50 protein-coding genes (1 of these 50 running past the window's edge) are annotated in these 57671 nt (G+C 72.4%); 25 read left to right on the top strand and 25 right to left on the bottom strand.

All coding sequences use genetic code 11. The annotated features are described in order from the left end of the window. On the bottom strand, nt 1–75 hold the beginning of the coding sequence (locus Pen02_RS30360; protein WP_203869569.1) for a hypothetical protein. 966 nt of this gene lie to the left of the window's left edge; 75 of the gene's 1041 nt are visible here — the first part of the coding sequence; its start codon is at nt 73–75; its stop codon lies off the left edge, out of view. A 170-nt stretch (nt 76–245) separates the two neighbouring features. Between Pen02_RS30360 and Pen02_RS30355 the strand changes: the two genes are divergently transcribed. Together Pen02_RS30355 and Pen02_RS30350 are read left to right on the top strand one after the other, a co-directional pair. Then, nucleotides 246–563 carry a trypco2 family protein gene (locus tag Pen02_RS30355; protein WP_203869568.1) on the top strand — a complete coding sequence of 106 codons (318 nt, stop codon included), beginning with the start codon at nt 246–248 and terminating at the stop codon, nt 561–563. A 16-nt stretch (nt 564–579) separates the two neighbouring features. Beyond that, nucleotides 580–4677, top strand: coding sequence for a S1 family peptidase (locus Pen02_RS30350; protein ID WP_203869567.1), 4098 nt, complete (start codon nt 580–582; stop codon nt 4675–4677). A gap of 159 nt (nt 4678–4836) precedes the next feature. Here the strand turns inward: Pen02_RS30350 and Pen02_RS30345 are convergent, their stop codons facing one another. After that, nucleotides 4837–5859, bottom strand: a complete 1023-nt coding sequence (locus Pen02_RS30345; protein ID WP_239141547.1) for a tripartite tricarboxylate transporter substrate binding protein — start codon at nt 5857–5859, stop codon at nt 4837–4839. A gap of 191 nt (nt 5860–6050) precedes the next feature. On the opposite strand from Pen02_RS30345, the gene Pen02_RS30340 reads away from it, so the two are divergent. Both Pen02_RS30340 and Pen02_RS30335 read left to right on the top strand, forming a co-directional pair. Further along, nucleotides 6051–7640: a sensor histidine kinase gene (locus Pen02_RS30340; RefSeq protein WP_203869566.1), complete on the top strand. Its 1590-nt coding sequence runs from the start codon at nt 6051–6053 to the stop codon at nt 7638–7640. Then, the gene (locus Pen02_RS30335) at nt 7637–8311 is read left to right on the top strand and encodes a response regulator (RefSeq protein ID WP_203869565.1); all 675 of its coding nucleotides are present in this window, start codon (nt 7637–7639) and stop codon (nt 8309–8311) included. The genes Pen02_RS30340 and Pen02_RS30335 overlap by 4 nt, the downstream gene beginning before the upstream one ends. Before the next feature lie 16 nt (nt 8312–8327). Here the strand turns inward: Pen02_RS30335 and Pen02_RS30330 are convergent, their stop codons facing one another. Genes Pen02_RS30330 through Pen02_RS30320 form a run of 3 tightly spaced genes read right to left on the bottom strand, consistent with a single transcriptional unit; the run spans nt 8328 to nt 11616 of the window. Beyond that, nucleotides 8328–9875: a tripartite tricarboxylate transporter permease gene (locus Pen02_RS30330; RefSeq protein WP_203869564.1), complete on the bottom strand. Its 1548-nt coding sequence runs from the start codon at nt 9873–9875 to the stop codon at nt 8328–8330. Beyond that, nucleotides 9872–10531, bottom strand: coding sequence for a tripartite tricarboxylate transporter TctB family protein (locus Pen02_RS30325; protein ID WP_203869563.1), 660 nt, complete (start codon nt 10529–10531; stop codon nt 9872–9874). The genes Pen02_RS30330 and Pen02_RS30325 overlap by 4 nt, the downstream gene beginning before the upstream one ends. Continuing rightward, nucleotides 10531–11616, bottom strand: a complete 1086-nt coding sequence (locus Pen02_RS30320) for a Bug family tripartite tricarboxylate transporter substrate binding protein (RefSeq protein ID WP_203869562.1) — start codon at nt 11614–11616, stop codon at nt 10531–10533. The genes Pen02_RS30325 and Pen02_RS30320 overlap by 1 nt, the downstream gene beginning before the upstream one ends. 285 nt (nt 11617–11901) lie before the next feature. Between Pen02_RS30320 and Pen02_RS30315 the strand changes: the two genes are divergently transcribed. Then, nucleotides 11902–13620: a glycoside hydrolase domain-containing protein gene (locus Pen02_RS30315; protein WP_203869561.1), complete on the top strand. Its 1719-nt coding sequence runs from the start codon at nt 11902–11904 to the stop codon at nt 13618–13620. Nucleotides 13621–13711: 91 nt separating this feature from the next. Here the strand turns inward: Pen02_RS30315 and Pen02_RS30310 are convergent, their stop codons facing one another. Beyond that, on the bottom strand, nt 13712–14788 hold the full coding sequence (locus Pen02_RS30310) for an NAD-dependent epimerase/dehydratase family protein (RefSeq protein WP_239141545.1): 1077 nt from the start codon (nt 14786–14788) through the stop codon (nt 13712–13714). 501 nt (nt 14789–15289) lie between these two features. On the opposite strand from Pen02_RS30310, the gene Pen02_RS30305 reads away from it, so the two are divergent. Continuing rightward, nucleotides 15290–16999: a cellulose-binding domain-containing protein gene (locus tag Pen02_RS30305; protein ID WP_372445701.1), complete on the top strand. Its 1710-nt coding sequence runs from the start codon at nt 15290–15292 to the stop codon at nt 16997–16999. Between the two features lie 75 nt (nt 17000–17074). Here Pen02_RS30305 and Pen02_RS30300 read toward each other — a convergent pair whose 3' ends face one another. Beyond that, on the bottom strand, nt 17075–18244 hold the full coding sequence (locus tag Pen02_RS30300) for a nitroreductase family protein (RefSeq protein WP_203869559.1): 1170 nt from the start codon (nt 18242–18244) through the stop codon (nt 17075–17077). Nucleotides 18245–18700: 456 nt separating this feature from the next. Between Pen02_RS30300 and Pen02_RS30295 the strand changes: the two genes are divergently transcribed. Beyond that, nucleotides 18701–19303, top strand: a complete 603-nt coding sequence (locus Pen02_RS30295) for a dihydrofolate reductase family protein (RefSeq protein ID WP_203869558.1) — start codon at nt 18701–18703, stop codon at nt 19301–19303. A gap of 170 nt (nt 19304–19473) precedes the next feature. On the opposite strand, the gene Pen02_RS30290 is transcribed toward Pen02_RS30295, so the two are convergent. The 3 genes from Pen02_RS30290 to Pen02_RS30280 all read right to left on the bottom strand — a co-directional run bounded on the left by Pen02_RS30290 (nt 19474) and on the right by Pen02_RS30280 (nt 23608). Continuing rightward, nucleotides 19474–20547, bottom strand: a complete 1074-nt coding sequence (locus Pen02_RS30290) for an ArsR/SmtB family transcription factor (protein ID WP_203869557.1) — start codon at nt 20545–20547, stop codon at nt 19474–19476. 27 nt (nt 20548–20574) lie between these two features. Beyond that, nucleotides 20575–21789, bottom strand: a complete 1215-nt coding sequence (locus tag Pen02_RS30285) for a M20 family metallopeptidase (RefSeq protein WP_203869556.1) — start codon at nt 21787–21789, stop codon at nt 20575–20577. A gap of 259 nt (nt 21790–22048) precedes the next feature. Next, the gene (locus tag Pen02_RS30280) at nt 22049–23608 is read right to left on the bottom strand and encodes a M28 family metallopeptidase (RefSeq protein WP_307837742.1); all 1560 of its coding nucleotides are present in this window, start codon (nt 23606–23608) and stop codon (nt 22049–22051) included. Between the two features lie 441 nt (nt 23609–24049). Between Pen02_RS30280 and Pen02_RS30275 the strand changes: the two genes are divergently transcribed. The 10 genes from Pen02_RS30275 to Pen02_RS30230 all read left to right on the top strand — a co-directional run bounded on the left by Pen02_RS30275 (nt 24050) and on the right by Pen02_RS30230 (nt 33309). Continuing rightward, nucleotides 24050–25129, top strand: coding sequence for a trypsin-like serine peptidase (locus Pen02_RS30275; protein WP_203869555.1), 1080 nt, complete (start codon nt 24050–24052; stop codon nt 25127–25129). Next, the gene (locus Pen02_RS30270; protein ID WP_203869554.1) at nt 25129–25545 is read left to right on the top strand and encodes a hypothetical protein; all 417 of its coding nucleotides are present in this window, start codon (nt 25129–25131) and stop codon (nt 25543–25545) included. The genes Pen02_RS30275 and Pen02_RS30270 overlap by 1 nt, the downstream gene beginning before the upstream one ends. Before the next feature lie 110 nt (nt 25546–25655). Next, nucleotides 25656–26654, top strand: a complete 999-nt coding sequence (locus tag Pen02_RS30265; RefSeq protein ID WP_239141543.1) for an ABC transporter ATP-binding protein — start codon at nt 25656–25658, stop codon at nt 26652–26654. Further along, a complete protein-coding gene (locus Pen02_RS30260) occupies nt 26651–27490 on the top strand; it encodes an ABC transporter permease (protein ID WP_203869553.1) in 840 nt (279 codons plus the stop codon). Before Pen02_RS30265 ends, Pen02_RS30260 begins: the two co-directional genes overlap by 4 nt. 174 nt (nt 27491–27664) lie before the next feature. Beyond that, nucleotides 27665–29170 (top strand): sensor histidine kinase, encoded by a 1506-nt coding sequence (locus Pen02_RS30255; protein ID WP_203869552.1) that lies wholly within the window; start codon nt 27665–27667, stop codon nt 29168–29170. Beyond that, nucleotides 29167–29850, top strand: a complete 684-nt coding sequence (locus Pen02_RS30250) for a response regulator (protein WP_504739748.1) — start codon at nt 29167–29169, stop codon at nt 29848–29850. The genes Pen02_RS30255 and Pen02_RS30250 overlap by 4 nt, the downstream gene beginning before the upstream one ends. 62 nt (nt 29851–29912) lie before the next feature. After that, a complete protein-coding gene (locus Pen02_RS30245; protein WP_203869621.1) occupies nt 29913–30314 on the top strand; it encodes a GntR family transcriptional regulator in 402 nt (133 codons plus the stop codon). Beyond that, nucleotides 30314–31267 (top strand): ABC transporter ATP-binding protein, encoded by a 954-nt coding sequence (locus Pen02_RS30240; protein ID WP_203869551.1) that lies wholly within the window; start codon nt 30314–30316, stop codon nt 31265–31267. The genes Pen02_RS30245 and Pen02_RS30240 overlap by 1 nt, the downstream gene beginning before the upstream one ends. Then, the gene (locus tag Pen02_RS30235) at nt 31264–31977 is read left to right on the top strand and encodes an ABC-2 membrane transporter-related protein (protein ID WP_203869550.1); all 714 of its coding nucleotides are present in this window, start codon (nt 31264–31266) and stop codon (nt 31975–31977) included. The genes Pen02_RS30240 and Pen02_RS30235 overlap by 4 nt, the downstream gene beginning before the upstream one ends. Nucleotides 31978–32037: 60 nt before the next feature. Beyond that, entirely contained in the window at nt 32038–33309 is a 1272-nt protein-coding gene (locus Pen02_RS30230; protein WP_203869549.1) for an alpha/beta hydrolase family protein, read from the top strand. Nucleotides 33310–33495: 186 nt separating this feature from the next. Here the strand turns inward: Pen02_RS30230 and Pen02_RS30225 are convergent, their stop codons facing one another. The 5 genes from Pen02_RS30225 to Pen02_RS30205 all read right to left on the bottom strand — a co-directional run bounded on the left by Pen02_RS30225 (nt 33496) and on the right by Pen02_RS30205 (nt 36082). Next, the gene (locus Pen02_RS30225) at nt 33496–34098 is read right to left on the bottom strand and encodes a hypothetical protein (protein ID WP_203869548.1); all 603 of its coding nucleotides are present in this window, start codon (nt 34096–34098) and stop codon (nt 33496–33498) included. A gap of 106 nt (nt 34099–34204) precedes the next feature. Next, nucleotides 34205–34756: a DUF6286 domain-containing protein gene (locus Pen02_RS30220; protein ID WP_203869547.1), complete on the bottom strand. Its 552-nt coding sequence runs from the start codon at nt 34754–34756 to the stop codon at nt 34205–34207. Nucleotides 34757–34758: 2 nt separating this feature from the next. Beyond that, on the bottom strand, nt 34759–35265 hold the full coding sequence (locus Pen02_RS30215) for a hypothetical protein (RefSeq protein WP_203869546.1): 507 nt from the start codon (nt 35263–35265) through the stop codon (nt 34759–34761). Beyond that, a complete protein-coding gene (locus Pen02_RS30210; RefSeq protein WP_203869545.1) occupies nt 35262–35756 on the bottom strand; it encodes an Asp23/Gls24 family envelope stress response protein in 495 nt (164 codons plus the stop codon). The genes Pen02_RS30215 and Pen02_RS30210 overlap by 4 nt, the downstream gene beginning before the upstream one ends. Before the next feature lie 137 nt (nt 35757–35893). Further along, nucleotides 35894–36082 carry a hypothetical protein gene (locus tag Pen02_RS30205; protein WP_203869544.1) on the bottom strand — a complete coding sequence of 63 codons (189 nt, stop codon included), beginning with the start codon at nt 36080–36082 and terminating at the stop codon, nt 35894–35896. Between the two features lie 147 nt (nt 36083–36229). On the opposite strand from Pen02_RS30205, the gene Pen02_RS30200 reads away from it, so the two are divergent. Next, nucleotides 36230–36826: an MBL fold metallo-hydrolase gene (locus Pen02_RS30200; protein WP_203869543.1), complete on the top strand. Its 597-nt coding sequence runs from the start codon at nt 36230–36232 to the stop codon at nt 36824–36826. An 89-nt stretch (nt 36827–36915) separates the two neighbouring features. On the opposite strand, the gene Pen02_RS30195 is transcribed toward Pen02_RS30200, so the two are convergent. Further along, the gene (locus tag Pen02_RS30195) at nt 36916–38286 is read right to left on the bottom strand and encodes an MFS transporter (protein WP_203869620.1); all 1371 of its coding nucleotides are present in this window, start codon (nt 38284–38286) and stop codon (nt 36916–36918) included. 482 nt (nt 38287–38768) lie between these two features. Further along, on the bottom strand, nt 38769–39005 hold the full coding sequence (locus tag Pen02_RS30190) for a hypothetical protein (protein WP_203869542.1): 237 nt from the start codon (nt 39003–39005) through the stop codon (nt 38769–38771). A 156-nt stretch (nt 39006–39161) separates the two neighbouring features. Between Pen02_RS30190 and Pen02_RS30185 the strand changes: the two genes are divergently transcribed. Then, a complete protein-coding gene (locus Pen02_RS30185) occupies nt 39162–40274 on the top strand; it encodes a geranylgeranyl reductase family protein (protein WP_239141541.1) in 1113 nt (370 codons plus the stop codon). A gap of 232 nt (nt 40275–40506) precedes the next feature. After that, on the top strand, nt 40507–42291 hold the full coding sequence (locus Pen02_RS30180) for a hypothetical protein (RefSeq protein WP_203869540.1): 1785 nt from the start codon (nt 40507–40509) through the stop codon (nt 42289–42291). A gap of 176 nt (nt 42292–42467) precedes the next feature. Here Pen02_RS30180 and Pen02_RS30175 read toward each other — a convergent pair whose 3' ends face one another. Next, nucleotides 42468–43574 carry an epoxide hydrolase family protein gene (locus Pen02_RS30175; protein ID WP_203869539.1) on the bottom strand — a complete coding sequence of 369 codons (1107 nt, stop codon included), beginning with the start codon at nt 43572–43574 and terminating at the stop codon, nt 42468–42470. A 194-nt stretch (nt 43575–43768) separates the two neighbouring features. On the opposite strand from Pen02_RS30175, the gene Pen02_RS30170 reads away from it, so the two are divergent. Then, the gene (locus tag Pen02_RS30170; protein ID WP_203869538.1) at nt 43769–45235 is read left to right on the top strand and encodes an MFS transporter; all 1467 of its coding nucleotides are present in this window, start codon (nt 43769–43771) and stop codon (nt 45233–45235) included. A 54-nt stretch (nt 45236–45289) separates the two neighbouring features. Beyond that, nucleotides 45290–45850: an SMI1/KNR4 family protein gene (locus tag Pen02_RS30165; protein WP_203869537.1), complete on the top strand. Its 561-nt coding sequence runs from the start codon at nt 45290–45292 to the stop codon at nt 45848–45850. Nucleotides 45851–45973: 123 nt separating this feature from the next. Here Pen02_RS30165 and Pen02_RS30160 read toward each other — a convergent pair whose 3' ends face one another. Together Pen02_RS30160 and Pen02_RS30155 are read right to left on the bottom strand one after the other, a co-directional pair. After that, nucleotides 45974–46483 carry a nuclear transport factor 2 family protein gene (locus Pen02_RS30160; RefSeq protein WP_203869536.1) on the bottom strand — a complete coding sequence of 170 codons (510 nt, stop codon included), beginning with the start codon at nt 46481–46483 and terminating at the stop codon, nt 45974–45976. A 59-nt stretch (nt 46484–46542) separates the two neighbouring features. Beyond that, on the bottom strand, nt 46543–47571 hold the full coding sequence (locus tag Pen02_RS30155; RefSeq protein ID WP_203869535.1) for a LysR family transcriptional regulator: 1029 nt from the start codon (nt 47569–47571) through the stop codon (nt 46543–46545). Nucleotides 47572–47934: 363 nt separating this feature from the next. Here Pen02_RS30155 and rph point away from each other — a divergent pair, with 363 nt between their 5' ends. Further along, on the top strand, nt 47935–50553 hold the full coding sequence (rph, locus tag Pen02_RS30150) for a rifamycin-inactivating phosphotransferase (RefSeq protein ID WP_203869534.1): 2619 nt from the start codon (nt 47935–47937) through the stop codon (nt 50551–50553). Between the two features lie 109 nt (nt 50554–50662). On the opposite strand, the gene Pen02_RS30145 is transcribed toward rph, so the two are convergent. Continuing rightward, nucleotides 50663–51622, bottom strand: a complete 960-nt coding sequence (locus tag Pen02_RS30145; RefSeq protein WP_203869533.1) for an NADP-dependent oxidoreductase — start codon at nt 51620–51622, stop codon at nt 50663–50665. Nucleotides 51623–51636: 14 nt separating this feature from the next. Then, nucleotides 51637–52275 (bottom strand): HD domain-containing protein, encoded by a 639-nt coding sequence (locus Pen02_RS30140; RefSeq protein ID WP_203869532.1) that lies wholly within the window; start codon nt 52273–52275, stop codon nt 51637–51639. Nucleotides 52276–52572: 297 nt separating this feature from the next. Here Pen02_RS30140 and Pen02_RS30135 point away from each other — a divergent pair, with 297 nt between their 5' ends. Next, nucleotides 52573–53550, top strand: a complete 978-nt coding sequence (locus Pen02_RS30135) for a GlxA family transcriptional regulator (protein WP_203869531.1) — start codon at nt 52573–52575, stop codon at nt 53548–53550. A gap of 146 nt (nt 53551–53696) precedes the next feature. Here the strand turns inward: Pen02_RS30135 and Pen02_RS30130 are convergent, their stop codons facing one another. Beyond that, complete coding sequence (locus Pen02_RS30130) at nt 53697–54461, bottom strand: hypothetical protein (RefSeq protein WP_203869530.1); 765 nt, start codon at nt 54459–54461, stop codon at nt 53697–53699. A gap of 38 nt (nt 54462–54499) precedes the next feature. On the opposite strand from Pen02_RS30130, the gene Pen02_RS30125 reads away from it, so the two are divergent. Next, entirely contained in the window at nt 54500–55126 is a 627-nt protein-coding gene (locus Pen02_RS30125) for a TetR/AcrR family transcriptional regulator (protein WP_203869529.1), read from the top strand. A gap of 383 nt (nt 55127–55509) precedes the next feature. On the opposite strand, the gene Pen02_RS30120 is transcribed toward Pen02_RS30125, so the two are convergent. Further along, nucleotides 55510–56442 carry an ATP-grasp domain-containing protein gene (locus Pen02_RS30120; RefSeq protein WP_239141539.1) on the bottom strand — a complete coding sequence of 311 codons (933 nt, stop codon included), beginning with the start codon at nt 56440–56442 and terminating at the stop codon, nt 55510–55512. Between the two features lie 119 nt (nt 56443–56561). Continuing rightward, on the bottom strand, nt 56562–57203 hold the full coding sequence (locus tag Pen02_RS30115) for a GNAT family N-acetyltransferase (RefSeq protein ID WP_203869528.1): 642 nt from the start codon (nt 57201–57203) through the stop codon (nt 56562–56564). Nucleotides 57204–57671 lie beyond the last annotated feature (468 nt).

Below are 57671 nucleotides of genomic sequence, written 5' to 3'. Positions count from 1 at the left end.
CGGGACCGTGCCGAGGACGGCGGCGGTGAGCAGAGCGGCGGCGGCCCGTGCCGACCGGTGGGCGGAGGCGGCCACGGCGGGCTCCTGTCCGGGGAGGTGCCGGCGGGGTTGCCGGTCGCGGGCGACTCTACCGCGCCGTCCGATGAGGATGGAGGGCGGCGGAGCGCGGTGGACCATGCTGGACCGAATGCGCGAGAATGGCCGGAGTTGCCGCAGTCCGGCCAGTCATGGGGGTGCTGAGTTCGTTGGCAGACGACCAGAAGATCGGCCTGGCGGCCGCCCTCGGCGCGATCCGCAGGGAACTCGCCGAGGCGATGGAGGCGGCCGAGGCCGAGGGCGGACCGGTACGACTCGGCGTCTCCTCGCTCGAGCTGGAGTTGCAGACCACGCTCACCCGCGCCGGGGACGTCGAGGGCGGCATCAAGGTCTACGTGATCTCGGCCGGGGCGAGGGCGTCGGAGAGCCGCAGCGACGTACAGACCCTGCGGATCCAACTCGACGCCAGGACTGCCGGCGGAGATCCGGTACAGACGAACGACAGGGTGCGGCGACCGCCGCGATAGGTCGGGGGTTCGTGCGGTGGCCAGGGATACCGAACCTCGACCCGGCCGGGTGGCGGGAGTCTTCGTGCACTGCCCCCCGGAAACCGAGTACCCCTACTTCGGTACCGGTTACCAGATATCCGATCGACTCGTGCTCACCGCCGGGCACGTCTTCGACAAGGTGCCGGCCGACTGCGGCCCGGACGGGGTGTCGCTCCTCGTCGAGCTGGGCGGCGACGGCAAGAGCCGGCGGGCGACCTGCGTGTGGCGCGGCCACGACGGTGTCGACCTCGCCCTGTTACGCCTCGACGAGCCGCCGCCGGAGCAGGTCGCACCGGTCCGGCTGGGCCGGGTGGACCGGACCAGGGCGACGACCGTCAGCGCCGTCGCGATGGGGTTCCCGAAACACGCCGAACTGAGGATCAGGGAGACCGGGGAGGGACGGCGTGGCCGGACGCAGACCCTGGGTCGCATCCTCACCGGCGCCGATCCCGCCCGGCCCGGAACGCTGGACTTCCAGCTCGACGCCACGCCGGCGCCGGCGCCGACGCCGGACGACAGCCCCTGGCGGGGAATGTCCGGCGCGGCGGTCTTCACCGACGAGTCCCACCTACTCGTTGGGGTGTTCCGGGAACACCTTCCGGACGGCGGGGGCAGCCAGCACACGGTCGGCGCGCTCGACGCCGTCACCGACCAACGGTGGCGGGACCTCCTCGCCGCCGAGGACATCCAGCCGGATCCGCGCCCGGTCCTACCGGACGGCTGGAACCGCGGCTGTCCGGCGCTGACCGCGTACGGCGACCACGCCGACAAGCTGACCGCCGAGAAACCGTTCCTCACCCCCGGCAGGCTGCCCTTCGTGGATCCGGGCGACCATCCGAGCTCACCCGGCCGGGTGCTCGCCGCGCTGACCCGTACGGCGGAGAGCGCCGATCCGCAGCTCGGGGTGATGCTGGCCGGGATACCCGGAGTGGGCAAGACCCGCCTCTGCCTGGAAACCGCCGCACTCGCCGAGCGCGAGGGTTGGGTCGTCATCCACCTCGGGGAACCGGGTCATCGGGCGTCCATAGAGGACGCCTGGCGAAGTGTCCAGGTGCTCTCCGCGCCGGTGTTGCTGGTCGTCGAGGACCTCGAATGGCTCGCCGACACCACCGCGGAAACGGTCCGGGCGCTGCGGGACGGCGCGCACAACGTCGGCGCGCGGGTGGCCGTCCTCGGCCCCGTCCGGACCGCCGCGCTGCGCAGGACCGGTGGGAAGCTGAAGCCGGGAGGGGCATTCGAGGTCATCGAGGTCCGGGCCGACCCCGGCTACCAGGCCGCGATCGTGCGCCGGGCGGTGCGGACCGCGGCCGGGGCGGCGGTGGACCAGACGGGCGAGGCGCACGTGCTGACGATCTGCCGGGGGATCCCGGCCATCGCGGTGATGCTCGCCCGCTACTACAACGATGCCGCGTCCGAAGGGCTCGACATCAGCACGGCGGTACCGCTCGGCGGCGACGACGTCGCCGGCTGGCTGGGCAAGGTGCTGGACCGGGAGGAACTGCGGCTGCCGTCGGTGCCGGAGGGGGAACCGAGCCCCAAGCCCGACGGGCGGCTCACCGCCGCGGCCTGGATCGCCGCCGCGACCCCGCAGTCCGTCGGCACGCTGGAGTCGGCGCTGGAGAAGCGCGGCAAGATCCTCAGCCCGCTCGGCAATCCGTGGCAGCCTTCTCGGCTACTCGACTCGTTGTGCCGGGCCGGCATCCTGAGCCGGAGCGACGACACCATTCGGACGGTGCACGACCTGTACGCCGACCACCTGCTCACCAGGGTGCTGGTGGAACCGGATTCCGGGACGGACGACCACGGTTCCGGCGCGATCCGGGTCAAGGTACTCCGCCGAACCCTCAAACCCGGCCTCGACGACCAGCGGGTACTGCGCAACGTGGCCGTGGCGTTGCAGCGGCTGCGGGAGTCGCTCGGCGAGCCGACCGGGCTGGCCCTCGACAGCGCCGTCGCGCAGTGGTGCGTCGACAAGGCCGAGAAACTGACCGCGCTGCTCGACGGGGACCCGGACGGGCAGACGCTGGACACCCTGCTGCGGTTGCCGAGCTGGCGACCGGGCATCCGCCGGCTGGTCGAGCCGATCGCCGAATCCTGGCTACGGCGGCACTTCCGCGACCCGAAATCCCGGGACGGGGTACTCGCCACCGCCTCGTGCCTGGACCCGCAGGTCGGATACCCGTACGTGATGGGCTGGCTCAGCCACAACCTCAGCAACCCCCGGGCCGCGTTCGCGTTCCACCGGCTCTCTCCGCCCGAGGGACTCGATGCCGCCTACGACGAGTGGACGGTGGAACGGGCCTTCTGGTGGCTGGCGCAGAACGCGCCGCACCCGAACGCCTCGTTCGTGCTGCGCGACCTGCTCGACCACAGCCGGAGGCTGGGCCTGCCACCCGGCCATCCGCACGCCGCCCGGGTCGTCGCCTGGGCCCTCGGCTGGCTGCGGCGCAACGGCTCGCACCGCAACGCGTCGTACGTCGCCCCGCCGCTCGTCCAGCGTCCCGAGCTGACCGGTGCCGACCTGGAGGCGACCGCGCTCTTCCTGCTCGACAGGATCGCGCCCCGGGAGCCGTACAACGCCAGCTTCGCCCTGGAGGCCGTGCTGGCCCGCCAGCGCCAGCGCCGCGACCTGCCCGACGCGGTGGTCAGGAAGGCGGTGAAGGAGTCGCTGCGGTGGCTGAGGGATCCCCGGGGCTACGGCCTGCGACCCGAGGCCGCGTACGTGCTGGAGAACCTGATCATCCCCGACCGCCGCAGTCGGGACAGTTTCGTCGACGCCGTGGGCCTCGCCCTGAACTGGCTCCGGAAGAACCCGGGCGTGAAGGAGACCGGACGGGTACTCGACCGCATGCTGCACCTGGCCCGCCGGGAGACCGACAAGTGGGCGCGGCTCAGCGAGGACGAGTCGGCGGATCTGGCCACGCTCACCCTGAGCTGGCTCTTCGGCCCGCAGACGACCCGGATCGCCCGGGTCAGCGTGCTCGGCGCGCTGCTGAAGACCCGGCTCATCGACGACGACGCCGACAGTCTGCGCCGGTGTGCGGACGAGGCGCTGGCGCTGTACCGGGAGACGCCGAGCCCGACGGTGGCTCGGGACCTGCTCCCGGCGCTGCTCGCCAAGACGTCCCGGCTGGCGGACCTCCGGGCCGACCTGTTGGCCCTCACCTTCGCACACGTCGCTCGTCACCCCCGCGACCCGCACACCAGTTACCCGATGACCTCGCTGCTGTCCCGCCACGACCTCACTCCGGAGGAGTACGCGACGGCGCTGGCCGCGACGCTGGAGTGGCTCGGCGCGCACCCGTCCGACGAGAGCGCGGTCAAGTTGCTGACCGCCGCGCTGCGCAACCCCCGGGCGAGCCGGGAAGACCGGGGAAAGCTGGTCGACCGTACCGTCCAGATGCTCTCCCGGCTGCTGCCGCTGGGCGACTCGGGGCGCAGACTGGTGGACGTCCTGCTGACGCAGCGCGCCGAGACGACGCCCGAGTGGAACCGGTTCGTCGGCCGGGCGTGCGGCGAACTGGCCGTCGACGGGATGCCGGTCCGGGCCGGGTGGGTGCTGCCGATCCTGCTGCGCGGTGTCGACGTACTCGACGGGCCGGTGCGGGACGAACTGCACTCGACCTGCGTCGAGTGGTGTGCGGGCAACCCCGGATCCGGCCGGACGGCCGAACTGCTGGCCCGGGTGCTCACGGACCGTACCCTGCCGCCGGAGGTGCGGCGTCGCGCCTCGGTCGTCGCCTGCGCCCGACTGGGGCCGGGGACCTCGCGGGTCAGCGGTGCCGGCCGGCTGCTCGCCGCGGTGCTGCGGGACGGGAACCCCGGTGATCCCGCCGAGGCCGACCGGATACTGGCCGTCGGGCTCGACTGGCTCGAGGTATGGGTGGACGACGGTACCGCCGCCGAACTGCTGCCGCAGGTGGCTCACCGGTTGCGCCGCGATGCCGGCGCGGGGCGGGCCACCGGGGAGGACGTACGCCGGGCGACCGGGTACCTCGACGCGTGGCTCGACCGGCATCCGGCGGCGCCGACGGAGCTGCGGGCGGGCATCCAGGCACATCGGGACGCCCTCGCCCGGCTCGCCCTGGGCTGAGCGCTCCCGCCGGTGCCCCGCGCGCCGAGGTCAGCCGCCGGACGGGCAAGAGTGCCGTCGTCCGCGTGCCGGTGCGCCGGTCGCCGGGGCAACCACCGACGCCGGATGGACCGGCCGTCGTTCGCGCGCCGTTGACTCCGAAGACCCGGGGCGCCGAGGTCAGCCGCCGGCAGCGGACGGGCCGGTCGGGTGCAGGCCGAGCCCGTCGAGGGCGTGGGCGAGGCGGGCGTTCTCGGCCCGGAGGAAGTCACCGAACGCCGCGCCGTCCAGGTACGCGTCGGTCCAGCCGTACTTGGCCAGGACCGCCTGCCATTCCGCCGAGCCGTGCAACCGGGCGACCAGGTCACGCATGGCGACGACGTCCCGGTCGGCCAGTCCGGGCGGCGCCACGATGCCCCGCCAGTTGGTGAACACCACGTCGACACCGCGCTCCCGCAGGGTCGGCGCGGCGGTGCCGGGGATGCGGAACTCGCTGGTCACAGCGAGCACCCGGAGCTGACCGGAGGCGATCTGGTCGGCGTACTCGCTGCGGCCGGAGACACCGAAGTCGACCTGGTGGTCGAGGATCGCCGCGAGCAGGTCCCCGCCGCCGTCGAACTGCCGGTAGCTCACCTGCCGGGGCGGGATGCCGACCGCGTCCGCGAGCAGCATCGGGGCGAGGTGGTCCGGCCCACCGGCGGAGGAGCCGCCGCCCACCGGCACGCTCGCCGGATCGGCCCGCCAGGCCGCGATCAACCCGCCGATGTCCCGGTACGGCGAGTCGCGGGTCACCACCACGATCGCCGGCTCCTCGATCAGCCGGGCGATCGGCGTGGTGTCCTGGAGGGTGAACCGGGCCTCGGAGGCGAACTGGCTGCCCACCACGCCGAGCCCCATCAGCATCATCAGGTGCGGGTTGCCGCGCTCGTAGCCGAGTCGCCGGAGCCCGACCACGCCCCCGCCGCCGGGCAGGTTGAAGACCTCCACCCCTCGGGCGACGCCCGCGTCCGCCATGGCCTTGGCGGCGGTCCGGGCCGTCACGTCGTAGCCGCTGCCCGGTGCGTTGGGCACCAGCAGCCGCAGTCCGGTCGCACGGTCCGTGAGCCGGTCGGCGCAGCCCGACCCGGCGGCCAGCAGCACGGCGAGGCCGGCGGCGAGCGCGCCGGCCAGCCATCTGCTCCTCGGACGGGTCGCGCGGGCCATCCGCCGATCCTGACCGGCCGACGCCCGGTTGTCACCACCCGTGGCCAGGGGAATTTGCCGGTTGACGTCGGGGCTGGTCAGGTGAGAGCTTCCCGGTTGCCGTGCCGGCACGTACCGTGCGTCGTGCCGGGGACTCCGGGCGACGTCGGCAACCGGGGGCGGCGGATGGACGAACCGGACGAGGAGGAACGATGCGGCAGCGGATGTCCCTGGCCGGTCAGTTCCTGCTGCTGCAACTCGGCATCGTGCTGCTGGTCGTCTGCACGGTGGCGGCCGTCTCGATCGCCGAGTCCGACGCGGCGTTCCGCCGGGACGAGGGCTCCCGGCTGCGCTCGGTCGGGGAGAACGCGGCGATCAACCGGACCGTACGGATGGGCATCGGCGACCCGCACGGCCAGGAGGCGCTGGCGGCGGTGGCGGAGAGTGCCCGTGCGGTCTCCGGTGCGACGTACGTCCTGATCGCCGACGCCACCGGCAAGCTGGTCACCGGCCCGGACGCCGGCTCGCCGATGGTGCTCGGCAGCAGCGACGGTCTCGCCGGCCGGTCCTGGGTCGGTGTGGTGGACGACGGCTCCAAGGTGCTGGTCGCGCACGTGCCGGTGCTCGACGAGCGGGACGGCCGGTTCCTCGGCCTGATCGTGGTCGGCCAGACCTATCCGACGCTGCCCGAACAGCTTGCCGCCGGGCTCACCAACCTGCTCACCTACCTGCTGCTCGGCGGGGTGCTCGGGCTGGCCGGGTCGCTGCTGCTGGCCCGGCGGGTGAAACGGCAGACGCTGGGCCTGGAGCCGCGCGAGATCACCGGCCTGGTCGAGCACCGGGAGGCGATGCTGCACGGCATCAAGGAAGGAGTGCTGGGCACCGACACGGCGGACCGGGTGACCCTGGTCAACGACGAGGCGGTCCGGCTGCTCGGCCTGGCGGCCCTGCCGGTGGGCCGGTCGCTGCACGCCGAGCCGATGGAGCCCCGGCTGCGGGACGTACTCACCGGGAAGGTCACCGGGGTCGACCAGATCGTGCTCAGCGACGACCGGGTACTCGTGCTCAACCGCCGGCCGGTGCTGGTCCGGGGCCGCCGGGTCGGTTCGGTGACCACCCTGCGGGACCGGACCGAACTGACCGCGCTCCGCCGGGAGCTGGACGTCAGCCGGCACACCACCGACGCCCTGCGGGCGCAGGCGCACGAGTTCTCGAACCGGCTGCACACCATCGCCGGGCTGATCGAGCTGGGCGAGCACGACGAGGTGATCCGCTACGTGACCCGGGCCAGTCAGGTGCACGAGAAACTGAACCGGGACGTCACCGAACTGGTCCGCGACCCGGCGCTGGCCGCGCTGCTGATCGCCAAGGCCAGCCTCGCCGCCGAGCAGGGGGTGCGGCTTGCGGTCGCCCCGGAGTCGGACCTGCCGGCGGTGGACGACGAACTCGGCGGCGACCTGGTCACCGTGGTCGGCAACCTGGTGGACAACGCGCTGGACGCGGTGGGTTCCGGCGGCCGGGTGGAGGTCGCGGTCGCCCTGGTCGACGCCGAGGTGGTGGTGCGGGTCGGCGACTCCGGCCCGGGGGTGCCGCCGGAACTCGTCGAGGAGGTGTTCCGGCAGGGCTACAGCACGAAGGATCCGGCCCGGGGCCACCACGGGCTCGGGTTGGCGCTGGTCCGGCTCATCTGCCAGCGCCGGGGCGGCAGCGTCGAGGTGGCGGGCGCGGCGTTCCGGGCCCGGCTGCCGCTGCCGGCCACCGCCGGGGCCGCCGTCGGGGTGCGGGGGAGGGCGCCGGCATGATCCGGGTACTGGTGGTCGACGACGACTTCATGGTCGCTCGAGTACAGCGGGGCTTCGTGGAGCGAACGCCCGGGTTCACCGTCGTCGGGGTGGCGCACACCGGCGCGGAGGCGCTGGACGCGGTGCACCGGCTCCGTCCCGACCTGGTACTGCTCGACATCTACCTGCCGGACCTCTCCGGGCTGGAGGTGCTGCGCCGGCTCCGCGAGGGCGAGGTGGTGGTGGACGTCCTCGCGGTGACGGCGGCCCGGGACGTGGACACGATCCGGACCGCGCTGCGCGGCGGGGTGGTGCACTACCTGATCAAGCCGTTCACCTCGGACGCCCTGCGCGACCGGCTGGAGCGGTACGCCGCCGCGCAGCAGCGGCTGGCCGGTTCGGGTGAGGTGGCCCAGGACGACGTCGACCGGCTCTTCGTCGCGCTCCGCCCGGCCCCGATCGAGTTGCCGAAGGGACTCACCCAGCCGACCGCCGAACTGGTCGCCACGGCACTGCGGTCGGCCGACGGCGACCTCTCCGCCACCGAGTGCGCCGACCGGGTCGGGCTGTCCCGAGTCAGCACCCGCCGCTATCTGGAACACTTCGTCGGCGCCGGAAAGGCCGGGGTGAGCCTGCGGTACGGCTCCGCCGGCCGACCGGAACGACGCTACCGGTGGACCGGCGGAGCCTGACGGGGCTCCCGTTCCGCTAGTCGTCCTCGCCGAAGGCGAGCCGTTCGGCGGTGGCGGGTCGGCCGCGCAGCCGGGCGACGATCCGGGGCAGGAACGGCACCAGCACCGCCACCACGACCAGCCCGAGCAGTACGGCGGTGAGCGGCCGGGTGACGAAGACGCTCAGGTCCCCGTTGGAGAGCACCAGGGTGCGCCGGAACTGCAACTCCATCATCGGGCCGAGGATGGCGCCGAGGATCACCGGCGCGATCGGGAACTCGAAGTGCCGCATGAAGAACCCGAGCACCCCGATCCCGTACGCGATCAGCACCTGGGTGACGCTGTTGGTGGCCGCGTACACGCCGAGGGTGGCGAAGACCAGGATGCCGGCGTAGAGGATCGGCCGGGGGATCTGGAGCACCTTCACCCAGAGCCGGATCAGCGGCAGGTTCAGCAGGAGCAGCAGTACGTTGCCGACGTAGAGCGAGGCGATCAGCGCCCAGACCAGTTCCGGGGACTTGTCGAAGAGCTGCGGCCCCGGCTGCACGTTGAAGATCTGGAACGCCGCCAGCATCACCGCCGCCGTCGCCGAGGTGGGGATGCCGAGGGTGAGCAGCGGCACGAGTACCCCGGAGAAGGCCGCGTTGTTCGCCGCCTCCGGCCCGGCAACCCCCTCGATCGCCCCCTTGCCGAACTCGGCCTTGTTCTTCGCCCGGTGCCGTTCGTAGGTGTAGGAGAGGAAGGTCGGGATGTCGGCGCCGCCGGACGGCAGCGCGCCGAACGGGAAGCCGACGGCGGTGCCGCGCAGCCACGGCCGCCACGACCGGGCCCAGTCCTGCCGGCTCAGCCAGCCGAAGCCGCCCCGGGCCGGTTCGAGCGGGGTGACCCGGTCGGGCAACTGTCCCAGCCGGCTGGCCACGTAGAGCGTCTCGCCGATGGCGAAGAGCCCGACGATGATCACCACCACGTCGATGCCGTCGAGCAGTTCGAGGGTGCCGAAGCTGAACCGGGCCTGCCCGGTCAGCTCGTCCAGCCCGACCAGTCCGAGGAAGAGTCCGAGACTGAGCGAGATCAGGCCACGGACCAGGGACCGGCCGACCAGCGCGGTGACCGCGACCATCGCCAGCAGGGCCAGCGCGAAGTAGTCCGCCGCGCGGAACTCGACCGCGAGCGAGGCCACCGGCTTGGCGAAGAGGGTGAGCAGCAGCGTCGAGATGGTGCCGGCGACGAACGAGCCGATCGCCGCCGTGGCCAGCGCGGCCCGGGCCCGACCGCGCCGGGCCATCTGGTACCCCTCGATCGCCGTCGCCACCGACGCCGACTCGCCCGGGGTGTTGAGCAGGATCGAGGTGGTCGAGCCGCCGTACATGGCGCCGTAGTAGATGCCGGCGAACATGATGAACGTGCCGATCGGGTCGTCCAGGTTGAAGGTGACCGGCAGCAGCAGCGCGATGGTCAGCGCCGGCCCGATCCCGGGCAACACACCGACGAAGGTGCCGAGGGTGACGCCGATCGCGGCGTAGAGCAGGTACTGCGGCTCCAGCACGGTGCCGAAGCCGCTGAGCAGGTCGCCGAAGACGTTCACAGCGGCAGCACCCCGGCCGGCAGCGTGATGTCGAGCCCTCGGGTGAAGCCGTAGTAGACGCCGAGCGCGAGCGGCACCGCCACGGCGATGTCCCGCAGCCAGGCGCGGCTGCCGAGGATCCGGGCGCAGGCCACGAAGAACAGCGCCGAGGCGAGCACGAACCCGACCGGGGCGAGCAGCAGTACGTAACCGAGCAGCGCGGCACTGACCAGGGCCGGCGGCAGCGCGCGTACCTCCGCCGCCGGCTCGTCGTCCCGACCGTCGACGGCGTCCGACCCGTCGTTCCGGGTCTCGGTGGCGTTCGACCCGTCTTTCCGGGCGGCAGCCGTGTCCGGCTCGTCGTTCTGCCGGGCGGCGGCTTCCGGCCCGGGGGGAGTGTGTGATTCGGCCAGGATTGCCGGCTCGACCCGGTGCGGCGTGCGGAATTGGCCGACCAGGTACCAGGTCGCCAGCACCACCCAGCCGGTCGTCACCACCAGCGGGGCCAGCCACGGCCCGGAGGCCGAGTAGTCACCACCGGCGGCCCGGTACGCCGTCCAGAGCAGGAAGAGCCCCACCGCCAGCAGTACGGCGCCGAGGACGCGGGCTCCCCAGGGCGCCGGGGCAGGGGCGACCGGCTCGGCCACCCCTGCCCGGGTCTCGGGTTCCGAGGACATCAACCGGCCAGCCCGATCTCGGTCAGTACGTCGGTGATCCGCTTGCTCTCCTGGTCGAAGTACGCCTTCGCCTCGTCACCGCTGCGGTAGAAGTCGTCCCACTTCTGCGCGGCCAGCGTCTGCTTCCACTGCTCCGAGGCGTGCAGCTTGTCGACCAGCTCGATGATGGCGGCCCGCTCACCGTCGGAGATGCCGGGTGCGGCGACGACGCCGCGCCAGTTCATCAGCTCGACGTCGTACCCGGACTCCTTGATGGTGGGGGCGGGCTTGCCGGCGCCGACGTCGATGCCGGTGGCGCCGGAGACGGCGAGGGCGCGGACCTGGCCACCCGCGACCAGGTCGGCGTACTCGCTGGCGCCGGAGACGGCCGCGGTCAGGTCGCCGGAGAGCAGCGCCGCCTTCGACTCGCCGCCGCCGGAGTAGGCGACGTACTTCATCGCCTTCGGGTCCGCGCCGGCCGCCTTGGCGAGTAGTCCGACCAGGATCTGGTCGGTGCCGCCGGCCGAGCCGCCGCCCCAGTTGATCGACCCCGGGTTGGCCTTGGCGTCGGCCATCAGCTCCTGCAACGTCTGGTACTTGGAGTTCGCCGGTACGACGACGACCTCCTGCTCGGCGGTGAGCGTCGCGATCGGAGTGGTCTGCCCGAGGTTGACCGGAGACTTGTTGGTCACCACCCCGCCGATCATCACCAGGCCGGTCACCATCAGGTGGTGCGCGTCGCCCTTGTTCTTGGTGACCAACTGGGACAGTCCGAGCGTGCCGCCCGCACCGGTCACGTTGGTGACCTCGACCGACTCGGTGACCAACTTGCCGTCGGTGAGCGTCTTCTGCATCGCCCGGGCGGTGCTGTCCCAGCCGCCACCGGGCGCGGCGGGCGCCATCAACTGGATGGTCCGGGTGGGATACTTCACCGCGGCGCTGTCGCCGCCCGCGCCACCGGTGTCGCCGCAACCGGCCGCCGCGACCGCGATCAGGGGTACGCAGGCGAGCGCCGCGACCCGCCGCCGGCCGGCCGTACCCCGGCCGGGGACGCCGGGCGGGCGGGAGGCGGCGAGCCGGCCCGGCGCGTTCCGAAGGTCTGTCATCGGTCTCTCCTCGACATGCGCAGCTGTTGCCGCAGCGTTAACGCTGGGTTGCGTAGATGCTTCCGGTCGAGGTGACGGCCGTCACCGTTACGGTCATGGAGTTCGTTGTGGTCTTTGTGGTCACGCCCGCCGCCGGCAGTGGTCGGTGGGCCGGCGGCGGCCGGGTCGGCCGGTGTGGAGATCCCCGTGTATCCGGTGTACCGCCGTCTAGCGGTCGCCGTCGATCTCTGGTAGGAATTCTCCAAACCTCGACACAAGATGTAAGGATTCCTCCAGGAGGCTCGGATGAAGAGGATCATGGCGGGCCTGACCGGCCTCGCCACCGTGCTCGCCGGCTCGGCGCTGGCGGTCGCACCGGCCCGGGCCGGCCTCCCCGCAGTGCCGGCCGCGCCGGAGGGCAGCCGCACGGTCAGCTACCAGGGCTACCGGGTCGCCGTTCCGCAGAACTGGCCGGTCGTCGACCTCGCCGCCGAGCCGCACGCGTGTCTGCGGTTCGACCGGCCCGCGGTCTACCTCGGACGTCCGGGCAACCAGTCCGCCTGCCCGTCCCGGCTGGTCGGGCGCACCGCCGGGCTGCACATCGAACCGATCGACGCCCGGTCGGCGGACCGGCTGCCGGCCGCTGCCGCCACCACCGCCCCCGGCGCGGCGACCGTGGCCGCACCCGTCTCCCGGGACGACGCGATCCAGGTCGCGGTGCGGGACGCCGGCGTACTCGTCACGGCGGTGCACACCCCACTGACCGAGGCTCTCGTCCGACGGGTACTCGGCACCGCGACCCTCGGCCCGGACGCGGTGTCGCCGCCCGCCGCCACCGAGGCGTTGACCCGGCCCGGTGCCGCGTCCGCCCCGCTGGCGGCGGCCGGCCCGCAGCCCGGCACCTTCGTCGGCCGTGGCTTCGACACCTGCACCGCGCCGTCCCAGGCCACGATGAACGCGTGGCGGACCAGTTCGCCGTACCGGGCCGTCGGGATCTACATCAGCGGAGCCAGCCGCTCGTGCTCCCAACCCAACCTGACGGCGACCTGGGTGACCAACCAGACCAACAACGGTTGGCGCCTGATCCCCATCGAACTCGACCGCCAGGCCCCCTGCGGCACCCGGACACCGAAGATGTCCGCCGACCCGGCCACGGCGCGGTCCCAGGGTGCCAGCCGGGCGACCAGCGCGGTCAGTGCCGCGCAGGCCCTCGGCATCCTCGCCGGCAGCACGATCTACAACGACATCGAGCACTACCCGTCCAACGCGTCCTGCAAGGCGGCCGTGCTGTCGTACCTGTCCGGCTGGACGGAACGTCTGCACGCGCTCGGCTACCTCTCGGGGATGTACTCCAGCGGCTCGTCCGGGGTCGCGGACCTGTGCGGCGCGTACAACGACCCGGCGTACACCCGGGTGGACCAGCTCTGGTTCGCCTGGTGGAACGACGCGGCGAACCTCGACGCCGGCCCGTACTGCCCGGCGGAGTACTACGCGAACCACCAACGGCTGCACCAGTACGCCGGTGACGTCCAGGAGACCTGGGGCGGGGTGCGGATCCAGATCGACCGCAACTACCTCGACGTCTCGACCGACGGCGGCGGCGGTCAGCCACCGACCTGGAGCAGCATCGTCGACAACAGCACGGCCGGCCGGTTCACCGCGAGCGCCAACTGGGGGACCTCGACCTACTCCGCCCAGCGGCACGGCACCGACTACCGGTTCGCCGACCCGGTCCCGTCCAGCGACGTCGCGTGGTACCGGGTGAACGTGCCGGAGACCGCCAACTACCAGGTCTCGGTCTGGTACCCGGCCGACTCCGGCTACAACGACTCGACCCCGTTCGTCGTCGCCACCACCAGCGGCAACCAGACGGTACGGGTGAACCAACGGCTCACCGGTGGCCAGTGGGTGCCGCTCGGCGTCTTCCCGCTGGCCGCCGGGGACGGCGACCGGGTGGGGGTGAGCCGGTGGACCAGCGGCACCGGCTACGTCATCGCCGACGCGGTCCGGGTCACCCGGGTCTGAACCGGCCGGGGGCGACGGGACACCGTCGCCCCCCACGCCGACGGACACCGCCGCCCCCACGCCGACTGCCGTGTCGGCCGTCGCGCGAGCGTCAGGGGCGCTGGCCGACGCCGGTGCCCGCTTCGGCGAGCCGGCCGCCGCGCAGCCGGGGTGCCAGCGGCGCCGTCGACATTCCGCCGGTGCCGCGCAGCCCGTCCAGGAACTCCTCGATCGCCTCCCGGGCAGTGTGCCGGGGCGACCAGCCCAGTTCGGTCCTGGCCCGGGTGGTGTCCATGATCGGCAGGCGGAGCACCGCGTCGAGCAGGTGCGGTGCGGCGGGTACCAGGTGCAGGTGCCAGGCGAGGGCGAGCGCGGCGCGTACCGGCCCGGCCGGCAGGCGTACCGGTCGGGCCCGCAGGAGATCGGCGAGCAGCTTCCCGTCCACCACCGGTTCGGCGGCGACGTTGAACGCGCCGCGCACGTCGCCCAGCACCGCCAGCCGGTACGCCTCGGCGACGTCCGCCGCGTGCAGGGCCTGGAACCGCAGTCCTGGCAGGTCGGGCATTACCGGTAGCAGCCCCGGCCGGACGAGTCGACCGGGCAGCAGTGGGCCGGTGAAGAGTCGGCGCTGCTGGCTGGCCGCCTCCCGTTTGAAGGTGAACCCGGGCCGCAGCCGCACCACCCGCATCCGCGGATGCCGCTGCTCGAACGCGTCGAGGGCGCGCTCCAGGTATGCCTTCTCTCTCGTGTAACCGGCGGTCGGCCAGCCGTCGGTGGGCCAGTTCTCGTCGACCGCCCGGTCCTTCGGCCCCGGCGAGTACGCCCCGACCGACGACGCGTGCACCAGCGCGGGTACGCAGGCCCGGGCCGCGGCGTCGAAGACCCGCCGCCCGCCGATCACGTTGACCCGCCAGGTGGTGAGCGGCTGGTGGGTGGGCTGGAAGAGCCAGGCGAGGTGCACCACCACGTCCGCGCCGTCGAAGATCTCGACGAGGTCGGCGGCGACGATGTCCGCCTCGGCCCACTCGGTCTTCGGCGCCCGCCAGCGGGGCGGTCGGCGGGCCACCCCGACGATGCTGCCGACGGCCGGCTCCCGGCCCAGCGTCTCGACGAGGCTCGTGCCGACGTTGCCGGTCGCGCCGACCACCACGACCCGCAGCCCCGAACCGGTACCGCCCCGTACGGTCACCGTTCGGTCCCGCCGTCCGGCTCGGCCGCACGATCCCGCTCGGCCCGTCCGGTCCGGTCGTCCGAGGGCGCGCGTACGGTCACGGTAATGCTCATGGCGTGGCCGTTCCCGTCGATCGCGCAGCTAAACCTCGGTGTCGGAGACGCGGATCGGCGTAAGAACCCGGCCCGTGGAGTGTCGTGGCATCCGGCCGATGGCGTGATTCGCATCCACATATTTCAATGTGGTTACGTTCGGTCGGCTGGCGCGCGTTGACACGGCCGACACGGGCAGTAACATAGATGGAAATCAATCGATGGTGATTCACCGCCACCCCGCCGGGGGTCCGCCCGGCCGTTCCGGTGGCCGGTGTGCCCCGCGCTCGTCACGACGCAGACACGCCCCGGTCCCGCCGTCCGGCATGGTCGCCTGTCGCCAGGCGTGTTTCCGTCGATTCACCCACCATCGTTCGGAGGGCCAGCAATGCGCCTACATCGTCCCCGATCCCGGCTGTGGTCGGCCGTGACCGTGGCAGCCGTGATCGCCGCCAGCGGAACGGCCGTCATGCTCGCCGGGCCGGCAGTCGCCGCCCCCGGGTGCGGCGTCACGTACACCGTCGGTTCGCAGTGGCAGGGCGGCTTCACCGCGACGGTCACCGTCACCAACGTCGGCGACCCGATCAGCTCCTGGACGCTCACCTGGAGCTACGACGCCGGCCAGCGGGTCACCCAGGCATGGAACTCCACCGTGTCGCAGAGCGGCAGCCAGGTGACCGCCCGCAACGCCAGCTACAACGGCAGCATTGCCACCGGGGCCAGCACCTCGTTCGGCTTCAACGGGTCCTGGACCGGCAGCAACCCCGCACCGTCCAGCTTCGCCGTGAACGGCACGACCTGCACCGGCCAACCCGGCCCCAACCCCACCACCGGACCGACCACCGGACCGACGACCCAACCCACCTCGCCGCCGACTCCGCCGCCGACCTCCGCGCCGCCGGGCAACCCCACCTGGGGTACGGCGCCGCCGCCGGCCAGCGCGGTCAGGAGCCGGGCCTACGAGCTGATCGCCACCGCCAACGAGAAGGGGTACCTGCCGAGGTCCGGCGAGTGCTCGGTCGAGATCCACTCCCGCTACTGGACGTACGGCCCCGACGGCAAGGTCTATCCGACCTGGCACCCGAACCGCGACCCCAGCGGCTGCAACTTCGGCCACGAGCACGGTGACGACCCCCGACCCTCGGACCTGTACGCCACCGCCGGCTGGCCCGCCTTCGGCTACACCAGCGAAGTGATGATGAGCAACATGCCCGAGCACAGCCACCGGCACGAGGACCACGTCGGGCACAAGGTACTGACGGTGAACAACGTCAACGTGATCCAGGGCGACAACGGCACCAGCTTCTTCCCGCCGCAGGGCACCACGATCGCGACCTGCGACGTACTGCTCAAGTTCCACCAGGGCACCCACTCGCCGGACGCGTTCACCAACAACATCCACGAACTGCTCCTCAACCAGCGCTGCGCCGCGAGCAACGGCGGCCAGGTCAGCGAGGCCCGGTTCAGCGCGCTGATCCCACTCGGGCGGGCCGGAGGATTCAGCCCCAGCGAGTGTCCGGGGTTCGGCGGTGCGTTCATCAACGTCGGTCCGGCGGTGCCGGCGGACTCGCCGTCGGAGACCCGCTCGCTGGGTCGACTGATCACCGAGCCGGGCTGCGTGCAGGCGATCCGGGAGGGCCGTACCCACTACGACCCGCTCTACCCCAACCCGGTGCCGTTCACCGTCTCCGACATGGACGACTTCTGGTTCTCCGACTTCCAGATCACCGGTTCCGGGCTGAACGTCCGGGTCGCGCCGCTGTTCTACGTGGTCAACCCGTCGCGTTACTACGACCCGGCCAAGCCGAACAACCTGGGCCGGATCGTGGAGCTGTGCTACACGAACCTGGCCGGTGGCGACTACTGCAACCAGGCCCGGCAGGCCGGGCAGAACCTCGCCTGGGACGATCCGCGCTCGCCGTTCAAGGGCACCCTGCGGGAGTTCCGACCGGGCACCTTCTCGGTGCAGAACAGCGGCTCGACCACGGTCTACACCGACGTGTACGGCCGCAACGCCTCCAGTACGCCGTTCACCGGCTCGATCCGGCAGTACTTCTCCGGAAACCAGTCGTCGACCATGTACGTCCGGGGCGCCACCAGGGACTACGCCGCCAACGGGGTGCACGCCCCGAACTGACGGCAGCGCCGTCCGGTACGGGCCCGTGGCGGATCCGTCCGTCGCGGGCCTACCGAATTCGGTGTGAGGTGCCGGTCAGCCTCTCGGCCGGAGCCGGGGCGTGACCGGCCGGAACGCGGCCGGTGCGCCGGGGGTGCCGCCGCGCCGCGACCGGTAGGCGGGCACCCCGACACAGGTGAACAGCAGCGTCACGAGGTCGTCCGGCTCGTCGAGCAGCGCCGGCACCTCCGCGTCGACGAAGGTCATGCCGCTGGCGCTCGCGCCGAGCGCGTACGCGGCGAGGTGCAGCCGCCCCTCCACCAGGCCGGCCGCCAACTGCGCGTCACGGTAGCCGCGGTCGTCCAGCCCGGCCGGCGGCGTCGCCGCGATCACGACGTACGCCGCGTCGCCGGCCAGGCTCTGGTCGAGGCAGACGCGCAACAGTTCGGCCCGGTGGTCCCCGGCGCGTACCGGACGGTCCAGGTCGGGCCAGCGGTAGATGCCCGGCGCCAGCCCGTCGACGGCGTGCACGGCCACCCAGTGCGGCACGTCGACACCGCGCAGCGCCGCCCGCAGCGGCCAGTCCAGCAGTGCGCGGGGCAGCGATCCCCGGCGGTCCATCCGGCGCTGCGAGCCGCGCCGCCGGACCACCTCGTCCACCGACTCCGACCCCGGCACGTCCGGCAGCTCGGATCCCGGCGGCCAGGCCGGGCCGAGGTCGTCGCGCTCGCCCGCCCGCTGCGCGGCGGTGCAGAGCGGAAACTCGACCGGCGGCAGTGCCCCGGTGGCGGCCGGCCCGCCGGGGGTCACCGTCGGCACGCCGCCGCCGAGGGAGAGCAGAGCCAGCGGATATTCGTGTACGCCGTCGGCGCCGACCAGCTGCCGCAGCCGCACGTCCGGGAACCGGCTGCGAAGCTGCGGCCCCAGCCCCGCACTCGAAGCCGCCGCGCCCAACTGCGACAGCAGCGTGCCGGCGTCCCAGTAGAGGTGCCGCCAGCCCCGCTCGGCGTAGCGCCAGCCGGTCCGCCACGGCACACCCGTCACCACCAGCGTCGTCGTGTCACCCACGGCGGCCGGCCCGATCCGCACCAGCGCGTGCTCCCGCGCGTCGTACCAGTGCACCCCGTCGGGAACCCCGGCCACGCCCCGGGTACTGGCGTAGACCTCGAGCGGGAAGCGTGCACCGGCCGAGCCGGACGCCCGGAACGGCGTCTCGATCCCGTCGCGTTCGGCGACCCGGACGACTCCGGCGCCGAGGAAGAGCACCGCCCGAGCTGCGCGGCGTCCAGCGGCCGAACCTCGGCCCGGTGCCCGGCCAGCGCCTCGGTGGCGGAGACGTCCGGCTCCGGCAGCCGGCGCGGCAACGGCACGACGGGCAGTCCGGCGTACGTCTTCGTCGGTGCCGGCCGGGTGCCCGGGTCGTTCGGCACGAGGTCGTGCCGCACCCGTGGATCGTCGACCCGGCACGTCCCACGCCCGACCCAGCCGGTACGACGTCAGCCGGTGCAGCAGGCCGGCACCCGAGTCCAGATCCACCGGCCCATCCTCGCAGGCTCCCGCCGCCCCGCCGGCCCGGTACGCACCGTCGAACTCCTCGATGTCGGACCACCCCGTTAGGCTGGCGCGCGCCTGTCCAGGGCGGCTGTGCCGAGTTGCCTCCCGCGTCGTGCCGTCGTGCCGTCGCGCCGGCTCGGCGACGGACCGGAACGACGGAGGAGCATCATGCGGAAGATCATCGCGAGCCTCTTCATCTCGCTCGACGGTGTGGTGGAAGCGCCGGACCAGTGGCACTTCCCGTACTTCAACGACGAGATGGGCGCGGCCGTGGACGCGGTCGTCGGTGCGGCCGACACCCTGCTGCTGGGCCGCCGCACCTACGACAGTTTCGCGGGCGCGTGGCCCGACCGGGAGGCGGCCGGCGGCGAGGACGCCCACTTCGCCAAGCGGCTCGGTGACGCCCGCAAGATCGTCGTGTCGACGCGCAAGCTGGAGTTCACCTGGCGGAACTCGGAGCAGCTCGCCGGGGACCTCGTAGAGGCGGTCACCGCCCTCAAGGCCGAGCCGGGCGGCACCATCGGTCTGGCCGGTTCGGTCTCGGTCGTCCGGGCGCTGCTGGCCGCCGGCCTGCTCGACGAACTGCACCTGCTGGTGCACCCCATCGCGGTCCGCAGCGGGATGCGGTTGTTCGACGAGGGCGCCCCGATCCCGCTGCGGCTGATCGCGTCCGAGACCTTCACGACCGGGGTACTCAACCTGGTCTACGGGCCGGCGGCGGCACCCGGTGACGCGGGTTACGACGACGCCAAGGTCCACCTCGCCGGCTGATCCCGCCCAGCCGGAACACCGGCCAGCGGACTCGACGCGTGGCGCTGCCCGGTACGGCAACTTCCGTTCCCGGGCTCCGCGCCGTGACCCGTCACGTCCCCGGCCGAAACCTCTGTTCCCGGGCTCGGCACCGCACCGCACCGCCTCCCGGCGGGACTCTCCTTTCCGGTTCAGTACTGCAACGCGGTCGCCACGTCCCGCCCGATGCGTTCGACGGCCGGCAGGTCGAGCCCGTAGTGCACGTAGCGGCCGTGCCGCTCCACCCGGACCAGGCCCAGGTCGCGCAGCACCCGCAGATGCCGGGAGACCTGTGGACGGGTCATCGCCAGCCGGTCGGCCAGATCGGCGGTGGTCATCGCCTGCCGGGCGATCAGCCGGCACAGCCGTACCCGGCGTGCGTCGGTGAGGGCCAGCAGGCGGCTGCGGGCCAGCGTGACGCCGACGTCCGGCGCCTCGACCGGGAAGTGCACCACCGGCGGCAGCCCCGGCTCGTTCTTCACCAGCAGGTGCGGGGCGCCGTACCGGGTCGGGATCAGCAGGACCGGCGTACGCGACGGGCTGATCACCGCGTGGTGCACCTTGTCGAAGACGACCCGGGCCGGCCCGGTCGACGGGGCGGCCAGCCGGGCGCTGGACGGGCTGAGCGCGACCAGGGCGGCGGCCGGGCCCTCGTCGGCCAACCGTTGCCGTACCCGGTGCGCGGCGCGGGTGAGCAACGGCTCGGTCGCGGCCCAGAGGTCGGCGAAGAAGACCTGGCGACACAGGTCGAGGAAGCCGAGCAGGTCCGCGCGGAGTGCCTCGGGGTCCCGCAGCAGGTCCTCGGCGAGGGCCAGGTGCGGCTCCGGCAGCCGGGAGGCGGCCTGGCGCAGCGCGGCGGCCTGCGCCGGGTCGTGCAGGACCTGGCCGAAGTCGAAGCCGTGGTAGCCGCTGGCACAGGTGAACGCGGTCAGTTCGGCGAACCGGTGCAGCGAGAGCCGGGTCAGGGTGGCAGCCGGGACGGTCGGGTCGGTCCCCGGGTAGAAGGCCCGCCAGCGCAGCGCCGTCCACAGTGGTGCGAATCGGCGCAGCCCGGCCCGGAAGGCGGGCGGCGCGGTCCGGGCGACCTCGGCCGCCCAGGACGCGTGCTCGGGATGGTGGACGTGGCCGGTCAGCACGTGCAGGCTCGCCGCCAGCTCCGCGAGGGGTGAGACGGTGACGCTGAAGCGGTCCGGGTCCACCCCCTGGAGGAGGATCACCACCGACATGACGCAGAGTGTATGGTCGACGACTCGTCATCCCACCGCCTCGGCCCGCGCCGCGAACTCCGCCCGCGCCGCCGCCAGCAGGTCCGGCCGGGTGAGCAGCTCGGTGACCACCCGGGCGAGCCCGGTCGCCGCCACCTGGGTGCGGTCGTGCGCCAGCGGTGTCGCCGCCGCCTCCCGCATCGCACCCGAGTGGCTCGGCGTGCCCGTGTCGGCGATCTGGATGTACGGGTGGATGACCGGCAGCAGCCGCGACAGGTTGCCGATGTCCGAGGACCCGGCCGGGCTGTCCGGGTCACCGGGCCGGATCTCCACCCCGAGGGCGCGTACCGCCGCACCGAACCGTTCGGCCAGCACCAGGTTGTCGCGGCGTTCCGCGTACAACGGGCCGGTCTCCCGGACCATCGCCTCGGTACCGGTGGCCAGCGCGGCGCCCTCGGCCGCGTCGCGTACCCGACCCAGCAGCGCCTCGACCGACGTGGCCGTCCGGTCCCGGACGTAGAGGTCCACCGCCGCGTACGCGGGTACGACGTTCGGGGCCTGTCCGCCGTCGGAGACGATGCCGTGCAATCGGACCGTGGGCGGCACGAACTGTCGCATCGCGTCGATCGCCTGGAGGAACAGTTGCGCTCCGGCCAGCGCGCTGCGGCCCAGCCACGGTGAGATCGAGGCGTGTGCGCTGACCCCGGTGAAGCCGATCCGCAGGTGTGCCGCCGCCAGCCCGGTCCGGGTGGTCAGCGAGCGGTCGCCCGGATGGAACATCATCGCCGCGTCGACGTCGTCGAAGACGCCGGCCTCGGCCAGCAGCACCTTGCCGGCGCCACCCATCTCCTCACCGGGGGTGCCGAGCACGGCGACCGTACCGGGATGGTCCGGCAGCGCCCGGACGGCCGCGATCGCCGCCGCCGCCGCGCCGGCCGCGATCAGGTTGTGGCCGCAGCCGTGCCCGACGCCGGGCAGCGCGTCGTACTCGGCGAGCACGGCGACGTACGGCCCCGGTCGGCTTCCCTGGTGTACGGCCGCGAAGGCGGTCGCCACCCCGCCCACCGGGGCCTGCACGGTGAACCCGGCCTCGGCCAGCCAGTCGGTGAGCAGCTCCTGGGCGTGGAACTCGGCGAACTTCAGCTCCGGCCGGCCGTGGATGGCCAGGCTCACCGCCTCCATCCGGGGCCGCAGTGCGGCGACTTCGGTGGCGAGGACCGCCATGGGTGGCGTCGGGGTGGACGTGTCGGATCCGGTGGACATGGTGGACTCCCGTCGGACGCGGTGGCCGGTGCGACGCGCGTCGTACGAGGGGACGCGCCGTCAGGTATCGAGACTGCGGCCCGGCGGAGCCGACCGAGCCCGGATTGCCGCACCCGGGGTAACCCTGGCCGGCCCTGACGCCGGCACGCCGCCGCCCGCAGCCCCTGACCCGGCCGGCGTCCACCACGGGTCGTCCCGTCGACGCGTCGGCCCGCCGGGCAGCGGGTGACGTGCCACCCCCGCCCGGCGGGCCGCCCGGTCAGCTCTGGACGATCCGTACGTCGTCCACGGCCGCCTCGACCAGGCTCGCGCCGCTGGCGTCGGCCGCGTCGACCACGATCCGGATGCTCTGCCCCGCGAGGGCCGAGATGTTCGCGCTCGCGCTCTGCCAGGCGGCGGCCCGGTTGCTGGCCGCACCGGCGACGTTGAGCACCGTCACGGTACTGCCGCCGACGACGCGTACCCGTAGGTAGTCGGCGCTGCTGGCGTTGTTGAGGTGGGCCAGGTACCAGGAGAACGACAGTGTCAACGTGCCGCTGCCGGGCAGGCTGATCGGCGGCGACTGGACGCTGGTCACCCCACCGTCCACGTCGTGGTCCCCGGCGGCGCTGCCGGCGAGCGGGCCGGTCACCAGGTCGAAACTACCGCTGACGGTCGTGCCGAGCTGGGTGGCCACCCCCGAGCTGGTGGCCGCCGGATCGGCCCGGCTCCACTGTCCCGCCGTCGCCGTGTCGGTGCCGGCGGGGTTGACGGTCCAGCCGGTCGCCGTCTCGAAGGTGTCGCTGTAGACCGTGCTGCCCGGTGGTGCCGGGGTTCCCGCCAGCTCCCACACCGCGTACGCGATGGCGTCGGCGTTCCGGTTGAGCGCGGTGTCGTTGATGTTCGTCGTGGTGTCGCAGGCGCGGTGGTAGCACGGGTCGAAGGCGGTACCCGCCGTACCGCCCCAGAGCGTCGCCTGGCTGCTCGACTTGATGCCCTCGGCGCCGGTGAACGTACCGCCGGCCGGGATGCCGACCCGGATGAACGGCCCGTAGTCGCTGCGGCCGTCGAAGTCCGTGCCCCGGGTCGGCACCCCGATCGAGGTGAAGTACGCCTGGATCGTCTGCTCGATCTGGGCCGAGCCGGCGGGGCCGGGACCGGAGCCGACCCCGTCGGAGTTGTCCCCGTCGTAGACGAAGTAGCCGGCGTTCGGCGAGCCCACCATGTCGAAGTTGAGGTATTGGCCGATCCGCGCCTGTTCGGCGGCGGGCAGGTTGTTGACGTAGTACTGCGAGCCGCGCAGTCCCAACTCCTCCGCGCCCCACCAGGCGAACCGCAGGTGCTTCTCGGGCGCCAGGTCGGTCCGGGCGACCGCCAGCGCGACCTCCAGGATCGCCGCCGACCCGGAGGCGTTGTCGTTGATTCCCGGTCCCGCCGTCACGCTGTCCAGGTGCGCCCCGGTCATCAGTACGTCGTCGGTGTCGCCGCCCGGCCAGTCCGCGATCAGGTTGTAGCCGGTGGCGCCGTTGTAGGTGAACGACTGCACCGCCGTGGTGTAGCCGACGGCGTCCAGTTGGGACCTGACGTAGTTGACCGAGGCGAGGTACCCGGGCCGGCCGTGCGCCCGGTTTCCGCCGTTGGCCGTGGCGATGGACTGGAACTGGCTCAGGTGCGCCTTCACGTTGGACAGCGAGATGTCCGGCGCGGCGAGGAGCCGGACCGGACCGTCGGCGGTCGAGCCGGGCGGTCCGGCGCCGGCCGGCCCGGCACCGGCGGGTGCGAGCACGACGACGGCGGCCAGGACGGCGCCGGTGAGACAGCGGAGCAGGCGACGGTTCACATGTCCTCCCAGGGTCAGGGAATCGGTCCACCCGGCCGCCGCCGGTCGGCGTACGCCCGGGCGCGCGGAGATCGTCGTCACCGGTCGGGCCGGCCCCGTACATCGACGATGTTCATCCGCGAGGAGCAGCGTGGCGAGCCGGACGCCTGCCGGCAATAGGAACGGGTTCAAATCCCCGCCTGCCCCGAATTGGGGCGACTCACCTGACATCCACATCCAGTGAACCTTTTTCAACCTGAACCGCGCGGCGCTCACGCACCGTGTCCGACCCTGCTGTCCGGCGGACCGCAAGGGGAGGTTGAAAAAGGTTCAGTGGTCACGGCGCGGTGTCGCTTTCCGACAGTGGCGTCCAGGCGACAGAGCGATATGAATGTTCCTCGATAGCTTCGGTGCGGCACTCGAGAGCCGGTCCTGATTGGCTTCGCATCAGATGGGACATCCATGCGACTACGACCATCTCTTCGGACCACCACTCTGACGATCGTCACCCTGGCCGTCACGGTTCTGCCGTCGACCATGGCGGCCACCGGTGCCGCCGCCGCGTCGGCGGACCCGGCCGGCGTCCGCTCGACGTCGGTCAAGCTCAGCCCCGAGGCCGCCGCGCTGGGCAGCACTCCGGAGATCGCCCTCGCCAGGTTCTGGACCAAGGAGCGGATCGCCGCGGCCCGGCCGGCCGACAACGGTGTCTCGCTCGCCGAACTCCGCAAGACCGCGCAGTCCTCCGTACTCGGGGAGACCGTCGTGGCCGGTCTGGCGCCGCGCGCCTCGGCGGCCAACCTCGACGGCCGGTCCGGCGCGGCGAAGGCCGGGCGCGGCGACGCCTCGGTGATGGCCGGCGCGGTCGGCACCTCCTGGCCGTGGCGGCACGACTGGGTGTCGCTGACCAACGGCAAGGTGCTGTACCAGCACAACGGCGGGCTCTGGCACTGCTCGGGCGTGGTGGTCAGCAGCGAGGCCCGCAACACGGTCTTCACCGCCGGACACTGTGTGCACGGCGGCCCGGGTGGCGGCTGGCAGAACACCAACTGGACCTTCATCCCGGACTACTACTACGGCGACCGGCCGCTCGGCACCTGGAGCGCGCGGCAGTTGTGGTCGCTGAACGGCTGGATGAACAACGGCGACCGGGCGTACGACGTCGGTGTCGCGGTGATGCACCTGAACGCCGGGCGGCGGCTCGCCGACGTCACGGGCAGCCAGGGTATCCGGATCAACGGGCCGGCGACCCCGTCGGTGTGGCACTTCGGGTTCCCGCTGAACTCCCCGTTCGACGGCGAGGACCTGATCACCTGTGACGGTGCGACGTCCCGGCGGTACGTCCTCTGGGGCGACCTGAAGTTGGCCTGCACCATCCAGGGCGGCGGCAGCGGCGGCGCCTGGTTGGCCGACTTCAACGGCAACTCGGGCTACACGATCAGCGTCAACAGCTACCACGTCGGCAACGACCTGACGCAGATCTACGGGCCGTACTTCGGTGACGGAGTGTCGAATCTCTATGCGGCGGTGCGTAATCTGAGCTGATGGGTACCATGCTCCGCCGGGTTGCCGCCATGGTCGTACTTTCGACCGTGGCGGCAACGCCGGTGGCGTGCGCGGGCGGCGAACCCGGCAAAGACGCGACGACACCCCGGGTCGTTCCGGCACTGAGCCTCACCCTCGACCACAGCCCCGGCCCGGCCGACCGCGAACTGCGGATCCGGGTCGGGATGTCCGCGCTGGCCGACGGTGTCGAGCGGGTCGAGCAGCGCCGCGACGGCGACCAGCTGGGACTGTTGGTCTGGGTGCGCGAGCGGGCTCCGGGTCCGGCCGAGGAGGTGCCCAACTCGGCCCGGGTCGAGACCACCGTCGTACCGCTCGACGCGCCGCTCGGCGCCGCCCGGGTGGTCGACCTCTCCGCCGAGCCGCCCCGACCGGTTCCGGTGGTCCCGGCCCCCTGACCGCGCTGCCTCCGGCCTGACATTCGTCACGGGTGGGGCCGGGCGGCGCACACGGGAAGCGGTGAGTGGTGGCACTGCCGCCGACGGCCGACGGCAAAAATAATCGACACATGAACCACACGATGACGGCCGCCGACCCGGCGCTCGCCCCGCCCGACCGGGAGACCGTCGTCCAGGTCACCGACCTACGGCGACGGTACGGCGGGAGCGGCGGTTTCGAGGCGGTGCGCGGCGTCTCCTTCTCGGTCGGCCGGGGCGAACTCTTCGCGCTGCTCGGCACCAACGGTGCGGGCAAGACCTCCACCCTCGAACTCGTCGAAGGGCTCGACCTGCCCAGCGGCGGCACGGTGCGGGTCTTCGGCCACGACCCGTACCGGGACCGGGCGGCGGTACGCCCCCGGACCGGGGTGATGTTGCAGGAGGGCGGCTTTCCCGCCGACCTTACCGTGGCGGAGACCGCCCGGATGTGGGCCGGTACGCTGCCCGACCCGCAACCGGTCGACCGGACACTCGAACTGGTGGACCTGCGCCACCGGGCGCGTACCCAGGTCAAGCAGCTCTCCGGCGGTGAGCGACGCCGCCTCGACCTGGCGATGGCGATCCTCGGCCGGCCGGACGTGCTGTTCCTCGACGAGCCGACCACCGGGCTCGACCCGGAGAGTCGGCACAACACCTGGCAGTTGGTCCGGGCTCTGCTCGTCGACGGCCTCACCGTGCTGCTGACCACGCACTACCTCGCGGAGGCGGCGGAACTCGCCGACCGGCTGGCGATCATGCACCGGGGCCGGATCGTCACGGCCGGTACCGTCGCCGAGGTGGTCGCCGCGCACCCGGCGCGGATCAGCTTCGCACTGCCGGACGGGCTCGGCCGGGCCGACCTACCGGCGCTGCCCGGCGCGCAGCCGCCACCGTCCGGTGCGCCCGCCGCCTCCGGCGACCGGCTCACGCTCTACACCGACACCCTCCAACCGGCCCTGACCACGCTGCTCGGCTGGGCCAACGAACGCGGCCTCGAACTGGCCGGGCTGGACGCCCGGGCCGCCTCCCTGGAGGAGGCGTTCCTCGCCGTGGCACATTCCGAGGAATCGACCGAGGGAGAGATCCGATGACGGCACCGGCGACGGTGAGCAGGAACGGGCGGCTCCTCGGCCGGCTCGGGCTCGGTCCGGTGAGCCTGCGCCGGATCGGCGTGCTCGGCCGGGCCGAGATGATCCTCCTGCTGCGCAACAAGACCGCCGCGACCACGGCACTGCTGCTGCCGCTGGCCACGGTGGCGCTCTTCTCGACGTTCCTCAGCGGGGACGGGCACGTCTCCACCGGCGCGCTGCTGGCCACCACCATGTTCGGTTTCGTCCTGCTCTACGTCGTGTACTACAACCTGGTGACCACGTACGTCGCCCGGCGCGAGGAGCGGGTGCTCAAGCGGCTGCGTACCGGGGTGGTCACCGACGCGGAGATCCTGGTCGGCGCGGCGGTACCGGCCCTGGCGCTGGCCCTGGCGCAGGTGGTGCTCACCGTCGTCGCCGCGTTGGTCCTGTTCGACCTGCCGATGCCGGTCAACATCCCGCTGCTGCTCGCGGCGGTGCTGGCCGGCTGTGCCATCTTCGTCCTGCTCGCCACCGCGTCGTCCGGCTTCACCAGGACGGTGGAGAGCGCGCAGATCACCACCCTGCCGGTGCTGATCCTCTCCATGATCGGATCGGGGGTCACCGGGTCGGTGGAGTCGCTGCCGGACGCGCTCGCCCGGGTGTTCCAGTTGTTGCCGCTGACCCCGGTGCTCGACCTGGTCCGGCTCGGCTGGCTGGGTACCGCCGGCACCGACGCGCCGCGAGACTTCGTCGGCGTACTGTCCGAGGCCCGGGAACCGGCTGTGATCATACTGTTGTGGCTGGCCATCGGCGTCTCGGCGACCCGCCGCTGGTTCCGCTGGGACCCGCGACACTAGCCCGGTTTCGCCGGACCCCGCGAACGTGATCCGGTTCTGCTGAACCCGCGACAGTGGTCCGGTTCCACGGGGACCCGCGACAGTGGTTCGGGTTCGCCGGATGCCGCGACGGTGGTCCGGTGTCGTCGGAGATCCGGCGACACCGGACCGGCACGGAGGAGAGGGAGGCCCGGAGTGCGCGACCTGATCGGCTGGTGGGCGAGGCGCGGCCAGCCCGAACGTTTCGACCTGGTCACCCGGGCCACTCTCTACCTGGTACTCGCGACCGAGCCGGTTGCACTGTTCAACGCGACCGCCGTCGGTGCGCCGACCGCCGGCCGGATGGTGGTGCTCGGGCTCGGCGTCGTGCACACGGTGCTCTGCCTGCTCGCCGTGCGGGCCGGGGTCGAGCACTTCCTCGGTCGCCGGGACCGCCCGATCCGGCTGGTCGTCGGGGTGGGCTGGCTGACCCTGGCCACCGTCGTCGCCGCCCAGCTCGCCGACGGGCTGCTGCCGCCAGAGCCCGACCAGGGCCGGTGGACGTTACGGGTGACGGTGCTGGTCTCCTGCTACTTCCTGGGTGCGCTCTGCACCATGACCACGCCCCGGTACGCCTCCGTCGGCGCCGTCGGGCTGGCCGGCGTCGTACTGGCGGTCGGGCTGCTCGACGGGGCGCCGCCCGGTCTGCTGCTCCAGTCGCTCACGGCGCTCTGCTTCGGCTTCCTGGTACTGCTCTTCACCTTCCGGTGTTCACTGTGGATGCTCGGGGTGCTCTGGGAACTGGAGCGCTCCCGGGGCAACCAGGTACGGCTGGCGGTGGCCGAGGAGCGGCTGCGGTTCGCCCGGGACCTGCACGACGTACTCGGCCGGAACCTCTCGGTGGTGGCACTGAAGAGCGAACTCGCCGCCCAGTTGGCGAAGCGGGACCGGCCCCGGGCCGTGGAGGAGATGCTGGAGGTACGCCAGATCGCGCAGGACTCGCTGGCCGAGGTACGCGAGGTCGTCCGGGGGTACCGCGCCGTGGACCTGGACGCGGAGTTGGCCGGCGCCCGGGCGGTGCTCACGTCGGCGGGGGTGCGGTGCCGGGTGCTGGGGGAGGGGCACGAGCTGAGCCCGCAGGCGCAGAGCGCGCTCGGCTGGGTGGTCCGGGAGGGCACCACCAACGTGTTGCGGCACAGCGAGGCGCTGACCTGCACCGTCTCGCTGCGCCACGGTCGGCCGACGCCCGGTCCGGACGCCGCCGTGGAGGACGCGGACGACCCGGCCCGGTACGCCGCCGTCCCGTCCGAGGTGACGTCCGTGGTGACCCTGGTGATGGAGAACGACGGGGTACGGCCCGGTGGTCCGCCGGTGTTCGGAAACGGGCTGCTCGGGCTCAGCGAGCGGCTGGCGCCGCTCGGCGGCCGGGTGGCGGCCACCCGGCCGGGCCGGGACCGGTTCCGGCTGACCGCACAGTTGCCGCTGGCCGCACAGTTGCCGCCGGCCGCTGGTGGGCCGTCCGACGCGTCGTCCGGACCTGCCGGCGTACCCGCGTCCGATGTCACGGTCGACGTGTCGCCCGGGTCCGACGCCCGGCGCGGGCATGGCGGGGCTGTGGCCGGCCCCGGGACGGCCGAGTCGGTCCGGGCGCCCGGCGGCGAGGGTGCTGTCGCGGAGGACGCCGGAGCTGGTGCCGCTCCCGCGCACCGGAGCCGGTCGTGACCGGCCCGGTCGGGCCGCCCGGCCCGGTGCAGGCCGGCGTGGCCGGCGACCCGGGCGGTGCCGGTGCACCGGAGCCGATCCGGATCCTGCTCGCCGAGGACGAGCACCTGATCCGTGGCGCGCTCACCGCACTGCTCGGCCTGCACGACGACCTGCTGGTCATCGGTCAGGCCGCGACCGGCGGCCAGGCGTTGTCGCTGGCCCGGGCGCTGCGACCCGACGTGGCAATGCTCGACCTACAGATGCCGGAGCTGGACGGCATCGCGGTCGCCGAGGCGATCCGGGCCGAGGTGCCGGGCTGCCGGACGATGATCGTCACCAGCCACGGCCGGCCGGGGCACCTCAAACGGGCGCTCTCGGTCGGGGTACGCGGCTTCCTGCCGAAGACCGTCTCCGCCGAGGTACTCGCCGACGTGGTCCGCAGCGTGCACGGCGGCGGCCGGTACGTCGATCCGCAGTTGGCCGCCGAGGCGATCAGCGCCGGGGACAGCCCGTTCACCCCGCGCGAGGCCGACGTGCTGGAGTTGGCCGCCGACGGCGCTCCGGTCGAGGAGATCGCGCAGCGCATCTCGCTCTCCCCGGGGACGGTGCGGAACTACCTCTCGTCGGCGGCCGGCAAGGTCGGCGCCGCCAACCGGCACGAGGCGGTGGCGATCGCCCGCCGCTACGGCTGGATCTGACCGCCCGATCGGATCCGAAACAACCTATTGCACTAACACCATAGGTAATTAAGATGTACGGCGTGCTGGAGTTCTATCTGGATCGTCACGCCGGTATCCCGACGTACCTGCAACTGGTGCAGCAGGTCGGACACGCCCTCCGGGTCGGGGCGCTGCACCCCGGTGACCGGCTGCCCACCGTCAAGGAGGCGTCGGCCCAACTCGCCATCAACCCGAACACGGTGCTCAAGGCGTACCGGGAACTGGAGCGCGGCGGGCTGGTCGAGGCGCACCCCGGGCGCGGCACCTTCGTCCGCGTCGGGGTCGCCGTGCCGGCCGTACCCGACCATCCGGTGCTGCGCGACCAGCTCACCGCCTGGGTCGACCGGGCCCAGGCGGCCGGGCTGAGCGCCGACGACGTAGTGGCCCTGGTCAACACGGCGGTACGCCGCAGCTACCCGCAGCGGACCGGGGAGGTGGCCTGATGGCCGAGCTGCCCGCGGTGCTGCTGACCGGCGTCGGCTACCGGCACGGTCGGACACCCGCCCTGCGCGACTGCTCGCTGTCGGTCCCGCCCGGCCGGGTGGTCGGGCTGATCGGCCCGAACGGTGCCGGCAAGACGACGCTGCTGCACCTGATGGTCGGTCTGCTCCGACCCGACCGGGGCGAGGTCCGGATCTTCGGCCGGGAGCCGGGCGGCGACCCGGCCATCCTGGACCGGGTCGCGTTCCTCGCCCAGGACAAGCCGCTCTACGGCAGTTTCACCGTCGCCGAGACCATGCGGCTGGGCCGGCACCTGAACTCGCGCTGGTCCGACGAGCTGGCCGCCGAGCGCCTCGGTCGGCTCGGCATCCCGGCGGACCGCCCGGTCCGTCGGCTCTCCGGCGGCCAGCGGTCACAGGTGGCGATCACCCTGGCGATGGCGAAGCGGCCCGACCTGATGGTGCTGGACGAGCCGCTGGCCGACCTCGATCCGCTGCGCCGCCACGAGGTGATGTCCGACCTGATGGCACTCACCGCCGAGACCGGGATGACGGTCGTGCTCTCCTCGCACGTCGTCGCCGAGTTGGAGGAGACCTGCGACCACCTGGTCCTGCTCGGCGACGGGCGGGTCCAGCTCGCCGGTGACCTCGACGAGGTCCGTGCCGGGCACCACGCGCTGAGCGGCCCGGCCTCGCTGGTCGCGGCACTGCCCGACGCGGGGACGGTGGTGCACGCCACCCGGACCGGCGAACACGCCGGCCTGCTCTGGCGGTCCGACCGACCGCCGCCCGACCCGCGCTGGGCGGTCCGCACCCCGGCGATCGGCGACATCGTGCTGGCGTACCTGCGGGCACCGGAGGCGAGCGCGCTGCCCCGGCCCACCCTGTTGCGCCAGGTGTCCCCGGGACTGCGCCCCGTGCAGACCGCGCCCACCGCTTCGGAGGAGTCGCGATGACCTGGGTCGCCTGGCGGCAGGCCCGCTCGGCCGGGTACGGGCTGCTCGCCGTGACACTCGGCTTCACCGCGTTGGCGTTGCTGGAGCGTACCGAGGAACTGTCGGGGATGACCCGCAGTCTGTCGATCTACCTGAGCCTCTTCGTCGGGGTACTGCTCGGCGCCCCGCTGCTCGCCCAGGAGTTCGAGCACGGCACCTACCGGATGGTCTGGACCCAGGGCGTGACCCGGGTCCGCTGGCTGGCCGGTCGCTGCGCCGTCGCGCTGACGATCACTCTCGCCGGCACCGCCGTGGTGCACGGCGCGGTGATCGCGCTCGCCGAAGGCGGTCGGGGACGTCCCGCCCTGCTGCCGGCGCCGGTCGACGGGCTCGACACCGCCGGCCTGAGCCCGTACGCCCGGGCGGTCTGGATGCTGGCACTCGGCCTGCTCGCCGGTGCCGTGCTGCGGCGTACCGTCGGCGCGGTGGCGGTGACCGCCGGCGGATGGATGGCCACCCAACTGCTCTTCGACAACGGGCTGCCCCGCTGGGTGCCGGACGGCTGGCAGGACGACTTCTGGGCCGTCCAGCTCGGCGCTTCCGGGCTGCTGCTCGGGCTGACCGCCCTGGCGGTGGTCGGCACGCTGTTCGCGCTCGGCCTCCGGCCCGCCCTGCCCGTCCGTCGTCCCGCCGTCACCCTGGTACGCCCGACCCCGATCCGACCCGACTGACCGCCCCCGCTTGCCCCGCCCCCGCCTTCGCTGTCGACGGTTCCGCTCAGAGGAGTTCGCATGTCCCGACCGCCGTCCCGGGTCGCCTTCGCCGTCCTACTTGCCGTCCTCGTCGGCAGCGGCGTCGTCGCGGTCCTGAACGTCTCCGCCGACGCCGACGCGACCACGCGGGGGATCAGGGCGCGGGAGCTGGCCCGGTTCACCGCGACACTGCCCGAGCCGACCGGGCCGTACCCGGTCGGCACGGTGGCCTGGCAAATCGACGGCACCGGCCGACCCGACCCGTGGCGCCCGGGCCAGGACCGCGACCTCACCGTGCAGCTCTGGTACCCGGCGCAGGACCGGGGCGAGTCGGCACCGTGGGCGCATCCGAACGTGGCCCGGCAGGCCGCCCGCCGGTACGGCTTCGCGGCGGAGAGCCTCGTCGCGCTGCGCGGGCACGCCACCGAGGAGGCACCGGTCCGCCGGGACGCCGGAGTGCTGCCGGTGCTGGTCTTCTCGCCCGGCGACGGCGGCAACCGCACCGACAACACCGCGCTGACCGAGGAACTGGCCAGCCACGGTTACCTCGTCGTCGCCGTGGACCACCTCGGCGACGCCCTGGAGGGCTCGTCACCGGACGGGCAACTGGTCGGCCGGACCAAGCCGGAGCTGCCCGAGGACATCTCCCGGGAGGAGCTGACCGGGCCGGCCGTGGTGGCCCAGGTCGAGGTGCGGGTGGCAGACGTGCGCGCCGTACTCGACGCGCTCGGCCGAGTCGCCGGGACCGGCCCGTCCGGGGCGCCGGCCACGGCGGAGCACATCGGCGTACGGGGCCCGGTGCCGGTCGGCCTGGCCGGTCGGATCGACCTTGGTCGGACCGGTGTGCTCGGCCACTCGCTGGGCGGTGCCACCGCGGCCGGTGCGGCGTACGCCGACGGCCGGGTCAGGGCGGGCGTGAACCTGGACGGTCTGGTCGCCGGACCCGTCGCCGTCGAGGGGCTGGACCGGCCGTTCCTCGTGCTGCGGCAACCGTCGCACACCACCCGGATCGACCCGTCCTGGGAGACCTTCCTGCCGGCGCTGCGTGGCTGGCACCGGGTGGTCACCGTCGCCGGCTCCGGTCACTACTCCTTCGCGGACCTGGGTCTCTGGGCCCGGGCCGGCGGCGTCGACCTGCGGACCAGCGAGGAGACCTACCGGTTCAACTTCGGCGCCGGGGACAATGGCCGGGCGACCGAGCTGACCCGGGCGTTGCTTGTCGGATTCTTCGACGCGTGGCTGCGCGACCGGCCGGTACCGGCGGTGCTGGGCGGCCCGGATCCGCAGTATCCGGAACTGACGTTCGGCTGACCCGGACCTGCCCGACGGCGGCCCGGCCGGCGGTCGCGGCGAGCACCGGGCAGGGACTCCGGGTCCAGCCTCCGGCGTTCGATGATCCGACGTGCACCACCGTCCGGCACGGCTGTCCCGGACGACCGCCACCAGCACTTCGGACTTCGGGGCGGTCGTCCACGCCCGGCTGCGGCGACACCGCGCTCAGTGCACCCGGATCGGCCTGGCGGTGTCGATCCGGGCGGTCACCTCCAGTCGGCGCGGGGCCAGCCCGGAGGTGGTCCGGAACCGTTCGACCGCTGCCGACACGTGCTCCCGGACGGCGGTGAGCCCGGCTCGGGAGTTGAGCTGTAGCTCGATCCAGAGTTCCGGCCGGGGCGCCGTCCCGGCCAGCGTCACCGAGGCCCGGCGGACCTGCGGATCCCGCGCGAGGTCCCGTTCGAGTCCACGGACCAGCCGGGCACCCCGGACGCGGGTGGCGCCGGGCAGCGCCGGACCGGTGACGGCGGCCTGGCCGGTGACCGACCGCAGGTCGAGGTCGCCGAGCACGGGGTAGCGGCGGGCCCGGAGCACCCGGCCGAGCAGGCTCGACCCGAGCCAGGCGAAAAGCACGCCGAGCAGCCCGAGGATGACCAGGCCCCACGGGTCGAGGTCGCGCCAGGTACGGAGCAGGCCCGACCAGAGCAACGGCGCCGTGTTGTCGACCCCGGCCAGGTGACCCAGGCTGGCGATCAGCCCCACCACGCCGATGGCGGTCAGCACGATGCCGATCACCGTCCAGAGCGTCCGGATGGCACTGTTCGTCATGCCGACCCTCCACGCCGCCGCACCGGCCCCCTCCGTCGCCGCACCAGCTCCGGACACCGCCGGGTCAGCTCCGGACACCGCCGTACCAGGCCCGCACGCCGTCGCATCAGCCCTCCACCCGGGGTACGCCGGCGCGGGCCGCACCGCTCGGCCGAACCATGTGCACGCCGACGTGGTCGTCCGGCGACGCGCCGAGCCGCTCCAACTCGCTCCGGATGGTGGACTCCACGGTCGAGCCGACCGAGGCGTCGCCGACGGCCCGGATCCGGGTACGCCAGCCGAGGCCCTCGCGGCGGACCCGGGCGCTCGCCGACTCCACCCCGGGTACCGTGTTCGCCGCCGTCGCCAGTTGGCGTTCGACGGACCGGCGCTGGAGGTGCCAGCCGTCGGCCAGCCGGGTGGGCAGCCGGGTGGGTTTCCAGCGGACGAGCTGTCCGAAGAGGATCAGCAGCCCGAGTACGCCTGCGGCGACGACCCCGGTGCGTACCCAGGGATCCTCCAACCGGGTACTCGTCAGCGTGCCGTACCAGTCCGCCCGGTCGACGACCACCGACTCGCGGTGCAGTGCCACGGCGAAGACCTCGACGATCAGCAGCAGCCCGCCGCCGAGCAGTACGCAGCCGAGCAGCAGGGTGGCCAGCCGGTTGACCAGACGCACGGTCAGTCCCCGCCCACCGGGCCGGTCGGCACCGGCAGCTCGATGTCCTCGACCACCACCTCCACCGCCGAGTCCCGACCGAAGGTGTCGAGTACGCCCCGGACCGCCGCCTGGATCTGCTCGGCCACCGGGGCGATCGCGACCGGGCCGACCTCCACGTGCACCTCGACCGGGTCACCGAGCCGGATGCCGGCGATCTTGCCACCGGGGAAGAGGGTGGCCACCTCGACGCCACCGCCCGGGGTCAGGCCGGTCACGCCGGGTACCGCGAGTACCGCGTCCCGGATCCGCCTGGCCACCGTGCCGGGATCGGCCTCCCGGGCCGGCCCGGCGGCGTTCCGGCGGCGCTCCGGTGTTCCCGCTCCGGCACCCGGGGCGCCCGCCGCCGTCGGGCCGGGCTGCGCCGACGTACGGCGGTTCCGGTTGTCGCGACCGCGCGCGGCCCGGTCGGACTCGGACGTGATCCGGCCGGTCCGGCCGGCGCCGCTCTTCGTCGCCCGGCTGCTCATTGCGTCCGCTGCTGACTGTCGTCGCCGTCCTGGTCGCCCTCGACGAAGACGTCGTCGACGTTGATGTTCACCTCGACGACCTTGAGCCCGGTCATCGCCTGCACCCGGTCCACCACGTTGCGGCGGATCGCCTCGGAGACGTCGACGATGCTCTGGCCGTAGTAGGTGACGACGTCCAGGTCGATCGCCGCCTCGCGTTCGCCGACCTCGACCGAGACGCCCTGCCGGATCGTCTCGGTGCCGCCCGGCACCAGGCCGCGGAGCTGTCCCACCCGTCGGGCCAGGCCCGCGCCCATCGAGTGCACGCCCGGGATCTCCCGGGCGGCGAAGCCGGCGATCTTGGCGACCACGCCTTCCGCGATGCGGGTCTTGCCGGACTGGGTGGTCAGCTCGGCCCGCGCCGGCCCGCCGCCGTCCGGCCGGACCATCGGGCCCGGCGACCCCGCCTTCTCCCGGTTGTCGTTCTTGGTGGCCGTACTGCTGTCAGCCATCTGCTGCCCTCATCTCCTGCCGCTGGTCGCCCGCCCCGGGACGGGCCGCCGGTAGTACCACGGGTTCCGGGTCGCCGCTGGCGCGTGGTCGCGATGGTCGCCGCGCCACATGGGGCGCCCCGGATCGTCCGGGCCGCTCAGCGTCGTCGGGACGCGGCCGCCCGGTCGGCGAGGCCGGCGACGCTGAGGTCACCGTCGATGACTCGTACGGCGAGCCACCCGACGAGGCCGGCGAGTACCGCCCCCGCCGCCGCACCGAAGCCGGCGACGGCCCAGACCGCCGCGATGAGGAATCCGATGACGAAACCGAACTGTTGGCGGGACATGGGTTCCTCCCCATTCGGATGCGGCGGGTCGGCACTGGCTTACACGCTGGGGGAGAAGTCGAACCCCGCCGGTCCGGGCAGATATGTGATCTGCGTCACTCGCCACGCGCTGATCGTCTCCGTTCGGGCGCTGGGTAGCGTGGCCGGGTGCGGCTCACCAAGTACACCCACGCCTGTGTCCGACTCGAAGTCGACGGCGCGGTGCTGGTCATCGACCCCGGCGTCTGGAGCGAGCCCTCGGCGCTACGCGGCGCCGACGCCGTCCTGGTCACCCACGAGCACACCGACCATGTCGACACGCTACGGCTGGCCGGCCTGGGCGTCCCGGTCTACGCCCCGGCCGGGGCGCGGATCCCCGACCTCGACGTGCACTCCGTCGCACCGGGCCAGGAGTTCACCGCCGCCGGTCTCCGGGTACGCGCCTTCGGCGGCCGGCACGCCACCATCTACGGGGGCCAGCCGGACTGCCCGAATCTCGGGTACCTGGTCGAGGAGCGGGTCTACCATCCCGGCGACTCGGTGCACCGGCCGGGCGTGCCGGTGGAGACGCTACTCGTCCCGGTGCAGGGGTCGTGGCTGAAGACCGACGAGGCGATCGACTTCGTTCGGGCCGTCGCACCCGAGCGGGCGTACGGGATCCACGACGCGCAGGTCAACGACCGAGGGCTGCACAGTCTGCACGGTTGGCTCACCGAGGAGGCCGGCGACTGCTACCGCTGGCTCACCCCGGGCGAGGCGGCCTGAGTCGGTTCACCCCGGGCGATGCGGCCGGACCCCTGGAACCGGCGGGACAGCGCGACGATCGGTCCCACACGGCATCCCGGCGGTACCGGTCAGTTGGTCCGGCCGGGGCCGGCCGGGGTGCCCGGCCGCTCGGTCCAACTGTCCACGATCGCCGCGACCAGCGCGATCAGCACGAACCCGATGGTGGCGAGCAAGGCGTCCCGGAAGGCCCGGGACCACCCGTCGTGCGTCTGGGCCAGCGTGCTGAAGAAGATCGCCCCGACTCCGGCGATTCCGGCGGCGGCGCCGATCCGCTGGCCGGTCTGCAACATGCCGGCCGCGCTGCCGGCCTGGGCGACCGGTACCTCGGAGAGGGTGAGGTTCTGGTTGGGGGTGATCACCAGCCCGCTGCCGAGCCCGGAGACCAGCAGCGGTACGGCGGTGGCGAACGGCGCGCCGTGCCCGGGTACGAAGTGCAGGGCGAGGATCACGCCGCCGAGCCCGAGCGCGACGGTGGCCAGGCCGACCGCGACCAGCGGCCGGCCGAACCGGTTGACGATCCGCCCGCCGAGTGCCGCGGTGATCGCGGAACCCACCGCGAAGGGCGTGATCGCCACGCCCGCCTCCAGGGCGCTGTAGCGCAGGCCGCTCTGCAGGAAGAGCGTGAAGAGAAAGAAGACCGCGACGAAGCCGCCGAAGTAGAGCAGCCCGATCAGGGTGCCGAGCGAGTACGACCGGAGCCGGAACAGGGCCAGGTCGAACAGCGGCTCCCGGTGTCGCCGGTACCGCAGTTCCCAGCCGACGAAACCGAGCAGCACCAGCAGGCCGCCCGGGATCAGCAGCCACTTGATCGGCCCGTGCCACTGCTGCCGCTGCACCAGGGGCAGCAGCAGCAGGACCACGCCGAGCCCCAGCAGCAGTACGCCCACCGGGTCGAGGCCCTTCCGAACGGCCCGTCGCGCAGGGGCGGTCGGCAGCAGTCGCCAGGCGAAGACGATCGTCGCGATGCCGACCGGTACGTTGACGAAGAAGACCAGCCGCCAGCCGAGGTGTTGGCCGCCGAGTTCGATCAGGGCGCCGCCGAGCAGCGGCCCGACGCCGGTGGAGATGCCGATGGTGGCGCCGAGCAGCCCGAACGGCCGGCTGCGGGCGGCACCCCGGTAGAGCTGCTGGATCAGCCCGATCACCTGCGGGTTGACCAGGCCGGCCGCCGCACCCTGGAGCAGTCGGGCGCCGATCAGCCAGGCCGGTGACTCGGCCAGCCCGGCCGCCGCACTGGTCACGGTGAACAGCGCGAGGCCGAGGATGAAGACGTTGCGCCGCCCCCGGACGTCGCCGAACCGGCCGGCGGGTACCAGCATCAGGCCGAAGGTCAGCGCGTAGCCGGAGAGGATCCACTGGAGATCACTCGGGTCGGCCCGGATGGCCCGGTCGATCGACGGGATCGCGACGTTCACGATGCTCACGTCGAGCAGTGTCATGAACGCGGCGACCAGTCCGATGGTCAGCGTCTGCCGGCGCCGCCGGGCGGCGGTCCGCTCGTCCAGGCCGGCCAGTGGATCCGGTTCGACCTCCGCCGTTCGAGCCCGGTCGCCCGGTCCACCCCGGTCGCCGGGTCGACCCTGCTCACCCGGTCCACCCTGCTCGCCCGGCCCACCCCGGTCGCGGGGCCGACCCTCATCGCCCGGCCCGTCCCGGTCGCCCGGTCCGGGCCGTCCGCCGGGGTCCGGCGGGTTGCGGTCTGCCACGCTCAATCGGGCCTCACTGACTCTGCCGCGTCACTGACTGTGCCGCGTCCGAGTCGTGGGCTGCGGACGGTGGCTGCCGGGGACAGACTACCGCAAATGCCCCCCATCGCCTGGTCAGCGGCGTGGCGAGCGGGCTGTCGGGTACGCCGGTCCGCATCCGCGCCCGACGCGCCCGCCAGGCCGGTGTGCCCGGTCAGGTGCCGTCAGGTGCCGGGTCAGGCGAGCTGCTGCGAGCACCAGCGCGGACCGAAGTCCAGACCCTCCATCGGGGAGTCCTCGCGGTGCAGCAGGTTCTTCTCGCCGAGTACGTGCAGCGGCGTGGTCAACTGGTCCGGCGGAAGCCCGACCTCCTCCGCGATGGCCTCCGGAAACGGCACCTGTCCCCGGGCCTCCAGCGTGGTGACCGCCTGGTACACCCGCTGTTCGATGTCAGTGAGCCGAAGCTGTTGCATGGTGACCTCCTCGCCCGCGTACAACACGTCGGGCAGTTCGCGAGGCCGCGATTACCCACCGACACGGCGTTGATGCACCCTGAGACGGTTTCGTTCCCAACGGCCGGCCGTGGTCCCGTTCCTGGGGCCGATCGGCCCGTCGCTAGGCTGCTACCCGTGATCTGGGACGTGGCCGTGATCGGGGCCGGACCGGCCGGGCTGTCCGCCGCGTTCGCCGCCGCGCAGGCCGGAGCGCGGACGATCGTGCTGGAGAAGTCCGCGCATCCGAGGTACAAGACCTGCGGCGGTGGCCTGATCGGCACCTCGCTGGCGGCTGCGGCGGCCCGGATCGAGGTACCCGCCGACGACCGGGTCGACCAGGTGACGTTCACCGCCGACGGGCGGCGGGAGTTCACCCGCCGGCACCGGCCGGGTCAACTGCTGACCATGGTGCGGCGGGAGGAGTTCGACGACCGGCTGCGCGGCGCCGCCGTCGGCGCGGGCGCCGAGATCCGGGAACGGGTCGCGGTGCGCGGGGTCGAGCAGGACCCCGACGGCGTACGCGTCAGGCTCGCCGACGGTGCCGAACTGCGCGCCCGGGTGGTCGTCGGTGCCGACGGCTCGGCCGGGGTGACGGCTCGTCAGGTCGGCGTGCGGTTCTCCCAGGTCGACCTCGGGCTGGAGTTGGAGATCCCGGTCCCGGCGCCGCTCCAGCAGCGCTGGCGTGGTCGGCTGCTGCTGGACTGGGGCCCGCTGCCCGGGTCGTACGCCTGGGTCTTCCCCAAGGGCGACCGGCTCACGGTCGGCGTGATCGCGGCGCGGGGCGAGGGGGAGCGGACCCGGCGCTACCTGCGGCAGTTCGTCGAGCGGCTGGGTCTGGCCGACCTGGAGCCGGCGCACGACTCGGGCCACCTGACCCGGTGCCGCAGCGACGACTCCCCGCTGCGGCACGGCCGGGTGCTGGTCGCCGGGGACGCGGCCGGCCTGCTGGAGCCGTGGACCCGGGAGGGGATCAGCTTCGCGCTGCGTTCCGGCACGCTCGCCGGCACGGCGGCGGCCGGCGGCGACCTCGACGGGTACGTCCGGGCGGTGCACGACCAGCTCGTTCCGCCGATGCGGGCCGGGCACCAGATCCTCGCCGCCTTCTCCCGCCATCCTGGTGTCTTCCACACCGCCCTGGCCACACCGCCCGGCTGGCGCATGTTCACGTCGTTCTGCCGGGGCGAGACCACCTTCGACCACACCCTGGAGCGTCGCCGGGTACGCGCCGCGCTCGCCCTGCTGAGCTGACCGCAGCCCCCGGCCAACATTCCGGAGCTTTCTCGAAACATCTCCTCGACGTGGCCGAACGTGGTGGCGGCGCGTACGGTTCCTCCGGCCTGACGGGCCGGACGCACCACCGGGCCGGGGCAGACATCGTCGAACCTCCAACCCGCCGAGCACTGTGGACCGTTGCCCCGGCGCTCGTCCCGGCGAGCGGTCCTGCCCCGCGTTGGTACCCCGACCTGGGTAGGGTCGGCGCGTGTCAGTCGACCTGAGCACCGCCACCAACCGCGCCGACCACGACGATCCCGCCCACCGCGCCGATTCCGCCGACCGCGTCGATTCCGCCGACCGCGCCGATTCCGCCGACCGCGTCGAGCTTCCCGATCTCGCCGATCGCGCCCGAGCCGCTCTTGCACGTCTCGACGCCCTGTCGTCCGAGTCGAAGGTGGATCCGGCCGATCGGATCGGGTGGGCGGTGGCCCGGTTCGACGGCGGCGACCACGTCGGTGCCGCCGAGGACCTGACGGCGTGCCTGGACGGCTGGATCCCGAGGGAGTTCGCCGAAGCGGCGCCGCGGATCCTTGCCGGCGAGCAGGCTGTACGGTTCGCGGTCGCCGCGCTCGACGGCGAGCATCCCTATCGCTCCTTCAAGAGCGGGCGCTCCGGCCCCGAGGACGCGGTCGCCGGGACGCTCGCCCGCCTGGTGGCCGGCGACCCCGACGCGGAGGAGGCGCTGCTCCGGGCCGTGCTGATGATCCGGCCGGACGAGGACCGGCGATGGGCTCATCTCCGGGCCGCGCGCATCTCGGCGGTGTTCGCGGAACTGGCCGAGGCGTACGTCGGCGAGCCTGACCGTCTCGACCGCTGGTCGGCGGCGCTGCTGGCCGCAGACGACCAGCCCTGCCTCGCTGCGGCAGCCGCCCTGTTCGGGCCGCTCGGTCTCGCCGAGGTCGACCGGCGCTGCGGAACCGTCAGGGAGATCGACGGTACCCGGCTCGTCGCCGCGTTCGTCGCGGCGGACCGGTTCGACGACGCGCTCACCCTGGCGACACGGCTCGAACCGAGTCGGCAGCAGCGCGCACTGCTGACGCTGGCGACGCCCGGACTTCCCCCGGCACGGGCCAAGGCGCTCGTGGCCGCGTTCCGGAAGTGCCCGAAGGGGGGCCGCGAACGCGACGTACAGATGATCTACCAGCACCGGTTCGCCCGGCTGTTCCTGGCCCTGGAGCGGGTCGACGACGCGCTTGCCGTACTGGGCCGGATGCGGGACTGCCGCGTGTCGGGGTACGGGCCGGGTCCGCTCGCGCTGGAGGTGTTGCGCTGGCTCGACGGGCGGCGCGAGGCGGCAACCTCCGAGCGGCTCTGCGCCGTACTGGACGTACTGGTCGGCCCGGGGGTCATCCCCCAGGAACTCGCCGCCGTGGTCGCGGACGTCGTACCGCTGGCGCACGGCCTGGCCGACGAGCGGATGCGCGCCGAGATCGTCGACGTGCACGTGCCTCGGCTGCGGGCACGCCTGCGGAACACCCGGTCCGGGCTGCTGGTCGACGCCGGGCTCGGCGCCGCGCTTGTCGAAGCGGGTGACGCCACGGCGCTCGACCCGGTGTTCGCGCAGGCTGCCAACGGGCGTACCGACTCGCGGTTGAGCCTGGTGCTGGCCCGGCTGGCCGCTCGCGCCGGGCTGTTGGCACGGGACCGCGAGCTGTTCACCCGGCTGGTGGCCGGCGCGTTGTCGGACGGTTACTGGTGGTTCGCCGAGGCTCTGCTGCCGACCCTCGACGCCGAGACCCGCCCGGTCGTGTCGGACGCGGTCGCGGCGGTACCGGCCGACAATCGCCGCCAGGTCGTCGTCATCGCGCGCTTCGCCGAGCGGGCCGGCGACTCCGCGCTGCTCGCCGCCATGCTCGGCGCGGCGCCGGACGCCGAGAGTACGTGGCGGGTGGCCGGCCGCGTCGCGATGATGCTGGCCCGGCACGGCCAGTCGTCCGACGCGCTGGACCTCGCGCGCCGCTGCGGCCTGGTCGGCGCAGAGCCGGGGTAGACCGGCCGGGGTCCGAGGCGCCGCGAATGCCCGCCTGCCCAGGTGCCGCAATCGCCCGGCTACCAAGGTGCCGCGAATGCCCGGCTACCCAAAGGTGCCGCAACTGACCAGGTGCCACGAATGCCCGGGTGCCCGGATGCCCAGGTGCCCGGGTGTTCGTGGCCGGCGTTGGCCTGCTAGCGAGTGGCGCTCGGGAGGTCGTCCTCGATCCGGCTGAGGAAGAACTGCCGGACGTCTTCGGCGAGCAGTTCCGGCACCTCCATCGCGGCGAAGTGGCCGCCCCGCTCGAACTCCGACCAGTGCCTGATGTCGTACAGCCGCTCGGCCAGCGGTCGCACCGACTGCGTGATGTCGTGCGCGAACACCGCCACGCCGACCGGTACCGGGCACGGTTCGAGCCGTCGCGGCGCGTCCCGGTGCAGCCGCGCCGAAGATGCCGCGGTGGCGGTCAGCCAGTAGAGCGAGATGTCGGTGAGCATCCGCTCGTCACTGATCGGTGAGCGGGGATCCGTCCACTGTGCGAAGCGCTCGGCGATCCAGGCCAACTGGCCGACCGGCGAGTCGGTCAGCGCGTAACCGATGGTCTGTGGCGTGCTGGCCAGGAGAGCCTGGTACGGCGGACGATTCGCCATCAGCTTCCTGATCTTGTCCAGCCGGGCCTCGTCCGTCTCGGACAGTTCGATGTCGGCGTCCGGTACCGGTCGGGTCGGCAGGTAGTTGACGTGTACCCCGACGACCTGGTCAGGCGCCACCGCGCCGAGCGCGGTCGAGATGCCCGAGCCGAAGTCGCCACCCTGCGCGCCGTAGCGCTCGTACCCGAGCCGGCGCATCAGTTCGGCCCAGGCCCGCGCCACCCGGACGATGTCCCAGCCGCGCTCGTGGGTCGGCCCGGAGAAGCCGTATCCCGGGATGGACGGGATCACCAGGTGGAAGTCGCGGGACAGCGGCTCGATCACGTCGAGGAACTCCAGGAACGAACCGGGCCAGCCGTGGGTGAGGACCAGCGCGAGCGCGTCCGGTTTACCTGACCGGACGTGGACGAAGTGGATGTTCTGGCCGTCGATCTCGGTGGTGAAGTGCGGAAGCTCGTTGAGCTTGGCCTCGTGCTCGCGCCAGTCGTAGCCGGTGCGCCAGTATTCGGCCAGTTCCCTGAGCCGGGCCAGCGGGAAGCCGTAGTCCCATCCGGCGTCGGTGACCTCGTTGGGCCAGCGGGTCCGGGCGAGCCGGTCGGTCAGGTCGTCGAGGTCGGCCTGGGGGATGTCGATACGGAACGGTTTGATCATGGTCCTGACTCCGGAAGATTCGTTGGACGACTAAACGTTTACCGCACTAACGTTAGCCCGACGAACGATACCCCCCATCGTTGGTGCCCCGAACGGTTTGTAAGGCTCGTCACGCCGAGACCCCACCCGCTTCCGGGCGAGCTGCGGACCGTCACTCTCGGTTTATCCGGGTACGCCGTGGGTAACGCGCCCAGGTGCGCCAGGGACCGCTCGCGAACAGTTACCCCGGGGCGGTGACCCTGGTCGTCTGTTCCCTGGTCCCGTACCTGGTCCTGACGGTGGCGGTGTTCCCGCTCAGCGAGATCATCTCCATGGACCTCGGCATGTCCCGCCCCGCCCTGCTGGTGACCGTCAGCCTCTCCGCCGGGGCGTACGCCGTCGGCACCCTGCTGGCCGCGCAGTTCGCCCTGCACCTTCCGCCGCGCCGGATGCTCATCGGCTACGAGGTGTGCTTCTTCGCCGCCTCCGTACTCGCCGCCGCAGCCCCGAACGCGACGGTGTTCATCGGGGCCTACATCGCCCAGGGGCTGCTGACCAGCCTGATGTTGATCGCCGCGTTGCCCCCGCTGGTCACCTCCTGGCCGGCGCGCAAGATGCCGATCAGCGCCGGCATCCTGAACCTGTGCATCTTCGGTGCCGTGTCCGTCGGCCCGACCGTCGGCGCGTTGCAGGCCGCCGCGCACGGCTGGCGATGGCTGTTCTGGGGCGTCGCGGTGGTTGCCGGCCTGGCGTTGCTGTTCGCGGTACTGACCTTCCGCGACACACCGGCCCAGGATCCCGGCGCACCCTGGGACTTCGTGGCACTGGCCCTGGGCATCACCGGCTGTGGCGCGGCCTTTTACGGCGCGGGCCAACTACAGGCCAGCATGACCGCCGACGTGCAGTCGGTGGTCCCGCTCGCCGCCGGGGCCGCGCTGATCGCGTTCCTGGTCGCCTACGAGTACCGGCTGCCGAATCCGCTCGTACCGGTCAAGGCGCTCGCCACCTCCGTGCCCCTGGCCGGGATTCTCGCCGCGCTCACCACCAGCGCCGCCGCCTTCGGGGCGATGGAGCTGCTCCTGGCGGTGCTGCGTACCGCCAGCACACCGACCACCACCGCGCTGGTCTTCCTTCCGGAGTTCGTCGCGGCCATCGCCGTCGCCGCACTCTTCGCGGTCCTGTTCCGTACCCGGTTCACCCCGCTGCTGCCGGCCGCCGGGCTGCTGATGGTCGTGGCAGCCGTCGCGCTGCTGATGGTCACCGTTCCGGCGGTCGATCCCGCCCTCGCGGCGGCCACCGGCCTGATCGGGCTCGGCGTGGCGGCGGCGGTCTCGCCGGCCCTCTTCCTGGCCGGTCTGTCCCTGCGGTCGAAGCAACTGCAACGGGTGTTCGCCCTGATCGAACTGCTGCGGGCCGTGACCGCCTTCCTGACCGCCCCGATCCTGGTGTTCCTCGCCGGAACACTTGGCGACAACCAGATCGCCGGTACCCGCGACGCGCTCTGGATCTGTCTCGCCATCGCCGTCGTCGGGCTCGTCGGGGCAACCGCGCTGTACCTGTCGGGCCGGCCACGTCTGGAAACGCCGGACCTGGAACGTTGGCAGAGCCGAGGGGAACCCGCCTGGACGTCTCCGCCCCTGCTCAGCGCCCTGCCACGTCGGCGGCAGCGGCAAGGGCGGTAGAGCTGCCGGCGGTGTCGAGCGCACACGGTGGGACGTGTGGCACACTCTGCGCCCGTGAACACGGATCACGCCGACCCGGACCACCTGGCCGAACTCCGCGCTGCTCTCCAGGTCGACGATGCGGGTGAGTCGGCACTGGGCTGGGCCGGGGTGTACGCCTTCGAGGCGGAGCACGGCATCGTCCTGCCCGAGCCGTACCGGTCCTTCGTCGCGGAGATCACGGACGGGTCCTTCTCCGGGCCGCCGGACTTCGGCCTCGTCGGGCTGGCCGAGATGCCCGAGGACTGGGGTGACTCCCGCCCCGTACGCGACCTGAGCGCCACCTTTCCGCTGACTCGGGCGTGGCTCTGGGAGGAGGATCCCCGACCGTACGCGGAGATCCAACCGCTGCTCGACCCGGTCTTCGACCACGGATCGATCGTCCTGGGCACGGACGGTTGCGGGATGTACTGGCATCTCGTCGTGACGGGGCCGCATCGCGGCCACATCTGGAACATCAGCGGCGAGGGGGCGGTCCCGTTCGGCCGGGAGTTCGGGCACACCACCGGCACGTCGGGATTCCTCGGCTGGGTCCGACACTGGGCGGCGGGTGAGCCGTGGTTCGATGCCGCCTGAACCCTGGCGTGCACCGGTCCGTGTGAGTCCGTAGCCGCCGAGTCCGAGGTCTCCGCCGACCGGCTCGCACCGGAGCCGGCCGGCGGCACGAGCTGGTCGTCCGGGACGACGGCGGTTCGGAAATCAGAGGTACCGGCCGACCACGTCCCGGATCAGACCGTCCCGGACCAGGTAGGCGTAGGTGAACTCCTCCCGCCCCCCGGACGCGGTGGTGAACCGGTACGTCACGGTCAGTCGGGTACCGTCCCACCGCCGCTCGCCGGGCTCGTACCGTCCGCCGACCCGGAGCACCTCGGGGACCAGGAACCGGGTCATGATGTCGTCCCGGGACGGATAGATTCGGCCCACGCTGTCGAAGCGTGCGTCCGGGGCGAAGAGCGCGGCCACCGCCTCCTCGTCCCCGGCGTTCGCCGCCGTGGCGAACCGTGCCGCGACCTCCTCGATCGCCGCCCGGTCGTCGTCCGCCACGCCGGGCGAGACGTCGACGGGCGCCGACGCGGTCGGGCTGATCGCCGACGGGCTGCCGAACGTCCGTGGCGGGTCGACCGACCGACTCGGCTCGGCGGTGCCGCAGGCGGCGGTCAGGGTGGCGACGATGACGGCCATCAGGGTGGTGGCAAGCGGTCTGCGCATGGCCCGATCGTGGATCGCCGCCGGTGCCGGCGTCCAAGACCCGACTCGATAACCACCGGTTATAGCGGTGCCGGCAGCCGGTGGAGGAAGTCCGCCACCACCTTCCGCTCGTCGCCGACCCGCCAGGCCACGGCGAGTTCGGCCGGCGCGAGGCCGTGTACCGGACGGCACACCACGCCCCGCCGCCGGTACAGGTCGACGTTGCCCTCGGCGAGCAGTGCCACGCCCAGCCCTGCGGCGACCATCTCGAACACCTCGTCCGGGGTACTCGCCTCGCCGGCCACCACCGGCGCCCGGCCGCCCCGCTCCGGCAGCCCGAGCCAGAAGTCCCGCAGCGGTCCGGCGGCGGCGGGCAGCGCGACGAACGGCTCGGCGAGCAGGTCGGTGAACCGGACGGCGGTCGGCTCGGCCACCCCGGCCGGATCGGCACCGTTCGGGTCGGGACCGGTTACGACCGCCCCGCCGACGGCGATCCCGGCCGGACCGGCACCGGCCTCTCCGGTGCCCGCCGGCCGGAGCCCGGTGCCGCCGCTGTCCAGGTGACGACCGACGGTGCCGGCGAGCCGGTGGTTGGCGGCCAGGGCCACCCAACGTCGTTCCCGGGCCAGCGTGCGGGTGTCGAGGCCGTCGGCGGGTACCGGCAGCCAGACGAACGCCACGTCGCTGCTCCCGTCGGCCAGGCCGGCGGTCGGGTCGGTCCAGCCGACGAGTCGAATCGAGACCGTCCAGCCCTCGGCCGAAGCCTGGAACGCCTGGAGAGCCGGCCCTTGCAGATCCCGACCGACGGCCGTCTGCATGCCCACCGTGAACGTCCGACGCCGGGCCAGTGGTCGGGCCGCCGTCAGCCCTTCCTCGAACGTGGCAAGTGTCTGTCGGGCCGCCGGCAGCAGGGCGCCGCCCGCCGGGGTGAGCCAGACTCCCCGGGCGGCGGTCCGGCCGAACAGCGGGAAGCCGAGCCGCGTCTCCAGCGCCCGGATCTGTTTGGACAGCGCCGGCTGGGACACGAAGAGTCGTTCGGCCGCCCGGGTGAAGTGCAGCTCCTCGGCCACGGCGACGAAGTAGCGCAGCTCGCGCAGGTGCACGTCCATGGACAACAGCTATCACGGCCAACCCAGGTCGTCGGATGTTGCCTCGACCCGGTGCCGAACCGCTGCGCAGGAAGCTTGCCGATTCCGGCGGGCGGCAAGGACAAAGGCAGGGAAATGTCTCCCTGCCACTCTTAACGTATAACGCACCCGGGGGCTTGCGGCAAGACCCGTGTCCTGGCGCAGAATCGTCGGCCGAGGCCACAACCTGCAGAAATGGGGGCACGACGTGCGTGTGTCGGGGTCGACCTACGAGGGACGCGGTGACGGCGAGGCCGTGCCGGTGCCCGGAGCGGCGGTGGAGGCGTGGGTGGCCCGATCGGGCAGCGGAGTGCGGGGGAGTACGGGTGCCACGGAGGTACGGCGATGATCGAGCAGTACGTGTTGGATCTTCAAGATGTCGACGAGACGCGGGTCGCGGTCGTCGGCGGCAAGGGCGCGCACCTGGGCGAGCTGACCCGGGTCGAAGGCATCCGGGTGCCGACCGGCTTCTGCGTGACGACGGACGCCTTTCGGCGGATCATGGCGGAGGCGCCGTCGATCGACGACCGCCTCGATCGGCTCTCACGCCTGCGGCCGGACGATCGGGAGGCGATCCGCACGCTCAGCGCGGAGGTCCGCCGGACCATCGAAGAGATCGCCGTTCCGGGCGATCTCGCGGCGGCGATCACGGGCGCGCTCGCTCGACCCGGCGAGCAGGTCGGCTACGCCGTGCGGTCCAGCGCGACGGCGGAGGACCTGCCGACGGCCTCCTTCGCCGGCCAACAGGACACGTACCTGAACGTCGTGGGACCGGCGGCGATCCTCCGGCACGTCAGCCGGTGCTGGGCGTCGCTGTTCACCGAGCGGGCCGTGACCTACCGCCAGCGCAACGGCATCGACCACCGTACGGTCCAGATGGCCGTGGTCGTGCAGCAGATGGTCTTCCCACGTGCGGCCGGCATCCTGTTCACGGCCGACCCCGTCACCGGCAACCGGAAGGTCGCCACCGTGGATGCCAGCTTCGGTCTCGGCGAGGCCCTGGTCTCCGGCCTGGTCAACCCGGACGTCTTCAAGGTGCGCGACGGCCGGATCGTCGCCAGGACGATCGCCGCCAAGCAGCGTGCCGTGCACGCCCTGCCAGCCGGCGGTACCGGCGAAGTGGTGGTCGACCCGCAGCGTCAGGAGCAGCCGGCGCTGACGGATGCGCAGGTCGTACGGCTCGTGCAGCTCGGCCGGCGGATCGAGGCGCACTTCGGCAGCCCGCAGGACATCGAGTGGTGCCTCGTCGACGACGAGTTCCAGGTCGTCCAGAGCAGGCCGATCACCACGCTGTTCCCCATTCCCGAGACCGGCGACGCGGAGAACCACGTCTACATCTCGGTCGGGCACCAACAGATGATGACCGACCCCATGAAGCCACTGGGGATCTCCGTGTGGCAGTTGACGGCCATGGCGCCGATGCACGAGGCCGGCGGAAGGCTGTTCGTCGACGCCACCCGGCGGCTGGCCTCGCCGACGAGCCGCGCCGGCTTCCTGGAGATGGTGGGAAGGTCCGATCCGCTGCTCCGGGACGCACTGGAGACCATTCTCGACCGGGACGACTTCCTTCCGTCGCTTCCGGACGCAGCGGACCGGTCAGCAGGATCAGCCCGCTCGGCGCCAGCTCCCGGCGGTGCGCCGACCCCGATCGAGAACGACCCGGCCATCGTCACCGAGCTGGTCGGGCGCAGCCAGGCGTCCATCGCGGCCCTCCGGCGCGACATCGCGACGTTGACCGGGCCGGCACTGTTCGACTTCCTGCTGGGGGCCTTTGAGGAGCACAAGCGGGTTCTCGGCGATCCGCTGAACATGCAGGCGATCATGGCGGGGATGGAGGCCACCTGGTGGCTCAACGACCAGCTACAGGAGTGGCTGGGCGAGAGGAACGCGGCCGACACGCTCACGCTGTCCGCCCCGGACAACGTCACCTCGGAGATGGGACTGGCGCTGCTCGACGTCGCCGACGTGATCCGCCCGTACCCGGAGGTGGTGGCGTTCCTGCGGAGTGTCGGGGGCGAGGGCTTCCTGGACGACCTGCCGAAGCTCGCGGGCGGTACCGAGGCGCGCGACGCCATCGAGGCATACCTCGACCGGTACGGCATGCGCTGCGCCGGCGAGATCGACATCACGAGGCCGCGCTGGAGCGAACGCCCCAGTACCCTCGTGCCGCTGATCCTGGACCATGTCAGGAACTTCGAGCCGGGCGCCGCCGAGCGGCGCTTCGCGCAGGGACGGCAGGAGGCGGAGCAGAAGGAACGGGACATACTCGCCCGACTGCGGGCCCTGCCGGACGGGGAGCGGAAGGCCGCCGAGACCAAGTGGATGATCGACCGGGTCCGGACCTTCATCGGGTACCGGGAGTACCCGAAGTACGGCATCGTCAGCCGCTACTTCGTCTACAAGCAGGCGTTGCTGGCCGAGGCCGACCGCCTCGTGCGGGCCGACGTGATCCCGGACCGCGAAGACGTCTTCTTTCTCACGTTCCAGGAACTGCACGACGTCGTGCGCTCGAACAGGGCCGACGACGAGCTCATCCGGCGGCGCAAGGACGCGTTCCGGGCGTACCAGGGGCTCACGCCGCCCCGGGTGCTCACCTCGGACGGCGAGGCCGTCGTCGGGGCGTACCGGCGCGACGGCGTGCCGGCCGGCGCCCTGGTCGGCCTACCGGTCTCCGCCGGTACCGTCGAGGGGAGGGCCCGGGTCGTCCTCGACATCGCGGAGGCCGATTTCGAGCCGGGGGACATCCTGGTCACGGCCTACACCGATCCGAGCTGGTCGCCGCTGTTCGTCGCGATCACGGGCCTGGTGACGGAGGTGGGCGGCCTGATGACCCACGGTGCGGTGATCGCCCGGGAGTACGGCCTGCCGGCCGTCGTCGGTGTGCTGGACGCCACCCGACTCGTCCGGGACGGGCAGCGGATCCGCGTGCACGGAACCGACGGGTACGTCGAGATCCTGCCGTGACCGAGCAGGCTCGTCCGTCGTTCCGCCCGGAACTCTCCACGATCGTCGCGCTTTCCCGTGCCGGGCCGCTGTCGTCCCGGCGATGGAGCCGCTGGCATCCGCACACTGGTCACGACTGTGGCGTTCCCTGTTCGTCCGCGACCGTTCCCTGTTCGTCCGCGACCTGGATGATCGTCTTGCCCGGGGTGCGGCGGTGGCGGGCGAACGCGGCGGGTGTTTCGGAGAGCGGCCGCACAGCGCCGACGACGGGATTGAGCCGCCCGGTCCGGAGACGCTGCGCGAGATCGGTCAGCCGGGCACGGTCAGGTTCGACGACGAAGAAGATCGCTCGCCCGTCCCGGGGCTGCACCGTGGGTGGCGCGGCGATCGTGACGAGGGTGCCGCCCGGGCGTACCAGCGCGGTCGATCGCTCCAGGATGTCCCCGCCGATGACGTCGAACACCACGTCGACCTCGCCGGCCTGCCGCACGTCCTCGGCGTCCAGGTTGAGGAAGGTCTGCGCGCCGAGGCGGAGTGCGACGTCACGGTCGTCGGCCCGGCCGGTGCCGATCACGCGGGCGCCCACCTCCCGCGCGAGCTGTACGGCGATCGAGCCGACGCCGCCCGCGGCGCCGTGGACGAGGACGGTTTGCCCGGTCGTGAGGTGGGCGTGGTCGAACAGGCCCTGCCATGCGGTCAGTCCGGAGATGGGCAGCGCGGCGGCGACCGTGTGCTCGATGTCGGCCGCGAGGGGGGCGAGGTTGCGCGCCTCGACCGAGGTGTACTCGGCCAGGGATCCGTTGCGGGCCCAGTCGGTCAGTCCGAACACCCGCTGGCCCACGGTGAGGCCGGTGGTCCCGTAGCCGAGTTCGGCCACGACTCCGGACAACTCGTGGCCGGGGATGCTGGGTGTCCGGTCGTGACCGGCGCGGTCGGTCCACGTTGCCGGCCAGTCGAGTTCCCCGGGAGTGAAGCCGGCGGCGTGTACGCGTACGACGACGTCGTTCTCCGCGGCGTGCGGGTAGGGCATGTCGGTGAGGGTGAGCCCGCCGACGCCCGCGTCACGGTCTCGTACGATGATTGCTCGCACCTGCGAATCCTTTCTCAGCTCGGCCAGGGTGAGTTGACGACGCGCTCGACCGTCGTCACCCGCTGGAAACCGGGGACGAAGTGTTCGAGTACGTCGGAGTTGACGGTGCCGAGCGTGGTTTCGGGGCGGTTCTTCAATCCGTCGACGTAGGCGCGCAGGAACTCGTTCTTGAAGTCCCCCCGTGGGTGGACGGCGAGGATCTCGTCCAGTTGACCCTGTTCCAGTCCGTCCAGGCCGAGCCCGAGCACGTCGGTCAGTACGCCGAGGTAGGTGGCCGCGATTTCCGGGGCCATCCGGTCGGGGATGCCCGGCGTGGTGTGCAGCGCGATCGCCGTCCAGACGGTCTCGGCGGCGGACGTCGAGAAACCCCGGTCCAGGAGGAACCTGCGCGCGTGGTCGGCCCCGTCGACCTCGAAGCGCTGCTCGGTGTCGGAAAAGGGAGTCTGGAGGCCGGTGTCGTGGAACATGGCCGCCAGATAGAGCAGTTCCGGATCTGGTTTCATGCCGAGCTTGTGCGCGTGCATCAGGCCGAAGAAGAAGACCCGTCGGGAGTGGTGGTAGATGAGGGGACCGGTCGTCGCCTGAATGTGCCTGGTCGCCTCGGCGACCGCCGCCGTCTCGGGAATCTCCAACCCTGCGACTACCTCTGGCATGATCTCCGACCTTTCGGCAAGTGTGCGGACCGTGTGCGTCCGCCATGCTGCCCACCGATCGTCGTACGGCGCCGCCCTCTTCCGGCCACGAATCACTCATATCCGGACAGGGCATTCTCGCCTGCGGTAGTCGTAACGTGAGCGACACCGCCACGAGGATCTCCTTTCTCGCCGGTAATGGCGTGCTACGAATAAGCGGTGTCCGTGCCTCCTGTTCCGTCGACGTCGACCAGAAGGCGGTCGGTGTCGCCGGGTTCCGGCCGCTCGCCGGGTGGATTCGGGTCGGACGGGACCGGAATGCCGGAGGCCGGCCGTCATCGCGTCGGGATCCTCGTCTACGACGGGGTGACGTTGCTGGACGTGGCCGGTCCTGCGGAGGTGTTCAAGGTGGCGAACCGGTTCGGTGCCGAGTACCGGATCGTGCTGCTGTCGCCGACCGGTGCGGACGTACCGTCGAACCTCGGCGTCCGGATCGGCGTCGACGGTGCCGTCGGGGCGGAGCCGGCTTTCGACACGTTGCTGGTGGCCGGGTCCGACCGTTATCCGCGCGCCCGGGTCCCGACGGACCTGGCGGACGCCGTACGCATACCGGCGTCCGTGGCCGGTCGGGTCGCGTCGATCTGCACCGGGGCGTTCGTCCTCGCCGCCGCCGGTGCGCTCGACGGCAAGCGTGCGACCACGCACTGGCAGGTCGCGCACGAACTCGCCGCCCGTCATCCGACGTGCCGGGTCGAGCCCGACGCGATCTACGTCCGCGACGGCACCACGTACAGTTCGGCAGGGGTGACGGCCGGGATCGATCTGGCGCTCGCGCTCGTCGAGGAGGACCACGGACCCGACCTGGCGCGTGACGTGGCACGCGCCCTGGTGGTGTACATGCAGCGTGCGGGCGGCCAGTCCCAGTTCTCGGCGCCGCTGCAGGGGCCGCCGCCCAGCTCGCCGGCGCTGCGCAGAGTCACCGACCTGGTGACGGCGAACCCGCGCGGCGACCACTCGCTCGGTGAACTCGCCAAACACCTGAACGTGAGTACCCGGCACCTCACCCGGCTCTTCCACGACGAGCTGTCCACGACACCGGCCCGCTACGTGGAAAGCATCCGGTTCGACCTGGCCAGGGCACTGCTCGACCGGGGACACACCGCGACGCAGGCCGCGACCCTGGCCGGGTTCCCCAGCTACGAGAGCATGCGACGGGTCTTCGCCAGGAAGCTCTCGATCAGCCCCGCCGCCTATCAACGACGGTTCAGCACCGCCCGCCGCGTCAACGCGGGTTAGTACTCCGGTGGTGGTCGCGGGAGCCGCTGTCTCCGTCGGTAGTCGGCAGGTCCGGATGTGGCAGGCCACCGAACGTTGTTCAACCTGTACCGTGCGGCGCGGTGGTGCGGGACCGATGTCGGATCGTGGGCGCTGCGGAAACGTCTCTACGACCTGCCGCCGGATCGGTCGAGATGGTCCGACAGGAGTGGTGCGCCCGGTCGTCCGGTGCCCTCGGGTCGGGCGACCGGTGTCCGGCGGACCAGTGTGCCGCCGTAGGCGACGATCCACACGATCCAGATCAGCCAGCCGACAAGGCCGAGGAGGCCGACCGGACCGGGGTCGTCGACGACCAGCGGACTCAGCACGGCCGAGCCGAACTGGAGTGCGGCGGCCAGCAGGCCGATCACGCCGTGCCAGCGGCGGATCAGGCCGGCGCGTCGGCCGCTGATGGACAGGCCGGTCATGGCCAGTGCCAGGAAGGTGCCGTTGAAGACGAACAGCGCGTTGTGCAGCGCCCAGAGGCCGGCGATCGTGCCGCTGTCCTGCACGGTCGTCGACGCGAGCGCGAGCCGGGTGGCCATCACGCCGGTGAAGGTGACGTTCTGCATGATCACCCCGGCGAACCCGACCAGGGACCAGGCCGTGCCCTGCTCGCGGTCGGATCGCCACAGCACGGCGACCGCGCCGGCGCCGAACAGGGTGGCCAGCACCCAGGCGATCGGTGCGAGTGCCGACGCGAGGCCGACGGTCGTCCGGTGGGTGGTGAAGAACTGGACGACGTCGGCGCCCTCCGCACCGGCGTGCGGGAGTCCGGCTGGTACCAGGACGGCGTTGGTGGTGGCGATCAGGATCGCGAAGCCGAGTCCGGCGAGTCCGGCGATCCGTGAGAACGTCCAGGTGTTCGGTTCGATGCCAGATTTACGCGACATATATTCAATATAAGACCCGAAAACCGAAGGGGCAAGGTATGACCGCCGAGGCAGGCAGGCGCCGGTACGAGTCACTGCGCCGGGCGGCGCAAGCGGCAGAGACCAGGGGTGGGATCGCCAGCGCCGCCCGTCGGCTGTTCCTCGCCCAGGGCTGGGCGGCGACCACGGTACGAGACGTGGCGCGGGAGGCCGGCGTCTCGGTGCCGACCGTCTACGCGGCGTACGGCAACAAGACCGGGCTGGTCCAAGCCCTGGCCGACTCGGCGGACGCGGCCGCGGATCCGTCGCAGCTACTCGCCGAACTCGAAGGCGCCGCCGACGATCCGGTACGGCAGCTCGCGGCGATGGCCGGCTACGACCGGCGTCTCTTCGAGCGTGCCGGTGACGTCATCACGCTCGTACGCGAGGCGGGTCGTACCGAGCCCACGCTGGCGACCGTCTACCGCGAGGGCCGTCGGCGGGCGGACGACACCCGGAACCAGGTGTTCTCGTCGTGGCCGGACGGCGTCCTCCGGAACGGCCTGGACGTACCGTCGGCGGTCGACGTCTACGCGGCGATCTGCAACATCGACGTCTACACCACACTGATCGACGAACGCGGCTGGCAACCCGATCGCGTCGAACGCTGGTGGACCGAGGTACTGGCCCGCGAACTCCTGACCTGAGGTGAGACCCGGACCGACAAGGGCGCACTCCAGGGGCGAACAGGCAGTGGTCCGGCGGCGGCGACCCGGCGCGGCGCAGCATGTGTGTGGGTGCGGTCGACGAGGCGTGCAGGCAGGTCAGTCGTCACCCGCAGACGCCTTGGACGACCCCAACCAGCCGTACGCCGTCGTGGACAGCCGGACCAGGGCGATGAGGAGACCTGGGCCGAACACCATCCCGAATTCCCGCTCGGGTCAGCGTCGGCAACGGATCGCCTGGCGTGAGACGGGGCGCATGCGCCAGCCCGTCGTCCCACGCCGACCGTCCCGGAGACCACGGTCAGGTCGGACGCATCGCTCGACCGACGTCCGTATCCGGGTACTGCGGATGCCTCGCGTGATCGTCACGCCGGCGGCACGTCGGCAGGCTGGCCTCGCGCGGGATCCCTGGCCATCTGCTCATCGGCAGGGGAGAACGCGGCAAGCAGGGCCGAGATCATCTTTTCCGGTTCGATGGCGGCTGGCCGGTCGCTGACCTGCCCGTCGCCGAGTTCGACGACCCGCCACACGCCGTCGGTGCGGAGAGCGAGGTCCACCGTGACGAAGGGCAGGCCGAGCCCGGCGACCAACGGTGCGACCGGGGCGAGGTCGATCTCGACCGGGACAGAATCGTTCGGGCTGTCGGGATGCGGTCCGACCAGGACGCATACGCCGTCGACCCACCACGTGCGTACTTCGGCGGGGGCGAACCGCTCGAAGCGCCGCAGCACGAACCCGCCCACGAAGTCGTCCTCGCGCAGTTCCAAGAACCGGCTCGCCACGCTCCACGCAGCCGCGCCGTCCTCCAGGTGCGGGATGAACGCGGCCTCGTCCCAGTAGTGCTTCATCGACTTGCTGTAGTCACGCAGCACCGCCGGTCCCGCGCCCAGTTCGACACGCGCGCGGTCGAAGTCGGCCCGGTCCGAGCCGGTGGTCCACACCGACGGCGGCGTTACCGCGGCCAGAGCGGCATACCAGCCGGGCAGCTCGTGCGCCCGCCGGTACTGCTCAGCATCAGTCCTCAACACCACACCGCGCTCGGCGAGCAGCTCGGCGAACGTGGCGTACTGCTCGCTGCGAAGCATCCAGCCGCGGTACACGGCCGTACCGCTGCCGGAGACCGATGTGACCGCCCGACGCGCATCTCCGCCCCGTGCCAACGCGTCGTGGTCGACCACCGCCACCTCGAACCCGGCAGCACGCGCGGCCTGTGCCTCCGCCGCGAAGTGCTCGTCCGGTTGGCGTGGCCGTAGCGGATTCGCGGGAACCAACAGGATCACGCGCACATCCTGCCGCACGCGGCCGTCCGCCCTCGAACTGTTATCCCGGCGCTGGCTGACCGGCCGTCCAGCCGGGCTCTGCCTCCACCGTCTGATCGCCGCGGATCCCTACGGTGCCTGCTGGTGAGCCCGGCCAGTCACGGCTGCCAGACCATCGTCTGCTGATGGAGCTGCCTGCCGCCCTGCCGGGCGCCGGGAACTACCGGAGTCGGACCGTGTCTGGCGAAGCCGACGCGTTCGAAGAACCGCACCGCACGCGTGTTCTCGGCCAAGGTCTGTAGGTAGCACCCGGGCGAGCCGGTCTGGACGAGTCGGTCGAACCACCGTTTCATCAGGCCGTCGGCGGCGCCGGTTCCCCGTGCCAAGGGCGTCACGTTGATGTGCAGATGGGCCGGCCAACGGGCATCGGCGAAGCCCCTCGCGGTGGGCTTTCCCAGGACCGCGGCCGACGCCATGTCGACCATGCCGCGAGCGAAGAAGGCTGCGGGTTTGGGTCGGAATACCAGCCGATACTTCGCGATCGCCCGCTCCATGCGCTTTCTCTCGCTGGGCAGGGTCGAACTGTCCAGGCACCCCGCCAGGTAGCCGACGACATGGCCACCCCGCACGGCGACGAACAACGAGTCCGGTTCCTGGCTCATGTACGGCTCCAGGTACATGGCCGCCTCCGACTCTTCGTGCCCCCACAACAACGAAGCCGGAGACCCCTCGCCGGCCCGGCCGAACAGCTCACGCAACGCTGCACGGTCGGTCTCCGCGAAGCTACGGATTTCGATCATCCTGGGCCACTCCCCGACACCCTCCCCAGCCGATCCGATCAGTCTGCCACGTCCACGACCAGGGGATTCCGAGGGGATCTGCCGCTGCCGAGACCACTCGTGACGGGCCTGGTCCCGCTGTGGCTGGAACAGCGAGCTTGCGCAGCGCCCGCACCGCCGCTTCGTCCGCCCCGGCCACGGCTAGATGCGTATGCGCCCAAGGCGCTGCCTCATCGCCTGACGTGTGCGAACCTGTCCGATCTCCGATGCGGGTGCTGGCCGTGTTCGCTTCGGGGTCGCTGGAGCCGCTCTGCGGGCACCGTGCCCGATGTCCGGAACGTCATCGCCGTCCGGCACCAGTCGAATGACCCTCGCCAGATTCCATGATCAACCCGGTCTGCGGGAATGATCGGGGGTGGCCGGTCGTTACATTACGCGTACGACCGAGTACCAAGGCCTGTGGCCTGGGCTGGTCGGCAGGCTTCCGGG

Origin of the sequence: Plantactinospora endophytica (assembly GCF_016862915.1) — a bacterium.
Classification (GTDB): domain Bacteria; phylum Actinomycetota; class Actinomycetes; order Mycobacteriales; family Micromonosporaceae; genus Plantactinospora; species Plantactinospora endophytica.
This window is presented reverse-complemented; position numbering and strand designations above follow the sequence as displayed.

Coding starts and splice junctions, on each gene's coding strand:
- Pen02_RS30345 (WP_239141547.1), bottom strand. CDS start 5,859: ATGGCCCGCGCGACCCGTCCGAGGAGCAGATGGCTGGCCGGCGCGCTC.
- Pen02_RS30340 (WP_203869566.1), top strand. CDS start 6,051: ATGCGGCAGCGGATGTCCCTGGCCGGTCAGTTCCTGCTGCTGCAACTC.
- Pen02_RS30335 (WP_203869565.1), top strand. CDS start 7,637: ATGATCCGGGTACTGGTGGTCGACGACGACTTCATGGTCGCTCGAGTA.
- Pen02_RS30325 (WP_203869563.1), bottom strand. CDS start 10,531: ATGTCCTCGGAACCCGAGACCCGGGCAGGGGTGGCCGAGCCGGTCGCC.
- Pen02_RS30320 (WP_203869562.1), bottom strand. CDS start 11,616: ATGACAGACCTTCGGAACGCGCCGGGCCGGCTCGCCGCCTCCCGCCCG.
- Pen02_RS30315 (WP_203869561.1), top strand. CDS start 11,902: ATGAAGAGGATCATGGCGGGCCTGACCGGCCTCGCCACCGTGCTCGCC.
- Pen02_RS30295 (WP_203869558.1), top strand. CDS start 18,701: ATGCGGAAGATCATCGCGAGCCTCTTCATCTCGCTCGACGGTGTGGTG.
- Pen02_RS30290 (WP_203869557.1), bottom strand. CDS start 20,547: ATGTCGGTGGTGATCCTCCTCCAGGGGGTGGACCCGGACCGCTTCAGC.
- Pen02_RS30285 (WP_203869556.1), bottom strand. CDS start 21,789: ATGTCCACCGGATCCGACACGTCCACCCCGACGCCACCCATGGCGGTC.
- Pen02_RS30275 (WP_203869555.1), top strand. CDS start 24,050: ATGCGACTACGACCATCTCTTCGGACCACCACTCTGACGATCGTCACC.
- Pen02_RS30270 (WP_203869554.1), top strand. CDS start 25,129: ATGGGTACCATGCTCCGCCGGGTTGCCGCCATGGTCGTACTTTCGACC.
- Pen02_RS30265 (WP_239141543.1), top strand. CDS start 25,656: ATGAACCACACGATGACGGCCGCCGACCCGGCGCTCGCCCCGCCCGAC.
- Pen02_RS30260 (WP_203869553.1), top strand. CDS start 26,651: ATGACGGCACCGGCGACGGTGAGCAGGAACGGGCGGCTCCTCGGCCGG.
- Pen02_RS30240 (WP_203869551.1), top strand. CDS start 30,314: ATGGCCGAGCTGCCCGCGGTGCTGCTGACCGGCGTCGGCTACCGGCAC.
- Pen02_RS30235 (WP_203869550.1), top strand. CDS start 31,264: ATGACCTGGGTCGCCTGGCGGCAGGCCCGCTCGGCCGGGTACGGGCTG.
- Pen02_RS30230 (WP_203869549.1), top strand. CDS start 32,038: ATGTCCCGACCGCCGTCCCGGGTCGCCTTCGCCGTCCTACTTGCCGTC.
- Pen02_RS30225 (WP_203869548.1), bottom strand. CDS start 34,098: ATGACGAACAGTGCCATCCGGACGCTCTGGACGGTGATCGGCATCGTG.
- Pen02_RS30215 (WP_203869546.1), bottom strand. CDS start 35,265: ATGAGCAGCCGGGCGACGAAGAGCGGCGCCGGCCGGACCGGCCGGATC.
- Pen02_RS30210 (WP_203869545.1), bottom strand. CDS start 35,756: ATGGCTGACAGCAGTACGGCCACCAAGAACGACAACCGGGAGAAGGCG.
- Pen02_RS30205 (WP_203869544.1), bottom strand. CDS start 36,082: ATGTCCCGCCAACAGTTCGGTTTCGTCATCGGATTCCTCATCGCGGCG.
- Pen02_RS30195 (WP_203869620.1), bottom strand. CDS start 38,286: ATGACACTGCTCGACGTGAGCATCGTGAACGTCGCGATCCCGTCGATC.
- Pen02_RS30190 (WP_203869542.1), bottom strand. CDS start 39,005: ATGCAACAGCTTCGGCTCACTGACATCGAACAGCGGGTGTACCAGGCG.
- Pen02_RS30175 (WP_203869539.1), bottom strand. CDS start 43,574: ATGATCAAACCGTTCCGTATCGACATCCCCCAGGCCGACCTCGACGAC.
- Pen02_RS30160 (WP_203869536.1), bottom strand. CDS start 46,483: ATGCGCAGACCGCTTGCCACCACCCTGATGGCCGTCATCGTCGCCACC.
- Pen02_RS30155 (WP_203869535.1), bottom strand. CDS start 47,571: ATGGACGTGCACCTGCGCGAGCTGCGCTACTTCGTCGCCGTGGCCGAG.
- rph (WP_203869534.1), top strand. CDS start 47,935: ATGATCGAGCAGTACGTGTTGGATCTTCAAGATGTCGACGAGACGCGG.
- Pen02_RS30140 (WP_203869532.1), bottom strand. CDS start 52,275: ATGCCAGAGGTAGTCGCAGGGTTGGAGATTCCCGAGACGGCGGCGGTC.
- Pen02_RS30135 (WP_203869531.1), top strand. CDS start 52,573: ATGCCGGAGGCCGGCCGTCATCGCGTCGGGATCCTCGTCTACGACGGG.
- Pen02_RS30130 (WP_203869530.1), bottom strand. CDS start 54,461: ATGTCGCGTAAATCTGGCATCGAACCGAACACCTGGACGTTCTCACGG.
- Pen02_RS30125 (WP_203869529.1), top strand. CDS start 54,500: ATGACCGCCGAGGCAGGCAGGCGCCGGTACGAGTCACTGCGCCGGGCG.
- Pen02_RS30115 (WP_203869528.1), bottom strand. CDS start 57,203: ATGATCGAAATCCGTAGCTTCGCGGAGACCGACCGTGCAGCGTTGCGT.